Raw genomic sequence first — 57671 nt, 5'->3', positions numbered from 1 at the left:
GCGGAAGCGTCTTTTCCATGAGTTCAAAAGCGCGGCTAATGACACCGTCTACCGGAATCGTCATGCTGCGACTAGTGACCTTGTGACCGAACACGTCGATCCCCTTGAGGCCCATTTTCTCGATAACCATATTCAAGAAGTTGATACGGTTAGGACGCGGTTCGCACAAGGTAAGGCGAATGGAGGGGTTCACAATCTTGAGGGGAATACCCGGAAATCCGGCGCCGCTACCCACGTCAATCATGCGGGCTGGCCACTTGGGCACATACGCATTGATGAGCGTGCAGTCTGCGTAATGACGTTCCACCATGGTTTCAAAAGCATTCAGGCGGGTCAAATCCTGGTCATCGTTGTTCGCACGGAGCAACTGGTGGAATTCCCAAATCTGCTTGAGCGTTTCGGGCTGAAGTTCCACGCCATAGTAATGCAACAACTTGTCGAGGCCAGCCAAAGACGGGGTCACACGCCTGCCGTTGAACAGCGGAAAGTCGGTGCGGGGCGCCTTAAGGTGCGGCACAAAGTCGCGACCAGCAGCAGAAGCATTGCGAGAAGGTTGCCTTGAGGGGCCTTTCGAGAAGGGCTTTTTGGACCAGTTATTTGCCATAAATACAATAATAGAACTTTTCGGGATTCAAAATTGGACCGATTTGTGCAAAACGGCGTATATAGTATAGAGGCTCCACAGAAAAATGAAGATTTTCGCACCAACGCTCTTTTTAATCATCTTCGCTTCGGCGGCGAACGCCACAGCCCTTAACGAAGCTCAAGTTTTTGAATGGTGGGACGACGGAATCATCGACAGCGACGAAGCCCGTGAAATTCTGGACTTGCTGGAAGAAGACAACATCCAGGAAGCCTGCATTCTAGCCGAAGTATATGCCCTAGAAAGTTGCACAAGCGAAGACGCAGCGCCCGTGAAGACGAAGAAGCAGCGAAAGGCGAAAACCCAGCAACCGGCAACGAAAGCACCTGTAAAAAAACGCGCCCGAAAGAGCGAGCGATTGAATCTGATGCCACACGGCTATGTAGAATGGAAGGGCCGAACGGATTCGCTCGGGCATTTGGAAAGCGAACGTACAGAGTTGCGGCTTGATTTTTACAGGTATTCGCTTCGGCTTGGAACGCAATCCCTTTTGACTTACAGGAATGCAGGGAGCGAAGCGCACTTTGGTGAGATTTCGACAAAGGAATTGCACAGCGCAATTCCACTCGATACCTTATGGGGTACAACTTTCAGCTACCCGATTCGCATGGGGTTCGGGATTCTGCACTGGGGCGGCCTCATGGACACCACAATGACTGTCCGCCCCTTTTTCGGCTTTTCCCCTTTAAGCGGGTCTAGTAAAAAAGGATTCCCGGAAATGGAGTTCGCCTTTTGGAATCACAGGCATCCCGCTGACAGCGTAGAACATTACTCTGTTTCGGCGCAGGCCAAAGGCTCTTGGGGAAATTTCACTGTTTGGTGGGTTCCTGAAAATGCAGGCGATTTGCCCCTGATGAAATTGCAATTGCAGCACCGCGAAAAGATGGAATACGCGACGATTGCTTGGAAGACGGACGCCTATGTGCACGGAGAAACACTCCCGGAAGAGGCGCGTTTGAGCGCCACAATCGCAAAGAGCCAGCTTTGGGGAAGCCAGACAATTGGCGTTATGGCACGCGACACATGGAAAAGCAAGTTCACCGCAAATGCGCGAACCATGATTCCGCTTGAAGGTGACACGAGCAAGACCCGATTCAAGGCAACAGTTGAATCGGGGCCAGGCATTTTAAGGGCAACAACGAGCGCAACTTGTATACAGGCAGAAGAACATTGCAGGCGAAAAGATTTCGATTTTAATATCCAGTCTTCTTGGAACATGGATCGCGAGCAATTGATATTCTCAGGAAAGATCCGCACAAGACACTCGCAAGGCGAGGGATTTAGCGTTCCTCTTTACGAGGCGAAAGCGGTTTACGCATCTGACGCATTCAACAGCGCAAGCGTGGCTGCAATTATACCGAAGGGGGCACCGAATCAGGAAATTCAATTACGCAACAGCGTCGAAGTCGGCACGGACTTTTTGCAGTTATCGTTGGCAGTAACATTCAGGCGAACCGCCGAAGAGGCGTTTCACCCGCTACATGCGGCAATGAAAGCAAAAGTGATGTTTTAAGCGCGGCTCCACATGGCGCAATAAGTTTGCGTACGCGCAGAGAGGCGTTCATCCTTGAGGATTTCGCGGATTTGTTTCTTGTCGAACCACTCGGCCTGAATTTCTTCGACTTCGGAATCGCTCGGACGAATTTCTCCTCCGGCCACACCTAAAACGACCACATTTCGTTCGTTAGAAAATCCAACAGCGGAATAGCTCGGTTTCCACACTTCGTCAATACGCATAAGCGTAAGGCCGGTCTCTTCGCGAAGTTCACGGGCAGCCGCCTCTTCGTAAGATTCTCCGGGGTCAATGAGGCCTGCCGGGAAATTGTAGATGCTTTCGCCTACGGCCATACGGTATTCCTTGCAAAGCAATAGCTTTTGACCGGTGCAGTCGTGCATGATCATCACCACAGCGTGCGGTTTCTTTTCAAGCATATCCTTAAGGCCCGTGATATCGGGGTTGCGACTAATCATCTCGTAGGTTTTAGCCTTGCCACTGACCGTTCTGTAATGAATGTCGTATCGAGTAATGAACTTGCCCTGATGAATTTTTTCAATCGATTCAAATTCCATGATCACACCCCTTGTATAGTCTCGTAATAAATGCAGTCATGGGCACATTCGCCGTCGAAGGCCCCTTTGCAAATCGGCATTTTATAAAGCATCTGGGCTTCATCTTCGTTGCGCGAAATTCGCTTGCGCACATAGCCGATATCCTGGAAGTTCGCCTCCTTGCCCTTGATCAAGGCGGCACAAGAATTAATCCACACCACATTGCAGTCTTCGTGAGCGCACAAGTCAAAAGAACGACGGAAGTCGTAAGACCCCGTAGAGAACGACGGCACAATAATAAGAGTCAACTTGAAACAGCGCATGAGTTGCTGCATGTACTCGGTTTCCAAGAAATCGCGGCAGACCATGATCGCGATTCGGCCAATGCCCTCGAAATGCAGAATGTTCACAACGAGATTCGAGCTGATTTGTTCCAGATAACCGACACCACCGAACACCTTGCGGAAGGGGTTTTGCTTGTTCTGTTTGCAAATTACGTTGCCGAACTTGTCCATGACCGTCACCACGTTGCGGTTCTTCTCCCAGTAAGAGGGCAGAATTATCAGCGACGGAATCTTGTCGGCGTCGGCAGGCGAAAGCGCCTTGATCTTATTCGATACAAATTTCATCATCTCGGCATTTCCGAGGAGCTCCGGAAACACGACGATATCGCTTTCGTTTTCGGCTGCAGTCCAAATCTTTTTCCAGATGAGTTCGTTGTCTGCTTCGAACGAAGGGTTTTCGTATTCAATGTTGAAATACTGCACCTTGTCCTTGTCGGTGAGTTGGACTTTAAAATTGCGCTCGCGCCTTAAGGGGGTGGCGGCAATCTTTACGGCATTGCGTTCCCTGAACCGGGGGAACAGTTCCTTTTTCAAAAAGAAATGTTCGTCAATGAGTTCCCCAAGCACCGAATTTTCGATAAGCAATATATTGTAGAGAAAGCTTTCCAGATTGTTGTAGCGGTGCACCAGACGGTGTTTACGTTCCCAGACGCAGGAGCAGCGGGGCAAAATGCCCACCCCCACCGTTTCGCGGTTAGTGTTCAACACAATGGAAAAGGATTCCTGTTCAAACTCCGCTATGGCTTCGTTCAATAGCAAAGTCATGGACCGGTCCAAAATCTGCAATAATCCGAGTAGCGCATAATAATCGCGGTCAGCCTCCAAACGATTGACGAGCGATTTCAAGTTTTCAAGAAATTCGGTGGTCAAATTTTCGGAGGAAAGCTCGCGGACGCACACCCCTTCGCCGGATTCCAGAAACAATACGGGAATTCCTATCTGGACAATTTTTGTGATACGGGCTTTTTCGGCTGGGGAAACACAGCTGTATTCGACAAAGAATTTCTCCGAGCAGGAGTTTACGATATCAGAACACAGTTCCGCCACAATGTTATAGAGGTCCAGCATAATGAGGAATATAGTAAAAATGGTCCAAAATTCAAAAAATAAGCCAATTTTGCCCCTGTTTTAGGTGGATACAGGATGTTTACTCGGGTATACGCAATTTATACGATTTTTAGGCTTATTCCAAGTTGGAATATCTATTTTATAGGTACCCAAACACTCCCTGACGGCCCTAGGTTACCTCCTTTACCCAGGGCCGTCCTCTTTTTTATTGTCTTCCCCGCGAACGCGGGGATCTCCATCCTCACTTAAATTCTATTTTTTTAACAATGATTATCGCTACAATCATCGGGGCTATCGCTTTTTTGCCCTCTGTCGCTTTAAATATCGCGCTTGCCTTGGGCGCCCCGCTCGGCGCCTACGCCATGAATGCGCGCTACAAGGTGATTCCGCCCGAGGTCCGCAAGGCATTCATCGTGCCGACCACGATGCAATTCGTGGCCCTTTTCGTGCTGCTTTCGGCGGGGCATGTCCTGCCCGAGATTATCCCATTCATGGTGACGCGGATTCTCGCATTTTTCTTTGCGCTGTACTTGACGTTCTATACGGCAACAGTTCTCTTTAGTACCGCCCACAAGGAACGCACGGTCATGGGGACCTTCGCCGTGATCACGACGATTTGCTACTGGATTACGGCTTTCGGCACCTTAAGTTGGGAGTAGGCTATGGAACCGCTGCAGTCCAACGTTCCTAAGCATAATTACCAGCGCGACTTGGATTATATTATCCGCAGGCTGGAACGCACCGGCGAAGTGCCGACGCTTTTGCTGCATGCCTGCTGTGCGCCGTGCAGCAGCTACACCATCGAATACCTGTCGCAATACTTCAAGATTACGCTTTTCTACTACAATCCGAATATCGCGCCCGACGAAGAATACCGCCACCGCGTCGAAGAAATCAAGCGGTTCGTCGCCGAATTCAAGACGAAGCATCCGGTCACGCTGATCGAGGGCGAATACGACCCGAAAAAATTCTACGATGTCGCACGCGGGCTCGAAAACGAACCCGAAGGCGGTGCGCGCTGCCGCAAGTGTTTTGAACTGCGCCTCGCTGAATCGGCAAGGCTCGCCCGCGAACTGAACTGCGAATACTTCACCACCACGCTCACCATCAGCCCGATGAAAAATGCGCAGGTGCTGAACGAGGTGGTGCAGGAGCAGTGTGATATTTACGGAATCAAGCGCCTGCCCAGCGACTTCAAGAAGAAGGGCGGCTACAAGCGCTCCATTCAACTTTCGGCGGAGTACAACTTATACCGACAGAATTACTGCGGCTGCGTCTACTCGCGCCGCGACGCGGAAAAGCGGGAATCAGCCTGCAATTTATAGATTAGCATATAGGTTGGCATATATTTTTCATTTAAATGAAGTTTTATATGCCTTTTGCGTGAAATTTAGAACAAAATAACTGATTTTTTGTTAGTCAAACTGAATAGGCGGCATATAATTTCGGCAAAATGGAACTTTTATATGCCTTTCCCTTGTGAGTTCCTCTCCAAACATCACCAGGAGGCTGTATCAAGGCATATAAAAAGTCGCTGTATAGCATTTTTATATGCATCACCCCCGTTTTTCAGCTTCAAAAAAGCCCGCGATAATGATGAGTTTTTTCAGCAGAGGCATATAATTAACAAAAAAAATCAAAATCATATGCCGACATCATAAAACAACCCTACTTAAAGAGCAGTTCGGCATGCCGTAACCGTGATCGGCATTTTTTTTGCAAACAGTTGATTGCAAAATGATCCATTTTTGTTTGTATTTTTCCCTACCAAGGAGAATCATATGGACGCCGTAAAAAAATACAGCACAAAAAAATTGACATGGCAGAAATTGTAGCGGAACGGGACTATTTAAAATCGCTTCTCGGGACAATAAAATGTACTGCAAAACATACAAAGGAAAGCCTGCGGGTTCTTACCAGAAAAAACAGCTTTCAATATTACATCATAAATGAAAAGGGAGACCATAACGGAACATTTATTCCACGTAAAGATATTCGCAAGGCGCGAACAATCGCCCAGCGCGACTACAATAAGGCGGCATCGAAAACTATCAAGAAGCAACTAGCCATCATCGATGCATTTCTCGCGGCATACCGTCCAAATGTAGTTGACGAGACATTCACAAAGTTGCATCCCGGCCGGCGCGCCCTGGTGACGCCCGTGCGTGAGACCGACGATGATTTCGTTGCGAGCTGGCAGCATTTTCCCTATACAGGAAAACCTTTCGAAATCAATGCTCCCGAATTCTACACGAGCACGGGCGTGCGCGTCCGTTCAAAATCCGAAGTCATCATCGCGGACGCGCTCAGTCGCGCCGGAATTCCCTTCCGCTACGAGTACCCTACAGGCATCAGGGGATGGGGAACACTTTATCCAGACTTCACCTGCCTCGATAGGCGTTCACGCACAGAAATCATTTGGGAACATTTCGGCATGATGAGTGATCACGATTACGCAGATGTCGCCATTCAGAAAATTTTACGCTACAACGAAAACGGCTATGTTCTTGGTCGCAATTTCATTGCGACTTTTGAAACTGCCGACTCACCACTTAATCTTAAGCAGGTGCAAACCTGTATCAAGGCGAACTTTTCATAGCCATTTTTCGCATGAACTTTGGCAAGCCGCAACGACATAAAAGAAAGCTAGAATAACCGGAAACCGACTTATAGAAGTTTCTTACGAAGACTTTCCAGGCGACTCAATGCTTCGATTAGAGTTTCATCTTTCTTGGCGAAATGGAAGCGAATCAGGTGATTCACCGGTTCGCGGAAGAAACTGGAGCCAGGTACTGCGGCAACGCCCACCTTTTGCGCGAGGTCGATACAGAACTGGTCATCGGACTTGTAGCCGAATTCGCTGATATCCATCATCACGAAGTACGTGCCCTGCGGCTCGGTGAACTTGAAACCAAGATCGCGCAGGCCGCCAGTGAAAATTTCTTTCATGTGCGTGTAATGCGCCTGCAATTCCTGGTAGTAATCGTCGCCAAAGTTGAGCGCGGTGAGCGCGGTTTCTTGCAGCGGCGAAGCGGCTCCCACCACCGTAAAGTCGTGAATTTTCTTGATGCAGTTCATGATGGGTTCGGCAGCGAGCACGTAGCCCAGGCGCCAGCCCGTAATGGAATAGCTCTTGGAAAGGCTGGAACATTCAATGGTGCGTTCGCGCATGCCCGGAAGCGTCGCAATATAAGTATGACGGTGCGGTGCAAACACGATGTGTTCGTAGACTTCGTCGGTGATTACATACAAATCATATTTGATGGCGAGGTCGGCGATAATCTGCAGCTCTTTGCGGGTAAAGACTTTTCCGCTCGGGTTCGACGGATTGCAAAGTACGAGCGCCTTCACGCCCGGCAGCTTCATGGCATCTTCGAGGACATTTGCATCGAAGGTAAAATCGTGCGGATTGAGCGGAACATAAATCGGAGTCGCTCCACTCAGAATCGTATCGGCAGTGTAGTTTTCGTAGAACGGCGAGAAGATGACCACCTTGTCGCCTGGATTGCAGACCGACATCATCGTGATCATCATGGCTTCGGTACTGCCGCAAGTGATGACCATTTCGGTTTGCGGGTCGTAACGCAATCCGCTGAAATGTTCCTGCTTTTTAGAAAGCGCTTCGCGGAAATTCTGCGCACCAATCGTAATCGCGTACTGGTGCGGGCCCGTGTGGGCGACTTCGGCCAGGCGGTCTTGCAAGGCCTTGGGCGGGTCAAAATCCGGGAAACCCTGCGACAAGTTGATTGCACCGCAAGCGTTCGCGATGCGCGTCATGTGACGAATGACCGATTCCGTAAAATGTTCCGTACGATTACTTAAAGGCTTCATGGGAATAAATGTAGCAATGTTCCGAAAATATTAATGGAGATCCTTCGATTTCGAACCTTACGGTTCTCCACTCAGGATGACACATTCGTGTCACTTCCTACTGTCTACTGCCTACTATTTACTATCTTTCACATTATGTACGATCCGCGCTTTTTACCCATCTGCAAAGAAGACCTAGAGGAACTCGGCTGGGACTATGTCGATGTGATTATCATTAGCGCGGACGCCTACGTGGACCACCCCTGTTTTGGGCATGCCGTGGTCGGTCGCCTTTTCGAGCACGAAGGCTTGCGCGTGGCAATACTCCCGCAGCCGAACTGGCGCGATGACTTGCGCGACTTCAAGAAACTTGGCAAGCCGCGAATGTTCTTCGCAATTTCTAGCGGCATGGACAGCATGGTGAACCACTACACCGCGGCAAAACGCCTCCGCAGCGATGACGCCTTTACGCCCGGCAACAAGGCTGGGTTCCGCCCGGATTACGCGACTTACACGTACGCAAAGATTTTAAAGAAACTCTACCCCGACGTTCCGCTGCTGATTGGCGGACTTGAATCGAGCCTGCGCCGCGTAACGCATTACGACTACTGGAGCGACAGACTCAAGCCGAGCATTCTTTTCGACACGCAAGCCGACATTCTCGTGTACGGCATGGGCGAAAAGCCGCTCAAGGAAATCGTGCGACTCTTGAAGAAGGGCGTGCCGTTTTCAAGCCTGCATTCGATTCCGCAGACGGCCTACCTTGCGCCCAAGGGGCAAATCCCTACGACCAAGCAGTGGGAAGACTTGCGCCTCGCAAGCTACGAAGATTGCCTTGCCAATAAGCGCAATCAGATTGACAACTGCCGCAAGGTGGACATTGAATGCAACAAGTGGTTCCAGCGCCGCATTCTGCAGGATGTCGCGGAACAGACCGTGGTGATTAACCCCGCGTACCCGCCGCTGGAATACGGCGAACTCGACGAGAGCTTTGAATACCCCTACGCCCGCGAACCGCACCCGCGTTACAAGAAACGCGGCAACGTGCCTGCGTTCGACATGATCAAGTTCAGTATCAACACGCACCGCGGCTGTTTTGGCGGTTGCAGTTTTTGCGCCATCAACGCACACCAGGGCAAGTTTATTGCGAGCCGTAGCCGCGAAAGCATTCTGCGCGAAGTCGATTTGATTACGAAGATGGACGGATTCGCCGGCACCATCACCGATTTGGGCGGTCCGAGCGCCAATATGTACAACATGCGCGGCAAGGACCCGAGCCGTTGCCAAAAGTGCGCACGCCCCAGTTGCCTGACTCCAAAAGTCTGCGACAACATGGACACGCATCACCACGAGCTCCTGGAACTTTATCGCGAAGTGCGCAACCACCCGAAGGTAAAGCACCTGTTTATCGGGAGCGGCGTGCGTTACGACATGCTGCTGCAAGAAACCGACGACAAGGAACTGATTCGCGACCACGAGGAATACGCCCGCGAACTGATTGACTATCATGTGAGCGGGCGCCTGAAGGTGGCCCCGGAACATACCAGCGATGCCGTGCTCAAGTTGATGCGCAAGCCAAGCTTTACCTTGTTCCATAAGTTCAAAGAATTCTTTGACGACGAATGCAAGCGCATCGGAAAGCGCCAGCAGATTATTCCTTACTTTATCAGTAGCCACCCCGGATGTACCGAAGCCGACATGGCGGAACTTGCACTCGAGACAAAGCAGCTCGGTTTCCAGCTGGAACAGGTGCAGGACTTTACGCCGACACCGATGACGATTGCGACCGAGATGTTCTACAGCGAAATGACGCCGGATGGAAAGCCGCTTTACGTGGCGAAAACGCCGGAACAGAAGCGGAGCCAGCGCCAGTTCTTCTTCTGGTACATTCCCGAAAACCGCCCGCAGATTCGCGCCACACTCGAGCGCCTGAAACTCGGCAAGATTGGCCGCCTATTGCTGAGCCGCAGCGCGAAAGCCGAAGGCAAGGAATTCTACCCCAGCAAGGAACGCGAAGAAAACGCCGAATACCGCGAGCGCGAACAGCAGAAGCGCGAACAGCGTGCCGTCACTATTGTGCCGCAGAAATCCGGCGACAAGGGCCGCTGGGAAAACTCCGCTCGCAAGGAACGCCGCGCAGCCCAGTTTGGCAACAGCGGAAACAACGGCGGCAATTCTCGTGAAAACCGCGGCAACAACCGCGAAGGGCGCAAGAGTTTCCACAGCGACCGCAAATTTAACGACGACCGTCGCGATTTCGGTTCAAACAAGGGTCGCGATTTCCGCACCAACAAGCCGAACAACCGCGACAATCAGCGAGGAAATGAGAAGCGAAACAGCTCTCCAGTGCAGTTTAGTTCCATGCGTCGAGGAAAATAATACTAAGTTTTACAATACACTTTAATGGGGGCTCTATGAACATCAAGGGAAAGACTTTCTTATACACGTGCTTATGCGCAGCCTTGCTCGCCGGCTGTAGCGCCAAAAACGGAACCACAGGCCCTAATGACGACGATTCGCAAGATTCGTCTTCGAGCTATTCTAAATCAGGCGACAAGGACGATTCCTCGTCCAGTGGCAAATCGAACAATTCTTCAAGCTCTGCCACAAGCGGGTCTTCGGAGTCTTCCAACAGTTCCAGCAGCACCAATAACGGAAGCAACTCGTCTTCTAGCGGCACTGACCCCCAAAAGTCGACACAAGACGTCTTTTTGAATCCCGACATCGAATACGGTGAACTCAAGGACATGCGAGACGGAAGCGTCTACAAGACCGTAAAAATCGGCATTCAAACGTGGATGGCGCAAAACCTTGACCTGAAAACCGACAACAGCGAAGAATCCCGTTACAACTGCGGAAAACTGTACCCCTGGGGTGACGCCGTTGACTTATCACGCCCTCACAACAACTATTGTCACAGCACCGATAAATTTAACTATCAAGGTATTTGCCCCGACGGCTGGCATTTGCCGCAAGTGCACGACTGGAATATTCTTGTAAACTACGTCAAAAAGCAAGGGTACACCAACATAGGAGCCGCACTCAAATCAAAGCGGAATAATGCTTGGCCCGAAGATTCCACAGCGACCGATGCGTTCGGATTTTCTGCCGTATACGGCGGCTATATTTCTTACGCCGGGGTCTATGTCGGTTATGGTTCTGTCGGTCACACCGAAAGCGGTTACTGGCTTGCCGAAGAAGACGGTCCCAGATTTTCAGATACCTACGCCCAGCAAATCACCTTTTCGGCAGGAGGCGCAGGACTGGGTGGTTCCTTTAAAGACGAAAAGGACTATGTCCGTTGCGTCAAGAACTACGACATCGACGAAGGCGCAAAACCCGCCCCCAAGGCAGGTAGCGTCTACGATAGCGTAGCAAACACCCTTACCGACCTGCGCGACAATAAAGTCTACAAGACCACGCAAATTGTTGACCAAGTATGGATGGCCGAAAACCTGACCTACGTCACAGACGGCGGATATGCCGATAAAGGTGTCGGCAGCAAATGCAATACCGTCAAGGATTCTATCTACACCTGCTTCTATCGTTGGAACGCCGCTTTGGATGTTCCCAGCGGAAACATGATGGAAGCCGTAGAAGTGCCCGAGAAGCCCCAAGGACTCTGCCCCAGCGGATGGCATATTCCAAACAAGCAGGAATTTCAACACCTTTACGAAAATGTTGGCAAAAAGGTTGCAGATCTTTCATCCACAGAAGGATGGCGCGAAATCAACAATTTCAATCCCGCCACAGGTTTCAACCTGCAGCCCTTGGGTTACTACATCGCCTGCGGATATGAAACATATTCCTATGCCGGCTTATGGACCGCCGATAACGATTCGTCTACAGGTAGCGCCTACATGTTCTCTAACGGCACCAGCATGAGTCTATCTGAAATCGCCAAACGCAAATACCTCTCGGTACGTTGCATCAGGGACGAAGGCGCAACACCCATCGAATTCACGGATTTCGGCTCCTATACCGACACCCGCGACAACAAGGTCTACAGAACTACGAAAATCGGCGATGACACCTGGATGGCCGACAACATGAACTATGTCGACAACACGAGCCTTCTGAAAACCGGATCTCTCTGTTACGACAGCACCGATACCAACTGCACCACTTACGGCAGACTCTATACCTGGAATGCCGCCACCTTGAACGGAACCGAACAGGGCATATGCCCCGAAGGTTGGCATATTTCTACAAGAACCGATTGGGACAACCTTGAAAAGGCCGTGAACAACACATCGAAAATCGGCGCCCTGCTGAAAGCAACCCGCCTGTGGAAGGACATCGCCTATCCTAAAAATGAATATGGGTTCACTGCAATTCCGGCGGGTTACTACGACGGAAGCTTCAAAGGACTCGGAACAAGCGCGCAGTTCTGGACAAGCACTATCGTGAGCGACAGCTCGGCATTCTACTATTCGATTTCAAGCGGCAACACCGTCCTCGAGAAATTTGCGAAGTCGAAGTCGGTGGCACGCTCTGTGCGCTGCGTCAAAAATAAAGAATAGGAATATGGTTAGGAGTGTGCGAGCACACTCCACCATTCGCCACTTTCGCGTTCAACTTTCACCTTGAAGCCGGCTTCTTCGAACCACTTGAGGATATAATCCTTTTCGGTCAGGAGCTGTCCCGAAATAATGAGTTCGCCACCATCAGCGAGCAAGTCTTCGATATCGTCGCGGAGCGGCCAGAGTTCGCTGCGGATCATGTTACATAGAATGACGTCGAACTTGCAGCCATCTTTAAAAGCATCCAGGAAACCGAGAATACAGTCGCTTTCCTTGAAACCGTTACGTTCGAAGTTTTCGGCAATGCAAGGAATCGTGAGCGGATCGATTTCAGTACCCACGGCAAGTTTTGCGCCCATGCGGCGGGCATACATAGCCAAAATGCCCGTACCCGTTCCGATATCAAGCACAGTCTTGCCATTAAAATCAATCGATTCCATCAAAGTCGCGCAGCTGCTGGTGGTATCGTGTTCGCCAGTACCGAAAGCAGTCTTGGCTTCAAGTTCAAGCACCACTGCCTTCGGGTCTTCGGGAGTAAATTCAACCCAAGGCGGACGCACCCACAAATGCGGGGACACGGACACCGGCTGCGCACGGTCGCGCCACCACTTGTCCCAATCCTTCGCGGGTTCTTCGCTGATGGAAAAATGATACTGCGGGAATTCGTTTACGATGCGGTCGCGTTCGGCCTTGTCGCCAGTGTAAAAGCAAAAATCCGTGCGGCCTTCGGCCTTGGGATCTAATTCTTCGAGAGTTGCCACACCCGCTTCAAAAAGCAGGTAGCTTGCGAGTTCAAATTCTTCGGCAGGGCAATAGCCCTCGGCCTTGTACCAGGTATCAATTTTTTGCATAGCCCAATAATAGAAATTCAAAAAACATGAGCCGATCCCCGCATTCGCGGGGATTAAAAAAAGGAGAGGCTCGGTACGCCAACCCCGTCACCGAGCCTCTCACCAAGCGCAAACACCTAAAACCGCTTGGCCCCTTTCATCCATCTTGTAAACAAATATAAACAGTTTCTTTCCGAAAAGTAAACTTTTTTTATAATTTCGTATTCCAAGTTAGAATAAGGCCTTTGGGGCTTGCATTTTCTGCTTATCTACGTATATTTTGCGTTAAATGATCGTCTCGAAGCCTCTGTTCATACACCAGTACCCCGACTGGACCAAGTTCCGCTACAATGCGCAGAGCGTCATTGACGCCCTGGGGCAGACCCGCCTACTCGAAGGAGCTCTCGTGGGAGTGGCAGATTTGGTATGCAATTCCGATTTCGAAACCAAGATGTTGGCCCGCGACATTGCAGCCAACTACAATCTTGACGGATATCCGCTGGACCTGCAAAAGCTGGAAGACGAAATCCTGAAGAAGAATTCCGCCAAGAACGACATACGAAACTTTGTAGGCGCCATTCAAAACGCCAAACTCCCGCTGACCGAAGAGAGGCTTTTCGCATGGCACGCCGCTATCGGTCAGAACAAAGTAAAAACTTTCAGGACCAAGGAAAGCGGCGCCGGCACATTCACAGGCGTAAGTCCGGAACGCATTCCGCTCGAAATCGGGCGTTTTATAGACTGGTTTGAAAACTCGACGCAAGACGGCGCCATTAAAGCGGCGATTGCCCACTTTTGGTTTTTGACGATTCGCCCGTTCGAAGACGGCAACGGACGCATTGCCCGCGCGCTCGCCGCCATGCTACTCGCCCGCAGCGAAGACACGACTCGCTGCCAGTATGCGCTGAACGAACAAATTTTAAAAAACCGCGAAAAATACATTGAGACTTTATTCAAGGCGCAGGCCGGCAACGGCGACTTGACGGAATGGATTTTATGGTTCCTTGACGCCATGCAAAAATCCATCGAAGAATGCAAGCGCGAAATCACGGGTGCACTCAAGAAAATGCAGTTCCTGCAAAAGAACCATCAAGCAGACTTGAGTGGGCGCGAAAGGAAGATTGTCGAAGCTGTCTGGAACGGAGAATTGCCGGCCGTATTCTCGGTGAAAGAAGTCGCCGCCTTCACCGGCACCAGCCACGATTCCGCACTCCGCGACATCCAGGACTTGATTCAAAAAGAAATCGTCCGCCCTGAAAACAAGGGCGGACGAAGCCAGAAATACAGCTTGATTTAAATTAGCAGTGCACTAGCGTACCAAGGTCACCTTCGATGGCGGCGCGGGTCAGGTTGCCCTTTTCCATCTTGAAAACGAAGATGGGCATGTTGTTTTCCATACAAAGTGCAACGGCTGCGGTGTCCATGACCTTGAGACCGCGGGAGATCACTTCCTTGTAGCTGATATCATCGAAGCGAGTTGCCGTCGGGTCCTTGACCGGGTCTGCGGTGTAGATGCCATCGACCTTGGTGGCCTTCATAATCACGTCGCATTCGCTTTCGATAGCGCGGAGAGCGGCACAGCTGTCCGTGGTAAAGAAGGGGTTACCCGTACCGGCCGAGAAAATCACGACGGAGCCGGCAGACAAAAGCTTGAGAGCCTTGCGGCGGTCGAAGAATTCGCAAACCGGTTCCATGCGGATAGCGGACATCACCACAGAATCGATACCCTGTTTGTCCAAAGCATCTTGCATGGCGAGGCCATTCATGACCGTGCCGAGCATACCCATGGCGTCGCCTTGCGCACGGTTCATGCCACCTGCAGAAGCGGAAATACCGCGGACGAGGTTACCGCCACCAATCACGAGAGCCACTTGAACGCCCTGCTTAACGATGGATGCAATTTCCGAAGCCATGTCGGAGAGGATAGTATTATCGATGCCGTGGCCCTTTTCGCCTGCGAGGGCTTCGCCACTGAGCTTGAGAAGAATGCGTTTGAATTTCATAGTGAAAAATGTAATAAAATGCCCGCCAGGATTGGCGGGCCAAGGAGTGATTATGATGTAAAATTACTTGATACGGTGACCCGTCAGGTCAAAGCGCTTGCCGTTCTTTTCGATGAACATGGCATTGCCCTTCTTGAGGAGTCGCGGAGAATTGGTGTTGCGTACTGCCGCGGGAATTGACTTGTGCAAGCCCGTGGTATTGCAGGTTTCGCCTTCACAGAACTTGATCCAGTCGATATCCATCCAGTCGCCAGTAACCGTAAAGCGGAGAATGTGTTCGCCTTCGGTCAGGCTAACCTTGGCTTCGACCGTATTGTATTCGTCGTAGTTGTCTTCGCCCTCGGTGGCAGCAGGCACAGCGATTTCTTCGGTAATATCCTTGCCGTCCATCGAAAGCTTAAAGCTTGACGTACTGTTGGCAGAGGCAACGGAGGCGTTCATGGCGTAAGTCCCGGTCTTTGCCACCTTCACGGTGTATTCAAGCCATTCGCCCGCCTGGTTGTAACCGACAATGATGCCAGACGCCTTCTTGTAAAGATCCACGCCTGTACCCGGGCGGTAGTCAGAATCGCCATGGTTTTCGGTATCGCTTTCGTTATAGGTGGTATTGCCCTGGCCCACGCCGTTAATGTCGAAATCTTCCACTTCGATTTTACCCGGAATAGCGAGAGCTTCGCCCTTGAACGGGGCGCGCGGAACCGGCTTTAAAACCAAGCGGAGAAGAGCCGAGCCGTGAGCCGGAAGTTCGATAGAAACGTGCGAAAGCGGGCCCAGATCCTTCTTTTTCCAGGCATCGCGAACTTCCACTTCGCCTTCTACGCCAATGTCTGCAAAGTTGCATTCCACAGTCTGAGTAGAGTTGTTGTTGTTGAGGAGGGCCACGGCAAGGTCGCCATTCTTCAAGGGTTTGGTCCAGACCTGCTTGCCTTGCTTGTCAGAGATGCGGTGGCCCTGAACGCCCAAAGAATCCTGGTTGATGGCAATCATGTCCTTGTTCAGGTAGAGTTCCTTGGTTTCGTTGCTCATGTTGCGCACGTCGGAACTGATCATGATGGGAGCCGCCATAATAGACCACATCGTCATCTGGGAGCGCTGTTCTTCGTAAGAGAGGCCCCTGTTGCCCACTTCGAGCATGTCCGGGTCATTCCAGTGGCCGGGTTTTGCAATCTGCCAGTACTTGTTGTTGGCATCGATAATTTCGTAGACGCCGCGATACCAAGAAGTCGAAATCCATTCAGGACCGATATCGAAAGTGGTACGCCAGAGGTTCGCAATTTTTGGCATCCACTCCTTGTATTCCCACATGCAAATGCTGAACACGATGTCGCGTCCGGAATTGCGGAGGGCCTTGGACATGGCGGTGTAATCTTTTTCCTGGGTATTCGGGTCAGAATCGCAGTTGTCGTACTTCCAGTAGTCAACGCCCCATTCGGCGAGTTTCTTGGCATCCTGTTCTTCGTGACCGTTGGAACCGCTCTGGCTATCCCATTTGCTGTTGTAATGGTGGCAAGTACGTTTGCCGCGGTCGCCGTAAAGGCCGAACTTAAGGCCCTTCGCATGTACGTAATCGGCAATGGCCTTCATGCCGCTCGGGAAGGTTTTTGGATTATTCTGGAGGTTACCCTGGGCATCGCGCTTGGTATCCATCCAGTTGTCGTCGAGGTTCAGGTAAATATAGCCCGCGTCCTTCAAGCCAGAAGACACCATCGCGTCGGCGATTTCCTGAATCTGCTTTTCGTTGATGTTTTCGTGGAACACGTTCCAGCTGTTCCACCCCAGCGGGGGCGTAAGCACCAGGCTGTCAGGATGCGCAAAGGCCTGAGAAGCCAAACCACAGAAGGCAAGGGCGATAGCCCCGCCGAACGAGTATTTTTTTAAGCCAAACATCTTCATCACTCCATGATGATATTTACACCTTAAAAATATTCCCAAAAAAAGGGAAAACTCACCCAGAAAAGCAAAACGGCGTTGACTATTTGTCAATGCCGTTTGTCATATTATTTCTGAATTTAAGCGAATTTCAGCAATTTTTACCGATAAAAGCGACCGTTTTTATTTAACATGGAACAAGGTCTTTTTGCCGTTCTCGCTGCGGAGCATGTAGACGCCCTTCCCGAATTTGGCCTTCAACAGTGTCTCCGTTTCCGTCGCATGGCGAATTTTCACCGTTCCCAGGCGTTTGCCGGAGAGGCTATATACCGCATATTCGGCGGTAGCAGCGACAACCGAGCCCATTTTCGGTGCAATGCCAGTCAATTCCGGATCCGTCGGGGCATTGATCTTTTTAAGTACGACATTATCCAAGGTGAGCGTACCTGTCGCAGCGCCTGCGTTAAAACTCAAGCGGCTGTTGGTATCCGTTGCGGCTGTCATCTGGAAATTGAACTTGAAGTTCTTTACATCTGTTCCAATTTCAAAATTCTGCTTTTCCTTGAGGTAGCTCGCCCACGGGTCATTATGCTGCTCCACGTTGACTTCGAGCGTACGGGCAGCACTTGCACTGGCATCAAAACTGATTTCGTACCACTGGTCCTTTACAAGGCGCAAGTCGTGCTGGATCAGCTGCACCTGATAATTCTGTGTGCCGATTGCCGAAATATCGAGCTTGTACTTGCCATCTTTTGCATCGCCGGTGGCCTGAGCGTCGCCATGCGTCTGCAAGTCCCAAGCCACGGCGCTCGAATCAAAGCCTCCGTTAAAGACTTCTTCGCGGTTCGTGGGCACGACAATCGCAGGGGTCGGCGGCGTAATGTTCGAACCGTCCAGCGAATAGTTCTTCACAAAATTCCAGATTTCCACGCTCGTGTTCACGCTCACGGCTTCGTCCATGGAATACCAGTGGCCCTTGCCGTCAATGGTCAGCAGGCGCACTTCGACGCCATCGGTGCAACCGCTCCAAATTTCGAGCGATGCGGCAGAGCCCGGCTTGGTCGACGGATACGGCTTGATCTTCTGCGAATTGCTGGAGCATTTTTGCGCATTAACCCAGCCCTTCAGGGTATTCACGGTGCTGTTATAATTCACCACGTCGTCGGTGGTACCGTGCGTATGCATAATCGGCATGGCGCGCTTGGGCGAATTCACTCCACCCCCGCCCGAAACAGGAGCAATGGCCGCAATCTGGTCGCCCATCTTGTTTGCCACATGGTAGCTCATCATGCCGCCCATCGAGAAGCCTGAAACGTACACGCGGTTCTTGTCGATACCGTACTTGCTATACATCTCGTTGATGATGGCCTTGATAAAATTGATGTCTTTATTGCCACCGATGTCCCAGGCCTTATTTTCGCCGTTGGGGAACACCACCACAAAGCGCGCGGTATCGGCAATGGATTCCCACTTCGCCGCATTCTTCTGGTAGGGGGCATCTTGGTTCATGCCGTGCATCTGAATGATGAGCGGGCGATTCTTTTCGATTCCCGACGGAGCATACACGAGCATGCTGCGGGATTTTCCGTCAACTGTGATGTTGTCAGCAACAGCATGACCCGTAAGCAGCGCAACACTTGCAAAGGCAAGCACCACCTTGCCCAAATTTTTCATACCAAACATCCTTCGCTCCTTAAATTTGTGGCTACTTCGTTACCGTAAAGCGATGAACCATCCCATTCTTCGCTCTAATCAGGTACACGCCCTTTTCCGAAACCATGGCGCGCACCTTAGACTGAGCCTCGCTTGCACTTGTCGCAAACACGGAGCCCACAAAGTTTCCGTTCAGGCCATACACGCGGTAAACCTGTTCGGCCTGCACATCGTAGCGCACTGCATTTGCGATACCCGTCGGATCAATCGGTTCCGGGTCCGTAGCGTTTGCGCCCTTCACGAACGTGAAGTAGTCGATATCGAGCCAAGCGCCAGTAACCGTAAAGCGGAGCACATGTTCGCCAGCAGGGAGCGTTACATTGGCCTTCACCTTGTTGTAATCGTCGTAATTCTCTTCGCCGGAGCTTGCTGCCGGCACCGCGATTTCTTCGGTAATGTCCTTGCCATCCAAGGAGAGCTTGAAGCTCGAGGTAGAGCCAGCCGCAGCAACAGCCGCGAACATGGTGTAATCACCTGCATCCTTTACGTTCACGGTGTATTCGAGCCAGTCGCCTTCGCTGTTGTAGCCCACAATGACACCAGTTGCCTTCTTGTAAAGGTCAACGCCCGTGCCCTTGCGGTAATCGCTATCGCCGTGGTTCTCGGAATCGCCATCGTAGTAAGAGGTGCCATCTTTACCCTTGCCCGGAACGTCGAAGTTTTCTGCTTCGATCTTGCCCGGGAGCGCAATGGCAGGGCAATTTTCACCAGCAGCGCAGAACGGAGTCTGCGGAACAGGTTCAGAGCCAGCGCCATCGAGATAAATTTCATCGTTCACGTCGGTACCGACCTTGAACCAATCAAAGTCTGCGTAACCACCGGCCTGCTTGGTCGCAAAGTTGAAGAGGCCCCAACGGACGCCCACGAACATGTGGAGGTCGTAATTGAGCTTCACGTCGCTACCAATCTTTGTCCAGGTATTGCCATCGGTACTGTAATAGAAGTATGCGGTACCGCGGTCAATCGGCAAGTCAAAATCGATACGCAAGTAAACCTTGGAACCCGAAATCGCCTTGCCATCCTTCAGGCTTTCACCATTCTTGTTTCCGGTGTACATCACCACCTTGTAGCTACCGCCATCTTTAGCGAGCGCCACAAAGCCCTTGTCATCTTGCAGGGCAACGAGGCCAGCCATATCGCCATCCTTCATGCCGGTGCCATCCACAAGCGTACGGCCAGAGCACTTGGGGCCAAAAGAGCGCTGGGTCAAGGTGTTCTTCGCATTCACCACTCGACTATCAGTGCGGCTCGTAGTAATGCGGTAGAAGCCCGGATTTGCAGACAAGCTCCAGTTCTTGTTATCGGGGTTATGGTTGAACTGCCATTCAAGAGCAAGTTCGCTAGATTCAAAGTCATCAGAAGTCACCATGCCGTAGCCCGGCAGCGGAGATTCCGGCAAGTCAATTGTAGAGGGGGCCTTGGAGCCGCTCGTGGGCACGGGCCAGCCGTCTTTCCATTCCATCGGAACCAAGTGCGACATACGGCCAACCGGGCCGGAATCGCGGAACAAGAGGGCATACCACTTGCCATCGGGAGTATCAAAGATGCCACCCTGCGCAACGCCGTTGTCAGAAAGGAAGTACCTTCCGCTGTAACCAGAGAGCAAGTTCTTGGAACGGTAAACAATTTCACTACGGCTCTTGCCAGCCGGCCAAGAAATCGTGAACAAGTAATATTCGCCGTTCACCTTTTCCATGTGCGAACCTTCTTGCTGCACATAGTAATTGCTGGTGCCGGTCACCTGATTCACGCTAACGCCGCCAACCTTACCGCTCTTGCCGCCAGCCTTCACGCCGCTAGCGTCGTCGTTCAATTGCACGTAGCTAATCTGGTCGCCACTGCCGTAGAACACCCACACGGTACCGTCGTCATCGAAGAACAAAGAGGGGTCATGATAGAACGGGAGCTGCACTTCGCTCCACTGGCCGCTTTCCACATCGGCGGTTTTGTACAAATGAGTCTTCCCCGTCGTGTAAGACGGAGTCAGCACGTAGAAAAATCCCTTGTGGTACCGAATGCTCGACGCCCAAGAACCCTTACCGTAAGCGTCCTTGCCGCCATTCAAATTTTGCTGGTCATTGTTGGTGAGTGTCTGGTAAGCATATCCCACCGTGCGCCACTGGGCCAAATCCGTGCTCTTGAAAACGGGCACGCCCGGGGCAAAATGCATGGTCGTCGTCACCATGTAATAGGCGTCGTCAACACGGACAATGGAAGGGTCCGGGCTATCGACATACATAATCGGATTGTTAACTGTTACAGCGTAAACTGCACAAGAACTAGCGAGGGCAATGCCCAAACTTTTAAACCATCCCATGTTAGTACTCCTTTTGCGGGCGCACCACCGCCCATGCAAATTTCTTCATAGTAAAATTACCCTAAAAAAGGCCTTTTTTACCATTCCCGCACACATTATCCTTTGACAAATTGTCAATCCTTTTCGCCAATAAAAAGAAAAACACCCCTTATTCAGGGGTGCAAAACAAAGAGAGAGAGAATTTAAGTCCTAACCGTAAAGGAATCCGAGCACGACCGCGACTACCGAGAAAAACGCAATCTGCTTGATAATTGTAATTTCATTACTTTTCATAAGTCACCACCTTTTGTTTGATGCCCATCTTGCTTGCAGAGCGAACCAAATACACTCCCTGACGGATACCCTTGACACCGCCCTTGACCATGCGGACTGCAGCATCCATGCCAGAGGCATTGAAGCTAGCCACATGCTTGCCCTGCATATCGAACAGGTTAAAATTGCTTTCGGCTTCGGTCATGTTCAAGTGAATTGCACCAATCTTGCTCGGAGGTTCGTCATTCTTGGCGGCCTTGAATTCAACATAGTCAATGTCTATCCAGTCGTTCGTGATTTCGAGTTTCAGTTCGTGTTCGCCCGCCTTCAGGCTAGCCTTGCCGCCGCTTACAACTTCGAACGAATCAAAGCCGTTTCCGGCATTGGCCATCTCGGTACCGATAGGCTGGTCATCCATATAAAGCGTCAAGCTACCGGTTCCGTTCTCGCCCGCCACGTTGGCAGAAATTTCGTATTCGCCGTCGGCGGCCACGTTCACGGTGTACTTGAGCCATTCGCCCTTCTGGCAGTGGCCCACGACAATGCCCATGTTCGGCTGATAAATATCCACATCGTCCTTACGAAGCTTGCCGCCTTCGTTGCCCTTGCTCAAATCGTAATAAGCCTTGTCGGCACCGCCCTTGTTGTAGTTCTCAGCCTGCACCTTGCCCGGGATTTCAATCGGGTCGGTGTAGGGGCCATATTCCTCGGGCGGTTCGTCAGGAACCGTAGACTGGCTCGGGTCCACCAGGTTTACCGGCGGAGCATCCGGATCAATCGTCTTGTCAATAAGTTTGAGCATCTCTGAGCAGTAGCGCTTGCCGAGTTCAATCACGCCTGCGCGCCCAAAGTGGTACGGGTCCTTGCCGTTACCCTGCAAGCCCTTGGAAGAGGCAAGCCCGAACTTCTTAAAATTCTGCTTGAGTTGCGCAATGCCGCCGTTCTTGCTAGAGCAGCAGTTGTTGCCTTCCTGCAGCAGTTCGCCCGCCACAAACGGCACTTCATTTTCGTCCAAGCCAAGCGCATCAATCACGTCCTTGTAGGTCTTGTAAACGGTCTTGCGCCAGTTAGCATCAGTGCCGTCACTTTCGCCCTGGTGGAAGATGAAGCCCTTGATGACGCCCACTTCCTTAGCCTTCTTGGCGAGTTCCAGAATGCGTCCCGGAGGATTGTTGTCGTAATCCTTGGGCCAGCCCCAGCTCATGATGTCCTTGCCGTCGCCCTTGAAATAGCTTTCGTACTGGTCCTTGTCGAAGGCGCGGATGCTCACCGCACCGATAGCGACCGGGATAATGCCCACGGTTACGCCCGGCAGGGAATCCACCATAGCGCGGCCGAAGTAGTCCGCCGGAGAAAGGTTTTCGAAGGGGTGGAACATCGGGGGAATCGCGGTGTACCATTCGCCCGTCTTGATAGACTGATTCGTCTTGCCGCTGCGCTGGCTCGCGTTTGCGTTATGCGAGGCGAGCATCAGAAACTTTTCCTTGTACTTGTCCTGGTCTTCGGAAGGGACGATATCGCCGTTACCGGCCATATTCGACTGGCCGTAAGCGATATAAATATGGAAATTGGGGTTCGGCGCCGCACTGGCAAGCGACGCAAGCATCATGAGCCCGCCGACAAGCCACAGGGCCGGGGTCAAAAATTCAGAGACTTTTTTAAGGTCCATAACACACTCCTTATGCAATACTCTAAAATTACCCTCAAAAAACGCCAAAATCGCGCGAAAAAAGCCAAAACTTATGGATAAATAGTCAACAAAAGGTAATGAAAAATAAACAAGAAACCCGCCTAAAAAGGCGGGTTTCAACATTCAAATCTTAAAACCGTCAAAAAAGCCTATTTCGTCACCTGAATGAGTTTGGTGCGGCCATTCATGGACTTGGCCAGGTAGGCGCCACCGCGCTTCACGAGGCTAGCCGCATTGGCACGGAGTTCCGGCATGCCCGTTGCAGAAACCACACCGAGATAGCTTCCGTTCATATCGAAAATGCGGTAGCTTTCGGTTTCGGTCGGCATGTTCAGGCGAGCATCGGCAATACCCGTATTGCAATCGTCGCACGGCTTTTCGAACTTGAGGTAATCAATATCGAACCAGGAGGTCGTCACTTCGAGGCGGAGAATGTGTTCGCCTGCCGGGAGCGTCACCTTGGCCGTGACATCCTTAAATTCATCCCAGCTGGAACCGGAAACCGGAACCTCGGCAAGGGATTTGCCATCAATCGAAAGCGTAAAGCCCGGATCCGAATTGGCCGTCGCAACAGAAGCGGTCATGTTGTATTCGCCGGCTTCCTTCACATTCACGGTATATTCGAGCCATTCGCCAGCCTGGTTATGGCCCACCACGACAGCACCAGAGGACTTCTTGTAAATATCGACGCCCGTATCTTCACGAACCTTGGAGCATTCGGCCGTCTTGTCTTCGTCGGTACAGGCATGGTTTTCGGAATCGGAATCGTAATAGGTCTTGTTTTCCTTGCCGGTACCCGGAACGTCAAAGTTTTCTGCTTCGATCTTACCCGGGAGTTCCACAGCCTTGCCACCGAACGGTTCGCGCGGTACTGGTTCTGCCGGAGTCCCCACGCCCACGAGCGTCACGATGCAGTCCTTGTTACCAGAATTGCCCGCATCCATCGTAATGGTTACAGAGCCATTCTTGACTTCGACTTCGCCTTCGTACTTGGCATTCTTTGCTTCGCTCGTGGTGTACACATGGAATGTTTCCACATCGGCGCCCTTCACGTTCACCGTCACAGTCTTGCTGTTCTTGTAATCGCGGTTCACGAGCACCACGATCACGGAGTCGCCTTCGGAACTCTTGTAAGCACTGGCAAAAACTTCCTTCTCGGGATTTGCCGTAGCACCCACGCGCACAGCACCCGGGCGGATGAATCGGGCGAACTGGCTCATCACGTAACCGCGCTTAGAAATCTTGCCGATTTCGTTGCTCGGAATCTGAAGCTTGTTGCCAAAGTCCTTTTCCATGATCAGGCCATAGCAACGACGGATGTACCACCAGGTGTACTGATTGAAGTTGCCCACGACCATGGCGCGGTGGATTTCGTAAGCCACATCCATGGCGTTCACGGTATCGCGCTTGTTGGCGTTTGCCTGGTCGCCCGTATTCGTAATCGTGCGCCAGTAGTTACCGCTGCCCTGGCTTTCGGTGTAGTGTTCCGTCATCCAGCGTTCCACACCCTTCTGGTCAGCCAAAGAATACTGGAAGAAGTTGTCCCCGGTCCTTCTGTCGCTGGCGTAGAAGTGCGCACCGAGAATGTCCCAGTTCTTGAGGGCATTGGCATCGTTCAAGACCTTGTTGTAAAGATTCTTGTCGTAGCGGAACGATTCCGTCGAAATCACCTTCACACCATTCTTGCGCATTTTATCGGCGTAGCCCTTGGTGAAGTTGTAGATTTCGTCTGCGCTCCAGCAAGCCCATTCACCGCACCAGTCCGGTTCGTTACTGATGGAGATGGCGTACAGGGGAACGCCCTGGTTCTTCATGTAATCGTTAAAGCTGTTCAGGTGATCCACATACTTCTGGTAGTTCGAAGAAGACATGTGCTGGTTTGCGCCCGCATACGGAGATGTCCACGGAGTCGCATACAGAATAAAGTCGTCGCCGGCGTACTTTTTGGCATACTTTGCGGCCTGAACTTCCTTGTTAAAATCACTGGAATTTGCGTACACCGGAATACGCAGCGTATTTAGGCCAAGCGTTCCGTCGCCCGTACCAAAGGCAATCTTGGCATCAGCTTCGGAAAGGCCGCCACCGCCCTGCCACTGGTTATGCACCATACCGCCAAAACCGCGAATGACCTGATGTTCTTCCGTTACGTCGACATTGACCGTCGAGGCCATAGCCGAACTCCAAAGGCCAACCACTCCAAAGGCAAGGCCCACACTCTTTGCAATTTTTTGGATTGTCATCTTATACTCCTTTTTAACACAACTCCCGATATTAAAATACATTCTCGTAATTTCAAAATCAAGCGTTTTTTTCCGGAAGGAAGGGCACCCCCATTCGGGGGTGTCCTCCTGGTTGGATGTGTTTATGGGAAACTTATTTGGTTGTACGCACCTTAGCCATTGCGCCGTTTGTGCGGTTGCGAATCAGGCTAATTCCCTGAGCCTTTTCGCTACCCTGAATGGAACCACTCTGCCAGAGTTTGGATGCTTCGGCCATGTTGCGGGCAGTAAAGCTTGCCACCTTCTTGCCATTCAAATTGAACACGTCAAACGTCGATTCCTTGGCCACATTCAGCATCACGTTACCTGCAAGACCCGTCGGTGTTTCCGGAGCGTCCTTGCCTGCAACGAAGTTGATGTAGTCAATGTCGAACCAGTCGCCCGTTACCGTCATGCGCAGGATATGTTCGCCAGCCTTCAGAGACACATTGGCTTTTACATTGGCAAAGTCACCCCAGCTGGAACCAGAGACTGCAACATCGGCAATCTTGTTGTCATCGATAGACAGCGTGAATCCGGCGGTAGAATTATCCGTTGCGACAGAAGCGTACATGGTGTAATCGCCATCTTCCTTCACGTTCACAGTGTATTCGAGCCATTCGCCAGACTGGTTGTAGCCCACCACGTAACCGGTCGCCTTCTTGTAAATATCGACGCCGGTACCTTCGCGGTAGCTTTCGCCACCATTTTCAATGCCATGGTCTTCAGAATCGTTTTCACTGTAAGACTTGATTTCGCTGCCGCGGCCGACACCCGGTTCATCGAAGTTTTCGACTTCAATCTTGCCCGGAATTTCCCAAGCCTTGCCGCCAAACGGAGACTGCGGTGTGGGAGGAGTAGAGCCACTGCCTTCGAAGCCCCAGGCCTTAACAGCCATGGTAGAATCCTGAGCGCCCTTGAACACCAAGAACAGCTGCTTTACAATGCCCTTGAGTCCTTCCACTTCGCAAGTGGTTTCGGCATAAGTATTCTTACTGCCAGTATTCTTGAGGTTACAAGTGCCTGCGAGCGTACCCGTTGCAGAACCCGTGCGGATTTCAATCTTGTTGCCGTCGCCAGCGCTTGCGGCTTCAACCTTGAAGGCCGTCGCTGCAGTACCGAAGTCAACACCCGAAACGCGCAGCCAAGATTCCTTGGTCGAAAGCGGAAGCAGCACATGTTCGGCAGCCTTGCCTTGCACAAAGTTGGAGCGGCTGCGAATGCCCTTCTGCTTGGAACTCGTGAGAGCCGGATACCAATCGTACGGATCGAAGTTCTCAATCTGTTCCGGACCTTCGTTGGTGCAAACCACCTGCTTAATTGTACCGTCGGCGTTGTAGAACATTTCGTCTACGGAAACGCTACGGTGATAGCCTTCGTTCGGTTTCGGCTGACCGTCATCGGCCGGAATAATTTCCAGGCCGTTATGGCCCTTGGCAATACGGCGGTCATGATAGACAACATAAGAGTGGCCCTTGAATTCGGCGATACCATGGTGGTTGTTGTTGCCGTTGATGCTGCGGCCGTTCATGCTCGGGTCGCCGAGAATGGTGCCCTTCCAGGTGTAAGGGCCCATTACGTTGTTGGACATACCGTAGTCGATCGTCGGTGCACCCTGCTGCCAGCCGGTACTGTAAGAGAAGTAGTAATTGCCCTTGTGCTTGTGGATGTAAGAGGCTTCAAGCATCTTGCGGGTCGGCAAGTTGTTCACCTTCACGTGGCTGCCGTTACCCACCGGAGCATTTTTCGCATCGTTCAGCTTGACGATATCGAAGTTATCGGTGTTCGGACGGCTGTTGCTTTCGCCGCCGCCCCATGTAACGTAGGTGGTTCCGTCGTCATCGATAAAGATACCCGGGTCAAAGCACCACGAAACGCCATCGCAGCCGATAATGCCGCGACCGCCCACCAGCTTATCCTTGCCCTGGCCCACGGCGTTTGTCCAGGGGCCTTCAATTGCAGGAGCCTTGATGTAGCCAATACCGCCGCCACCGCCATCGGGGAACACGATGTAGAACGTACCGTTATGCACGGCAATGCCAGAAGCCCAAATGTCGTTAATGCCGCTCACCTTACGGGCATCGTAAATAATGCCGAAGTCGGTCCAGTTCTGCATATCCCTACTGCGGAATGCATAAAGGGCGTAAATCTTGTAACCGTTAGAATTGTACGGAGCCGGGTCATCGGAGTCCGTGATGATATAGAAGTACTCATCATCTGCGGCAGCACCCGGGTCTGCCAAGTAATGGTAAGTCGAAATCGGGTTGTCGGCAAGGCCGAAAGCCGCCAAGCCCACAATCAAACACGCGGCCTTCTTCAGGCCTTTAACATTCCAAACATCCATAAAGGGACTCCTCTGAAGGTAAAACACCACACCTTCTATCTTTAAAATTATCTTCAAAAGCACAAAAAAAAAGTGCCCCGGAGGACACTTTTCTTTGACTTTTTGTCAATGGTTTATTTATAAATCTTTACTTCGCGGTGCGAATTTTGGTCACCATGCCGCTGGAGCGGTTACGGAGCAGGTTCACGCCGCGGGCCTTTTCAGACCCCTTCACGGAACCATCGCGCCACATCTTAGTGGCTTCGATCATGTTGCGGGCCGTAAAGCTTGCAATCTTCTTGCCGCTCAGGTCAAACACATCGTAAGTCGAGACAGAGGCAACATTCAGCTTGGCTTCCTGCTGGATCCCCGTGGTCACTTCGCCAATCGAGAACCAGTCCACGTTCACGTTGTCGCCGGTAATCACCAGTCGGACAATGTGTTCGCCCTTGGTCAGGGTCGCCTTACCGGCATCGAATTCTTCGTAGACGCTCCAGTCTTCGCCAGTCTGCGGAACCTTCACGGTATCGCCCACGACCTTGCCATCGACAAGCAGGCAGAAGCTTGCGCCGTTTTCCATACCGGTAGAAGCCGATGCCTTCAAAGCGTATTCGCCATCTTCTGGAACCACGATCGAGTATTCCAGCCATTCACCAGCAGCGGTGTAACCAATAGCCTTGCCGGTACCACCGAGCACGATATCGACTCCCAAGTCGGTACGGAATTCGGCATCGCCCTGGTTTTCGGACTCGTTGTCGCTATAGGATTGCGCTTCATCACCGCGGCCCGTGCCCGGAACGTCATAGTTTTCGGCTTCGATCTTGGCCGGAATCGTCACGGCCTTGTCGCCATAAGGAGTCTGAGGAGTCGGCGGAGTAGAGCCGCTTCCTTCGAAGCCCCAAGCCTTGATTGCCATGGTCGAATCCTGCGAGCCCTTGAACACGAGGAACAAGGATTCCACGACACCCTTCAGGCCTTCCACTTCACACTTGGTTTCAGCAAAGGTAGACTTGTTGCCGGTATTCTTAAGCGTACATGTGCCCGCCAAGGTACCGCTTGCAGAACCGGTATGGATTTCAATCTTGTTGCCGTCGGCAGTGCTTGCTGCCTGCACGGTAAAGCCAGTGGCTGCCGTACCGAAGTCAACTCCCGACACGCGAATCCAGGATTCCTTCGTGGAAAGCGGGAGCAACAGGTGCTCAGCGACCTTGCCCGGGCTCCAGTTGGAACGGCTACGGATGCCCTTCTGCTTAGAGCTCGTGAGAGCCGGGTACCAGTCGTACGGATCAAAGTTTTCGATTTGCTTCGGGCCTTCCTTCGTGAAGGTCAACGAGTTCATGGAACCGTCGGCTGCGTAGGTGAATTCATCCACGCTCACGCTGCGGTGGTAAGCCGGATTCGGATTAGCCCTACCGTCTTCGGCCGGAATTTTTTCTAGGCCATCGTAACCGTTTGCAATGCGGCGGTCATGGTATGCCACATACCAATGGCCCTTGAATTCGGCAATGCCATGGTGGTTGTTGTTGTTCGCATTGATGTTCTGGCCGCCAATGTTTGGGTTCCCCATGAAGATACCCTTGTATTCATAAGGGCCCATGGGGTTCTTGGACATGCCGTAGGCAATGCGCAAATCGGCCGTACTATAAGAGAGATAGTAATTGCCTTTGTACTTGTGGATGTAAGAAGCTTCCATCGCCTTCGGGCCACCGATCTTCAGGTGGGTCTTGGAACTCACATCGAAGCCCTTCATATCCTTGTTCAACTTGTAAATGTTGAAGATGTCGTTGTTGTTGTTGTTCGCCGGGCGGCTATCGCTGCTACCGCCACCGAACGTGAAGTAGCCCGTACCGTCGTCATCGAAGAAGATTGCCGGGTCAAAGCACCAGCCGATGCCATCGCAGTCCGAAATACCGCCACCCCAGTTGTTGATGAGCTTCTTGTTGCCTGAAACGGGGTTTGTCCAGGGGCCGGCAATGCTGTCGGCGCCGATGAGGCCAATGCCGCCACCACCGCCATCGGGGAACACGATGTAAAGCCTGTGATCGTTGGGGTTCACCGCAATGCCAGATGCCCAAATATCGCCGATACCGTCCACCTTGCGGGCATCGTAAATGATACCGAAGTCGGTCCAGTTCTTCATGTCCTTGGTGCGGAAACCGTAGAGGGCCTTGATGTTGTAGCCGTTGGCATTAGCTGCCGCCGGGTCGTCAGAGTCGGTAATGACGTAGAAATAGGTGTCATCGGCGGCAGCGCCCGGGTCAGCCAGGTAGTGATAACTTGAAATCGGGTTGTCGGCCAAGCCAAACGCGGCAAGTCCGGCAACTAAGCACGCAGCCTTTTTCAGGCTTTTCAATTCCCATACTTTTCTGTAATCCATGAGGACTCCTTCGAAGGCAAAAACACAACCAAACCTTCTTAACTCAAAAATTACCCTAAAAAAGCACAAAAAAAACGCTCCCAAAGCCTATTTCCATTGACACATTGTCCATAAGCATAAAACAGAAATGGCGGGCCGAAGCCCGCCATAATGCTCGTCATTGCACCTAATGCAACATTTTTAGATGAAAACTATTCCAGGTCCTTGACACCGTAAATCATGATGTCGTCGACCCACATTTCGTAAGGAGTCCCCTGCGTAACTCCACCGCCGAAGAAGTTCAGGTTCGTCACGTGATCCTTGACGGCATCCCAACCGATGTTGCCACCGATATTGTGTTCATCGGGTTCAATCAAGTCCTTCGGAGTCACCACAAAACGCTGCCAGGCCGTATCAAGTTCCAAGTGCACCCAAGCCTTACCGTTTTCGTAGCCCGTGGTATCGAGAGCGATAGAATCGAGAAGCACATCGAACGAGACGCTGATCCACTGGGAAGAATCACTGAGGCCTGCACGAGCCCAGAACACCACGGAATCAAGTTCACTAAGGTCCTTCATGCCGTACAAGTCACGGCCCATCAAGGCCCAGTTGGCATTGGAATCATTCTGGTACACGAAGTGGGCTACCATGCCTTTACGGCCATTCACATCTTTTTCGGCATCGAGATTGGCATCGGCATAGCGGGAGAACGAGGTGTACCAGCCATAAGTACTGTCTTCGAAGTCGGCGAAGAGCACCTCGGGATACTTGCTTGTGGTATCTTCCTTAGGCGTTGTATCCTGAACAATCACGATCTTCTGGCCGATCAACACATTCTCGGAAGTCTTGTCAGATTCCACCTTCGTATTGCGGCTACCCACAGTCATGAAGTTACTGATGGTAGAAGATTCACCGTTCATATCGAGAGTCTTGTAAGTGCGGAACACAAAGCCCACCACATTCAAGACGCCCTTCGGAACGCTAGTGAATTCAAAGTTACCGGCAGAGTCAGTTTCAACAAAGTAATCGAGTCCCTTGATGCCCACCGTCACAGAAGTTTCGTTATCAGGCAAGTAAACCTGCCCCGTAATGGAGCCAGCGTTTTCCACCTTGATTGAAACAGAATCGCGGGAACTGTCAGTCACCATCACGCGGGCAAGAGCCTTGGCGGATTCGCGACGGGCTTCGATTGTATAAGAACCAGGTCTAAGTCTCGGGAGGTTCAACTGGCCCTGGTCGTCCGTTTCCATATTCAAGACGCCCACAGAGGAATCAGACGCGACAACCGGCGATTCCAGTCCGTCGAGATCTTCGCTATAAGCCATATTGTTTGCGCCAGCCAAGAATTCGGACGGACGCACAAAAACCTTGGTACGGGCCGCAGGAGTGCCATCACTCTTCTGCACCGCAAGCACGACAGCAACAGAGTTCTCCGTTTCAAGCGAAGTACCCGCGCCGTTCGTCTCGCCGCTAGTGCACGCCGCAACAAGCGCGCCCACAGCTGCTGCAAAACCTATATGCCACACCCATTTCTTCATTTGGACTCCCTTTTGTCGCCCTCCACAGAATCAACAGTACGGACTCCGCCCTTACGCGCAATCGGATAAAAAGCCATTGAAAGCTGCATTACCCGATCCGGGTTCTTGGCGCTGTCCACCCTCTTTTGGACCAAGCGCCTAAATTCCCTAAGCATATCACCCAAGTCATCAAAGCAGGACTGGTCCACGGACAATGTAAGAGTAGAAATATTTCTTTCGTCAACAGGAATATTGTCAAGCGCATCACTAGCCAAAGAGAGTACTTCTTTCTGGAAATGGCGCACGGCAAGCTTCTTTTCGGGGCCACCCGCCGTCAAATGGGCGTCTGTAACCGCCAATTTACCAGAAGCCATCTTCTTCACCAGGCCGACTTCCAGCAAGGTGTCGATTGCTTCCTGAGCTTGGGTCTCGGTAATCGGAGGGCACAGGTCCCTGGAAATCTGCTTTACGTTAACCACGCCACCGTTCAGTTCGAGGTAGGCGCGCACAGCAGGAATCCACCAGTTCTCAAGCAGCTTGAGCTCGGCAGCCTGCAGGCTGTGACGATCCACATCGCGGAGATCGAGAGCTTTCGCCATCAGTTCTTCGCGCTTGCTCTTGTCCTTGGTTACTGCGGCGGAGAAGAGCAGGTCAAAGTATTCGGCCTCACGGCCGGACAAATCCAGGATTTCTTTCGCGGCAGGGAGTGCATGAGCCGGAAGGTGCTGCTTTTTCTGCAACACGCGATAAAGGTAGCTGGAATCCAACCCCAGCTTGTCCCCCATCATACGGTACGAGTAGAACGGCATTTCGGCCTTTCTACGGTCGTAGTACTCCTTCAAGAAGTCGCGGTAATCCGATATGTCAGAAAACGTAACCATAATTTTTTACCCGTATATTTACAATAATAAAATAGACTTTGCAGGTAAAGAAACATATACCAAAGGCAAAAATGCCGTGGATGTTTTATCCAAATCGATTGTGACAATGGTCACAAAAAAGTCAAAATGGGGCAAAATCCCCCAAAAAAAGGAATTTGGGCTTTTGCCAACCCGTAAATTGCAAATCATTCGCAATTTTACTATATTTGCGAATCGTTCGCAATTTTGGCGTTGAAAATGGAATACAAAACTCAGACCCGACAGATGATCATGGATTACATGGCCGAAAATCCCGACCGGATTTTCAAGGCGTCCGAAATTGCCAAAAGTTTGCCCGAAGTTTCACTGAGTACTATATACAGGAACCTGTCCCGTATGGAAAAGGCGGGAATCGTGCAGATTGTCGGGGCCGACGACAATAACGAGTTGCGCTACCGCTACACGGGCCCAGGCCAATGCGAAGAAAAGATGCACCTCGTGTGCAAGGAATGTGGCAAGTTTTTTCACCTGGAAGGCCCCGCCCTCAAGGTGTTGCAGCTTTCGGTGCAACGCAGCGGATTCGAACTGGACCAGCAACAGTCCGTGTTGCTTGGGCGCTGCTCCGGTTGTTCGCGGAGGCGTCATGATTAACGCCCTGATGAACAAATTGCTCGTGGCACTCGCTTCGCTCTACGTCGCGAGGCACTTGGAGCACCACTGCCACGGCGAACACTGCCACGTGTGCCACCACATTCACCATTGCCTGGAACTGATTTCGGTTTGCATGGAACTGGTGGTGGCGCCGTTTGAACTCGCTTTACGGTTCTTCTATTTCAAATTAGTTTGCTTTAGATTCGCAGCTCCGCGGCCGACGACGCTTGTATCGCAGAAAGTCCTTTTACTGAATTGATTGGCGCACTGGGCACGGCAAGTGCCACGAACAATAAAGCTTCAATTCAAATTTTGGCCCGATTGGGCAAAGGACTTATTATGAAGAAATTTGCAGCATTTGCAATGTTTGTTTTGGCGGCAACCTTGACGTTTGTCGCCTGCAGTGCGGAATCGAACGAAAAAGCGCCTGCACAGAAGAAGGTTTCAATTGTCGCGACCATCTATCCGCAGTACGACTGGCTGAAAAACATCCTCGGAAGCCGCCTGGATTCCGTGAACCTGAATCTGCTTATCAAGAACGGCACCGACTTGCACAGCTACAAGCCCTCGGCACAGGACATCGCAGCGATCGCAAGCGCCGACATGGTGGTATACGTAGGCGGTGAATCGGATGAATGGATCGAGAAAGCGCTGAAAGCAACGCCGAAGGATGGCCGCGTACAAGTGAACCTGATGGAAGCTTTGGGCGACCGCGTCAAGGAAGAAGAAGTCGTGGAAGGCATGCAGGAAGAGACGAAAGAAATCGCAGAAGAGAACCACGAACACGGCGAAGAAGCCGAGAACGACGAACACATTTGGCTCTCGCTGAAGAACGCAGAACTGCTGGTGATGAACCTTGCCAAAGCCCTCTCGAAAGTAGACACGGCGCACGCTACGGAATACCACATGAATGCGGGCCTTTACATCGCAAAGATTAGCGCCCTGGACGCCCAGTACCGCGCAGCAACAGACAATGCCCATTTCAAGACCATTTTGTTTGGCGACCGTTTTCCGTTTCGCTATCTGGTGGATGATTACGGCATTAAGTATTTTGCCGCGTTTGTTGGCTGTTCCGCCGAAAGCGAAGCGAGCTTCGAGACGGTAGCCTTCTTGGCGAGCAAGATGGATTCGCTTGCGCTCCCCGCGATTTTCACGATTGACGGAAGCAACGGAAAAATTGCCCGTGCGATTCTTGACGCCAGCAAGAAGTCAAAGGAAACGCCTGTGCTGACGCTGAATTCGATGCAGTCGGTGACGGATGCGCAGATGCAATCTGGCGTGGACTATCTGAGCATGATGCAATCAAATTTGGAAGTTTTGAAGAAAGCAATTAAATAATGTGGAATGTGTGATGAGTAATGCGAAGACCCTTATTAAGTGTCGCCAGTTGACTCTCGGTTACGGGAGCAAGGACCTGGTACGCGATCTGGACTACGACATAAACGCAGGTGACTACCTGTGCATCGTGGGCCGCAACGGTTCCGGAAAGACGACTTTCTTGAGGGGAATCGCGGGGCTGTTGAAGCCGAAATCGGGAGTCATCGAACTCTGCGACGGTTTAAGCAGAAGTCAAATCGGCTACCTGCCGCAAATGACAATCGTGCAGAAAGATTTTCCGGCCTCCGTCGAAGAAATCGTGCTGTCGGCATTCCAAGGAAAGCACCGCTTGCTGCCATTCTACAGAAAGGCGCACCGGGATCGCGCCATGGAATGCATGGCGCTAACCCGTACCGAAAGCCTCGCAAAATCTTGCTTCCGCGAGCTTTCGGGGGGCCAAAAGCAGCGCGTGCTTTTAGCGAGGGCCCTGTGCGCCGCCGAACGTTTGCTGCTCCTAGACGAACCGGTGACCGGCCTCGATCCAGAATCTACCGAAACCATGTACCGCATCATCGAAGAGCTGCATCAGAAGGGAATGACCGTCGTCATGGTCACTCACGATGTAGACACTGCCCTCGACGATGCCACCCGCGTACTGGACTTCAATACCATTTCAACCAAGGAAAAATAAACCCTCTACCGTCTACTTCCTACTGTCTACTTCCTACCGTCTACTAAACTATGCCGGAACTTATCGAAAAACTTTCGTTCTACCTGGATTTCCCATTCGTCCGCTATGCGATTATCGTAGGCGTTCTCGTATCGCTCTGTTCGTCGCTCCTAGGCGTGACCTTGGTGCTCAAGCGTTACTCCTACATCGGCGACGGCCTTTCGCACGTTGCCTTCGGAGCGCTTTCCATTGCGGCCGTACTCAAGATTACAAACAACATGCTTTTGATCTTGCCGGTAACGGTCGCGGTGGCAGTACTCCTGCTGTGTACGGGAAAGAACGCCCGCATCAAGGGCGATGCGGCTATTGCCATGGTATCCGTCGGCGCTCTTGCCATCGGTTACTTGCTGATGAACGTCTTCTCAACTTCGGCGAATATTTCGGGTGACGTCTGCACGACCCTTTTCGGCTCTACCTCTATTTTGACGCTCCAGGTAGAAGAAGTCTACTTGTGCGTTGCGCTTTCGATTGCTGTCCTCGCTGTTTTTATTCTTTTCTACCACAAGATTTTTGCAATCACTTTCGACGAAAATTTTGCGCAGGCGACCGGCGTCAACACGACGATTTTCAACTTGCTGATAGCAGTCATCGTGGCCGTCATCATCGTCCTCGCGATGAACCTGGTGGGAGCGCTTTTGGTGTCGGCCCTGGTGGTGTTCCCGTCGCTTTCGGCCATGCGCGTTTTCAAGAGTTTCTTTGCGGTAACGGTCGCTTCGGCCATTATCTCGGTCGTATGCTCGCTCATCGGAATCGTCGTCGCAATCCTCGCAGGCACTCCCGTGGGCTCGACCATCGTGGCGGCAGATATTGTGGCATTCGGCCTCTTCTATTCCATCAGCCTGATTCAGGGCAGAGGAGTTTAGGTTGCCAAAAGTAGTCCTTGCCGTTTTGCTTGCCTTTGCGGCCTTGTTTGCAAAGGACCTTGGCGGCAATAAGAAATACGACATCGACATTTCTCGCATGAGCGGGACCATGGTCTACAGCCAAGTTTACCAAATGGTCATGTACCCGAGCAAGTATCTCGGAAAGCATATCAAGATGAAGGGTTTCTTTTCGAGCTATTACGACGAACAACTGGAACGACGTTTTTACGGTTGCGTGATTCAAGATGCTCTAGCCTGTTGTTCGCAGGGACTCGCCTTTGAACTTGCAAAACCGCGCGAGTTTCCGAAAGAATATCCCGCCGAAGGGGCCATAATCACAATTACAGGCGACTTCGATTCTGAAAGCGATGAGGGGGGCGGCGGTTTCCCCATCATCCGTAATGCTGAAATGCAGGTCGAAAAATAAATTCGTTATTTTAATTATTGGATTTTTTAGTGAAGTTCTTGAAGACCATAATCGTTGCGTTGGTGGTGGCAGGTCTACTCGCGATTGCCCAGCACCATCACGACGACTTTGACGAGCATGACGATTGCCCAGTCTGTGCGCTGATGCAGAATGGTCTTGACGTGGCAAGCGGTACCACGGACGTCGCCGTAATTCTGGTAGTTATCGGCGAACTGATAAGTGAAATTCGCATTTTCAGGACAAACCCGCGTTTTCACTTTTCAAGACCGCGCGCCACGCCCGCTCTCTCCGCATAATCCGTTAAAACCTTAACCGCAATATCCTGCTTTTTGCCTTGCGAAAAATCGCCCTTATCGTCAACGACATGGGAAGCATCAACGTCGATGCCGAAATTCTCAAGAAAAACGGTTCAAACGTCGCTGAATGCCCGATGTTTGAATTGCAAAACGGCTGCATCTGCTGCACGCTGCGCGACGAATTCATCGAACAAGTTGAAAAGATTTCTAACCTGAATTCTATCGAAGTCGTGTTCGTCGATGCCGACCGCATCTACCGCGAATTTCTCAGCGACCAGAAACACAAAAAAAAACAGCGGGACGCTCTCGCCGATAATCCCGAAGTACGCGAAAACTGGGATTCCCGCTACGGCGACCGCGAAAACCAAGTCGTCTTTATCGGCAAGGGCTACAACAAGGAATCCATCCGAACGGAACTCGAAAAATGCCTTGACTAGCGACAAATAGTAAATATTTTTTTATTTCCGTTTCATTCACAGGGGCTTAAAAAAAGATATATTGTGTCCCGTGAAAGGTTTATCGGCGAAATTGATAACGCTACTCATTCTTGCAGGAGTAGCGTTATCCTATGCAATTACGGCAGTTCCCATTAGCGGCATCAAGGCTTCCGCCACCTTGCCGGATTATGGTCAGAACTCCTTCAGGCCCGAAAACATGGTCATGAAAAAGTACGTACACCCCTTCTATCAGGTTTGGGGTGCCAAGTACAATGACAAATCGATTTTCTTGGAATTCCTGGTAGAAGCCCAGCGTCTGGATCAGATTACCCTATACAATGGGTTCATGCGAGATTCTGCCTCTTACGTGAACAACAGCCTTGCCAAAAGCGTCAAAATTTACTTGAACACCTCGGACAACCTTGTAAAGGTGGCCACCCTCGCCAAACCCAAATGGCACGGGTACAAAAATCCCCACGCCGACATCATCGTTTTTGACAGGCCTTTGAAGAATGTCTTCAAGATTATCATCGAAATCGAAGACATTTATCCGGGAAAGCTTTACCCTAACGTGTGTATCGCCCTGATCAAGTTCTGGGGATTCCCCAAGATGCCTCGCAAGTTCCAAACAGGACAGATGACAGACACACGCGATGGCCAAGTCTACAAGACAATCACCATAGGGGACCAGACTTGGATGGCCCAGGACATGCGATACAAGACTCCCGGAAGTCGCTCATTCGTAGGCGATTCTCCGAAAATCAAGCAGCCTTCTGACGCGGGCCTGGAATATCCGGAATCGGACATCGAAGGAATTTGCCCCGAAGGTTGGCGCTTGCCGAAGGCCGCCGAGCTGGAAGACCTGAAAACGAATCTTCCCGAGAACGCCTCTTACGACGACTTGTTCTCTGCCGCTTACCGCAGGCCTTTCTACTCCATCCGTCAGGTTGGAAACCTTAGCGGCTCCCAAGCATATTCTACCGATGCTGAGGTTTTCTTCTTTCCGACGAACGCCACTGGGCTGAATTTCTCCACCCTGACTCGCCACTATTATGACGGCGAATGCACCGAAGAATATGGCGAGACATATGCTTTTGGCGCTTACTGGACCAAGGACTCGAAAGAAGTTCCCCTTTGGCCCGACGAAAACGGCAACGTGGAAATCAAGCATTTAAGGCACTACCGCTTTGGCGGAACCGATTACTGCGAAGCCATGCTTTGCCACGAAGACTATCATTTTGTGCGTTGCCTGCAAGGCTACGATTATCCAGAAGAATCTAGCAGCGACAGCTTCGAAAGTTCCAGTAGTTTCGAAATCCAAGAATAGACCGCCAAAGTCCCAACCTTCAAAAAGAAACTCTTGAAAGAGCTTTCGCCTTTTTCTATCTTTATGCATAAAATTAAATAAGTGCATAAATAACGAAAAACGGTGGTTCGTGCCATGGAAAAGAAAATGACTTTACGCGAAGCTTTTGAAAGCAAGATGATGCTGCTCGATGGCGGCATGGGTTCTGTCATTCAGACTTACGGCATTAAGGGTGCGAACAACGACATGCTCTCCATCGAGAAGCCGGAAATTATTCTCGATATCCAGCGCCGCTACGTGGATGCGGGCGTGGACTGCCTGACCACCAACACGTTCTCGAGCCAGCGCGTCAGCCAGCACGAATACCATCAGGAACACCGCATTGCCGAAATGAACCGCGCCGCCGTGAAGATTGCGAAGCAGGCCGCAGCAGAGGCCATGGAAAAGTACGGCCGCCAGGTGTACATTTTGGGCGACGTGGGTCCCACGAGCAAAATGCTTTCGATGAGCGAAGACGTGAACGATCCCGCGAGCCGTAGCATTACTTTCGACGAACTCGAAGACGCCTACCTGGAACAGATCCAGGTGCTGGTGGAAGAAGGCGTCGACGCGATTCTGATTGAAACGATTTTTGATACGCTGAACGCGAAGGCTGCCGCAAGTGCATTTACCAAGGTGATGGAGAAACGCGCTGCCGACGCCGGTGACAAAGCCGCCGACCTCAAACCTGTGGAAATCATGTTCTCCATGACGGTGAGCGACGCCTCGGGCCGTACACTTTCGGGCCAGACGGTGGAAGCATTCGCCATAAGCGTGATGCACATGCACCCGCTTTCGATCGGCCTCAACTGCGGTCTCGGTGCCGACGGCATGGTGCCGTACCTGCGCCGCATGGGCAAGGTTGCGCCCTGCTACATTAGCTGTCATCCGAATGCGGGACTCCCAAACCAGTTCGGCGGTTACGACGACACGCCCGAAGACATGGTGCGGCTCATGGGCGTTTACCTGGATGACAAACTCGTGAACATGATTGGCGGTTGCTGCGGTACCACACCGGAACACATCGCCGCCATGCGCAAGATGCTCGACGCCCTGCCAGCCGATTACGAACGCCGCAAGCCCGCGCCAAAGTACGCCACGAGCCCGCTGCTCCGCCTCGCCGGTCTCGAGCCGCTGTTCAAGGAACAGGTGCGCCCGAGCAACGGCGCCGACAGCTGCAACGCCGAAGATTTTGTGAAGGTGGGCGAACGCTGCAACGTGGCGGGCTCCAAGAAGTTCCTGCGACTCATCAACGAAAAAAATTACGAAGAAGCGCTCGATATTGCAAGGAAGCAGGTTGAAGACGGCGCCGACGTGATCGACGTGAACATGGACGACGGCCTCTTGGACGCCACCGCCGAAATGCAGACCTTCTTGAATTTGCTCGCTTCGGACCCGGCTATCAGCCGCGTGCCGATTATGGTGGACTCTTCCCGATTCGAAGTGATTGAAGCGGGTCTCAAGTGCGCCCAGGGCAAGTGCATCGTGAATTCCATCTCCCTCAAGATGGGCGAGCAGGCATTTATCGATCACGCGCGCACCATCAAGCGACTCGGCGGTGCTGTCATCGTGATGCTCTTTGACGAAGAAGGCCAGGCCACCAACTACGAGCGCCGCGTACAAATTGCCGCCCGCGCTTACGACATCATGGTCAAAAAGCTCGGTTTCGACCCTTCGGACATTATTTACGACCCGAACGTTTTGACAGTCGCAACCGGCATGGCCGAACACAACGCCTACGCCATAGACTTTATCCGCGCAGTCCGCTGGATTATGGACAACCTGCCCGGGGTGCGCATTTCGGGCGGTCTTTCAAACCTTTCGTTCGCCTTCCGCGGCAACAACTACCTGCGCGAAGCGATGCATACCACCTTCTTGCATTACGCGATTCCGAACGGCATGGGCATGGCCATCATGAACCCGAGCGCGATTATCGAATACAAGACGATTCCGCTGGAACTCCGCATGGCCATTACCGAAGTCATCTACAACACGGAACCGGATGCAAGCGAAGCGCTCATCGAAATTGCAAGCCGCATGACCGCGGCAGCCGCAGCCGCCAAGGAAGCAGGCACCAAGTACGACCCGAAGGCGATTTTCGCCATGAGCACAGGCGCAAGCTCTTCTGACGACAACGCTAGCGCTGCCGCCGAAGCAAAGCCTACCACGCCCGAAGAACGCCTGCAAGAAGCCTTACTCAAGGGAACTTCCACATCGCTTCAGCCCGACTTGATGGAACTCATCAACCGCGGCGATAGCCCGGTGGGAATTATTTCTGGCCCGCTCATGGACGGCATGAACGAAGTCGGTCGCCGCTTTGGCGAAGGCAAGATGTTCTTGCCGCAGGTGGTGAAGACCGCACGCACCATGAAAAAGGCGGTAGAAATCCTGCAGCCCTACATCGAGGCGGGCAAAGACGCGAACGCTTCGAGCCGCGGCAAAATCGTGATTGCAACCGTGAAGGGCGACGTGCACGATATCGGCAAGAACATCGTCTCCGTGATTATGGCCTGTAACGGCTACGAGATGGTGGACCTCGGCGTGATGGTTCCCGAAGATGTCATCGTGAAGGCGGTCATCGAGAACAAGGCCGATATATTGAGCCTCTCCGGGCTGATTACGCCCTCCCTCGAAGAAATGTGCACTGTGGCGAAGGCCATGCAAGATGCTGGTCAGCGCATCCCGATTATCGTCGGCGGCGCCACCACCTCGCCCACGCACACGGCCGTAAAGATTGCCCCGTGCTACGAAGGCCCCGTATTCCATGTGCGCGACGCCGCGAGCAACCCAGGCCTCGCCCAGAAACTTTTGGATCCGGCTACTAGCGAACAGACCATCCGCGAAAACCGCGAAGAACAGCAGCGAATCCGCGACAAGCAAAACGGCATCCAGACCGAAGCCGCCAACGCTATGGCCGCAGCAGAGAAGACGCCCCTCGAACGCCGCTACCTTTGCGACTGGAGCAAGTACCAGCCCGTGGAACCGCCGTTCATGGGCGAAAGCAAGCTCCCGCCGATTCCGCTCGAAAAAGTCATCCCGCTTATCAGCTGGGAATACTTCTTCTTCACCTGGAAAATCAAGCCGGACCAGGAAGAAGCAAAGAAACTCAAGGCCGACGCAGAAGAACTTATCAAGAGTCTCGCAAAGCCCGAGTATGCGCTGCGTGCCGTGCAGGCGTTCTACCCTGCAGCCGGTACGGAAGGCTCCATCAGGTTCAACACGGGCCGTACCGGCACCGACTCCGACATCGTCGAAGTCGCCACGGCACGCCAGCAGAACCCGGAAGGCACTTGCCTCGCCCTCTGCGACTACGTTGCGCCCGCCAATGCGAACACCGCAAGCATCTTCGCTGCTCCCGCCGGTAAAGATGTTTTCCGCGATATCGTGGGTGCCTTCGCCGTCACCGTGAGCGACGCCTTTGTGAAGCGCCTCGAAAAACTCAAGGCCGAACAGGGCGGCAGCGACTACGACGTTCTTTTGATGCAGACTGTCGCCGACCGCCTCGCCGAAGCCGGCGCCGAATACCTGAGCCAGGAACTCGCCCGCGTAAGCGGCTGGAAGGGCATCCGCCCGGCCGTCGGCTACCCCGTGCTCCCGAACATCAAGGAAATCTTCAACGTCGCAAAACTCATCGATTTCGGCAGTGTAGGCATCAGCCTCACCGAGAACGGCGCCATGTACCCGCAGGCCTCCGTGAGCGGCCTCTACATCAGCCACCCCGAAATCGACTACTTCCACGTGAAAGTGTAAAAAAGCGGGCATCAAGCCCGCTATTCATTTCTTTACTGTTCACATACAGATTATTTCACCTGCACGCGGAGCGCCTTGGCGCCAGAGCCGCGTACCATGTAGATACCCTGGGCAAAGCCGGCTGCCTTGAGCGTTTCGGTGAGGGCAAGGCCTGCACGCGGTTCTACGCTACCCATAAAGCGGCCGTTTGTGCCATAAACTTTGAGCGAACGCTGCATATTGGGCATAAAGTCCATGCTGTAGGTCGGCACCTTGCGAATTCCGGTGGTGCCGAGTTCTTCCTTGGTAAGCGCGAACTGAATCCAGTCGATATTCACGTAGCTGCCGGTGAACTGCACGCGCAGCACATGGTCGCCCTTTTCGATTTCGCTAGTTTCGCCGTCCATGAGCGTATAGGTGTTCCAGTCTTCGGTTTGCGGCACCGCAACGGTATCGGTCACGGCCTTACCGTCGATAAACAGGCGAATGCTACCGCCTTCAAGGCCATCTGCCACGCTGGCGCGGAACACGAGCTTGCCTGTAGTCACTACGTTCACGGAGTATTCGAGCCATTCGCCTGCCTGGGTGTAACCGATAGCGTATCCCTTGCTCGCGTCAGCAGAATCTACCTGCACAATATCGACACCGTCTTCGCGGTAGGCTCCGCCTTCGTTCACAAAGTCCTTGTCGCTATACGAAACGCTCTGGCCGCCCATATCGTAGTCTTCGAGTTGCACAATTCCCGGGAGGGTGAGCTGAGCCTTGTACGGGGTCTGTTCCATGGCGCCGTTAAAGTCAGCGAGCGGAATTTCCTTGATGTCGCGGATGTAACGGAAGGCCTTTTCGATACCGGCATTGTTCACGACGTCATCGCTGTAATAGTTATTGGACTGTTGCAAGGTATTCTGCCCCGCCTGATTCTGGCCCACGCCTGCAGGGGAATTCTTGAACACATTTTCTTTCACGGTAAAGCCGCTGGAACCTTCGTCCAGGTAAATAGGCACGTTCCAGTAGTCGGCCCACTTGGAAGTTCCGTTATCGTGGATATAGTTGTGCTGGATTTCGCTACCGGTACCCTGGTTACTCAAGGTGTAAATCGGGCCGGAGTCGCAAAGCAAGCGGGCAATGTGGTGAATTTCGTTCCAGTTCACATGGTTATTGGTCATGGCTGTCTGCTGCTTTGTCCAGCCAAAGCCAATAGAAATGCCGGAGTAGTAAGTGTAAGAGACTTCGTTATGTTCGATTACCACATAGCGGGGGTAACCGGCGCCAATACCTACGGCACCCTGATGTTCGTTCGTCACGTTGGTGACCAGGTTGTTCTTGACCGTATCGCGGGTGCTGATTTCATCCTTGTCGCTCGGATTGTAGGCGATGTGGATTTCGGTCGTGGAGTCCTGATAGAACTTGCCGAGCATAATGCCCGCTGCACCGATTTCGAAGAAGGCGTTGCCCTGAATCATGTCGTCATTGGTGCCGGAGACAAAGTCGAGACCCGTAGCCGCAATCTGCGAGAACACGTTACCCTGCACCAAGAAGTGGTGCGCATTTTCGACGCGGAAGGCCGCATCGGGGCGCCACAGCAAGTACTTGTTGCTGTTCAGCTTTTCCCAGTTTCCGCGGCTCGGATCCGGAAGAACGTCTACATTGAAGTTTGCAGCCTGTAAATCCAAAAAACCTTCTTCGCTCGGGCGGGTAAAGTTGGAATGGGCAAAGGTCAGGCCTTCGAAAGACATATAGCCCACTTTGTTCTTGGTGTCTTTACCCAAAACGCTGAACAAAGTATTAAGGCGAGGTGCAACCACGTGGGCCGTAGACATGCTTTCGCCAGAACGGGGCTTGTAGTAAAGCACATGGTTCTTTTCGTCCAGGTACCATTCACCCGGAGCGTCAATCAGGTCGTAGGAATTTTCCAGATAGAAAACCTGCTGCTTGGGCGGATTACTCATGAAGGCGGTACCGAGCATGGGGTATGCGCGGTGGAACAGCTTGGTGCGTTCAGGATCCTTGGGAATGAGCTTTGCCGTACCGCCGTTCACCTGGGCCTTCTCCAGGCGCAAGATGTTTTCGGACCAGGCAATCATCAGGTGGATTTCGACGTCCTCGATGTTCTTGATATTCTTGACGTAGTCAGCAGAGACATCGAAGGCGCGGCCCGAAGAGTCTACCTTCGTGAGGCGCACAAAGTCATGGTCGAAGCCGCCGTTGCCTTTTTCGTTTGCGGCAATCACGTTGGGGAAACACGCGCGAACGGCCTTGCGGTTGTTCACGTAAAGCTGGCGGAATCGACCGTCTACGCCTTCAGCTTTCCAGATGTTGTTCGCCTCGTCGTGAATGGTCCAGCCGGTAATCTGCATGCCGCCAGTAATGAGCGGCTTTTCGCCATCGGCCGCCTTATAGCGCACGTAGTGGCCGTCTTTACCGCCGTCGACTTCGGTGAAGTTAACTGTAGACGGAAGTACATAAGTGCCTTCGCGAAGAATGACTTCGATGTCGCCGGTCATAGAACCGTTAATAGCGCGCACGGCTTTTTGTGCCTGCGTAATCGTCTTGAACGGAGCATCTTTTGTACCCGCGGCAGCATCATTGCCAGAGGGCGAAACATAGAATGTCGCTTGAGTGGCGGCAGCGGCGGCACCGGCAAAAGCGAGCGTGCTGCCAAACACCAAAGAAAGAATCTTTGCATTCATAAGAAACCTCACGAAAAATCCACACCAATAAAAAAAATACCTTTTGCCATCAAAAAAAGAACTCCCTTTTCGGGAGTTCTCGTTGACAAGTTGTCAATGCCGAAACACTTATTTGATACGGTGTCCAGTCAAGTCGAAGCGCATTCCGTTCTTTTCGACAAAGAGCTTGCCGCCTTGCTTGCGCAGGCGCGGGGCCGCCTTAGAAACAGCCGTCGGATCGATTGCACGGATTCCTGTTTTGTCTTCACAAGTTTCTTTTTCGCAGAACTGGAGCCAGTCTACATTCACATAGCTGCCTGCAATGACAAGCCTTAGAATGTGTTCGCCAGCAGTAAGGTTAGCGGCTCCGATATCGATTTCTTTGTATACATTCCAGGTCGTGTCAACCTTGTCAATCGTAACGGTATCGAGAAGCACCTTGCCATCGACGAGCAGCTGGATTTTTGAAGTCTCGGAAGCAGTCGCTACATTCGCGCGAACGCCGTACTTGCCATCGGCAGCGACTTTCACGCTGTATTCAAGCCACTCGCCCGCTTCGGTGTAACCAATCGCGTAACCCTTGCAAGCGTCACCATTGCAAGTCGCACCATCCAGGGTAACGACATCCACAGCGTCTTCGCGGTAGATTTCGCCCTTGTTCGCGGCATCCTTATCGTAGAAGCTGAAACGGTTCCCGCCCTTGTCGTAATTTTCGGCCTCGATTACGCCCGGAATCGCCGCAGGTTCGCCACTAAACGCCTCGCGCACGAGCGGAGTCGTCTCGACAGTGTCCGCCCAAGCCATTTTCATGCGGTCTACGCCCGACTGGTTCACGATTTCGAGCTTGATGTTTGCGCCTTCGCCGCTGCGCTTTGTCATACTGTACCAGTCGCCATCGCGGAGCCCCGGCCAGTAGAAGCTGCCCATCTCCCATTCGCGCAGCTGGTCCGACATGCCGCGGATGTAGGCCATAAAGTAATTCGTCGGAGTAGAATTATAGTCCATGTAGTCGTAATGCACGCCAGCCTTGTCGCCAGGGCTCATGGCACCGCCCCATTCTGTACACACGGTGCGGTCAATGTACTTGCCCACCTTACCCTTGAAGCTGTTTTTCCAGCCCTGTTCGGTGGTAATGCTCATGTTCCAGAACGTGTATTCGTGCACCGCGAAAAGGCAACCTTCAAAACGCGGGTCGTCGGCAATGTCGGGCACATTCCACGCAAGGCCCGAGCCGTCAAGCAGAATATGGTCGCGCGGCACATTCGGGAACTTGCTCAGCCACTGGGCGTACAGGTCGCGCAGTTCCGTTTTGCTGTACATGTGCGGCTCATTGAAAATTTCAAAATAGGCATTCGGGTGATCGCCGTATTTTTCGACGATTTTTGCCCACATGCTCCACCAGTCATTCATATTTTTCGGGCCCGAAGGCTGTGCGGGGCCCCAGTAACCCATCACGATACGGCCCTTGGAAAGGCCCATGTCGATAACGCCCGTGTAGGTATCCCAGAACTTGAGAATCGTAGGTTCGTTCACCGGGATACGCACGCTATTGGTGCCGAACAGTTCCTGGAACTGCCCAATCACACGGTCCGCTACAACCGATGCCGACTGGTAATTGTCCGAAAGGCTCATGCCCGAAAGCACAAGTATGTCAGAGACAAAATTGTCACGTTTATCGGCCCAGTTCACCCCACGGAACTGGCTCGTAACTGCAAAAGAACTCACCGCCGAGAGCGCGGTTGCAGCCAAAACGGAACAGGCAACACGCCTGATCTTAAAACCAAACATCATAAGAACACCTTCCTTTTAACCACCTCTCACACCAATTTTAAAATTACCTTTTAGGCAAAAAAAAAGAACCCCCTAAAAGGAGATTCTATTGACATAATGTCAATGGGGAATTAAAAACCCGATTTTCCGCGGCGTACGCCCCATAGGTAATCGTGCGTGCGGTGCACCGTATTCTTGCCGTCTACCACAATTTTGACTTCGAGGCGCGCAATATAGACGCCTGTACCCACCAATCGCCCGTTTTTGGAGCGCATGTTCCAGGCAAGGAACACTTTACCCTTGTTTTTGAGGCAGCCTTCGTCGCCGTACACTTCTTTGTCGGAACACTTGATGGAACCCGACGTTCCGCCCACATACTGGCCAAATTGGCTAAAATAATGCGTGCGGTAGTAAAGTTCGACTGCATTGTCGGCCACAACCGTCTTTTCGCCGCTGCGGTATTCTTCGAGGTTGTATTCGGTCACATCGCCCCGCTTGATTGCCTCGACCAGTTTTTCGCTCACCCCCGCCTCGGCAAGTTCGGCATCCAGTTTTCCGCTACGGATCAATTCGAACATGTCGCCCTGCGTTACCGTCGTAACCCCGCCTATGGTAATGGTCGTGTCGCGGCTCGCTTCGATATTGGCTTCGGTCATGGTCGCAATCACGCCAAGTTCCTGTTCGCCCACAAAGGCCTTGTAGTTTTCTTCGGTAATGGAACCGTCCAAAATACCATTGATGGTCTGTTCGCTAAAGCCGTACGACGTATCCAACAGATTCACGCGGATATCGTTGAACAACTGCGCAAGCGCTTCTTGTTCGCTAATGCTCGTAATAGTCGTGTCGTAATCGGTTTCGCTCCCTATGCGCAACTTGATAAAGGCGTCAAGAGCATCGACCGAATTTTTCGTCTGTTCCACCATAATTTTTGCGATATCGAAATCAAGAAGAGTCCCTTGCACACCCAGTGAATCTGCTATCTGCTGGGCAGTCTGTGTCGTACCCGTAATGAGCTTCGGCTGCGTTACGGAATTGTTCTTGATAATGTCGTACGGGTCTTCGCCAAGAGCGACAACGCCCGGATTTTCTATGCCGAGATCCTGGTTTCCGGTAATTACGACCCACGGGTTTTCGACATGCGGCGCATTGCCGACCAAATCACGTGCGGAGCCGCGAGGCGCAAAGCGGATCATGTCCCCGGCATTCGGGAGCACCGCATCCATTTCGCTTACGGCATAAACCAGCATCATTTGCGTACCCAAACCGCTCTGCAATACAGGCTTTTCGGGTACCTGATTCGAGCCCGAACGTACGCAGGTGAATTCAAACATCTCGGCAAAGGCGGCCCTGGATTCATCCGTAATCGCTTCGCTAAAGGTAATGTTCAAAAATCTATTCCCGTCTTTGTTTTCGGTTTTCGAAGCCGCAAGAATAATGGGGCCAACGCCATCGGCAACAGGTTCATTTTCGATATAGAAACTGCTTACTTCGCCTTCGTTTTTGTAGGTGAACCAATTGTTCAAAGTCCCTGTGTAAACACCGGACGCATCGCCCGTAAATTGCCTACTGCCAAAGCCGCAAACGCTCTTGCTGCATCCTTCGCCGGTCATATCTTCAGCCGTGATCACGATATCGGTTTCGTTTATCACCTTGAATTTCGATGTCGGTTGGAACGATTCGCCAAAAGTAAACTGGATTGAATCAAGTCGGCTATTGCCCTTGATAGAACGTTCGAAATGCACATACAAACTATCTGCACGGCCGTCGCCGTTTCTATCTACCACAATGGCGCGTTCTACACGGGGTGCAGGCGGTTCGGCAAATTTCAAGTTACTCCACACCGAAACACCCGCTGCCGCGCCCTTGGCCGTAAGGTTCACACCCGACACAGGGGAATTCGCATGTACGTAGAACGTGGCGCGACCGTTTTCGTCGAGAGTCACGGCATTGATTTTCTTGCCGCCCACCGTATCTAAAATATCAATATTCGGGTTCGAGAAAGAAAGGTTAATCTTGCGGTTGTAATTGTTGACCTTCGCCCATTCTTCAAAGAAGGTAATGTTCACCTGGTAAGTCGCATACGCCCAGGGGCCAATTTGGACGGTATCGCCCGAAACCTCTTTACCGAGAATCGTCCAGTCTTCTTTTGCAAACGCAACACTCGGCACAGAATAAGAGGGCACCGTAATTTCGACTTTTACCATTTGACTCGGGTCCGCCTTGAGCGTGATCTCTAAAAAGTAATGGCCGGGGGCAAGCGCAAAGCTAGAAACAATCGCCGCAGAGTCAATAGAGAACGTAGAATCGCTCGTAATCTTGATACCTTCGTAATGGGTGCCAATGCCCAGAATTTCTGGCCCTGCGAGGTTACCGCCCGTAAGCTTGAAGGTAGACACGCCACCGGTCGTATCGAGCTCGGTAGAATTTGCATCAAAGTTGCAAGAAAGCTTGTTCTTCTTGTTTATCTGCCAGACTTCGTAAGTGGTGCCGCCGTCGCGATTGTCCGACGACAAGAAGATTGACGCATCGACCTGCAAATCGATCGAGGTACGCATGCGGAAATTCGAAGAGCCCGTATGGCGTTCCACATAGAAAATATGGAAGTCGTAGATTTTGCCGGGAACAAGCTTGTCGCCCGTATTCTGCCCGATGGTATCGAGATCCACAGCGCCCGCCACCTGGCCATGCTGCCCGCCAATGTCTACAGCCAGGCGGTGGTCGATAAACACCCACACATCGTCGTCACCGTAAAAATCAAAATACTGCCCCGGAACGTATTCAAACGTCGCCTGGATTTTTGCGGCATAGCCGAAGTTATGCTTTCCGATTTTTGTTCCCTTCAGTTGGTCGTAATAAGGGTTCGGAACCGTCTTCGCTTCGTCGAGAAATTCAAAATCGTCCAGCAGGAACATGCCGTCCGAATTGGCCTCGTTGCCTTTAGAAATCTGGTCTTTGGAAACTTCAGCAAGCCAGAATCCTTCATCGTCCATAGACACGTAAAGGTCGCGGCAAGTCATGTTGGTATACTCGTTGCCTTCGTCGTCTTTGGCAATGACTTCGGGCAAAAACCAACTGTCGAGATGTTCCGTAATCTTGCATTTTTCGGGGAACGGATCTGCGCGCACGGGGACTCCGTTTTCACCGAGATTGTATTCGACCATGCCTGTCACAGCCTTGTCCTTGCCGGAACATCCGCCCGAACCAAAGTCGGCGCTGACTCCGTTTGCGGGGTCACCATTTTTGCCACTACCGTCGCCGTCGCCTTTGGTACCGTGCAGCCAGTCGTAAACGGTCACGGGAATTTTCTTGAGCGGGCAATCGCCAAGTACGCCAGGGTAGCTCGAAAACTGCGCAGGAACATCGGTCTTGTAGCCCTGCACCCAAATGGTGTCCGAAAGTGCCGCCACGGAATCGAGCGTTATTTCACCTGCGATCATAGGTTCTTCAGTCACCATGCCCTCGGCGCCCACATAATTCAGGCCAACGGTCTGCTTGAAGTAGACGTTGAAATTCTTTTCGGGAGCGTCGACGGTCGCCTTGAACCAGCCACAATAATTGTCAAGCGCAGTCATTGTCGCCACGGAATCGCCGTTCATGAACAAGACCGCATTGGTATTTGACCACGGCGTAAAAAACACCACCGTCTTTTCTGCCGAGGCAACGCCTGTGCCCAAAGCGGCGGCCAAGGCCGCCATTTTGAACTTATTCACCCAATTTACCATATATCCATCCCGGAGAACTTCCAAAATGTTCTCAAATTTTACATGGTAAATATAGCTCTATATTAGCAAAATATCCTAAATTAACTAAAATTTAACAAATTTAAGCGCAATACTCAGCATTTCGCAGAACTCACGTTCTCAAATTCCGCGAAATGTTCTCAATTTTATCGGTTTTTTCTGAAAATCGTCGTGCCGTAGCTAAAGCCGTCGCGTTGGATTTTCAAAATGTACATGCCGTTTTGCACGTCGCCAAGGCCGATGCTGAAGCTGGATTGCCCCGCCGCAAGCGCCTGCGACTTTACCAAGCGACCGTTCATGCTGAAAATTCTGGCGGTATAGCCCTGCGAAAGCGCCGTACCGGCATCAATCTGCAATTCTCCGCCGTAAACGCGGGCCTTCAAATCAGGGCGAGTAGCCAATTTTGCGGCAATCGCCGTCGGTTCGGGCTTGGGCTTATTGCGCAGCAGGCGCACACCGTAGAGGCCACCCACCATGTTGCCGGCACCCGCTTGGAACGTCACGCGGATTTCCTTTTTGCCCTTGACCATGGCATCGGGAATCGCATAGACTTCATTCACGAATTCCTTCTTGTTCCACTTGCCCTCGATGCTTTCAGTCGCAAGTTTTTCGCCATCAATCATGATATCAAAGGTACGGGAGCAGCCTTCGTTGCCCCAATAGCGAACCATCAGGCTCAAGGAATCTTCGCTATTGGTTTCGAGCACGTAGCTGATCATGCCGCCGTCGCCCGCATTGCACTTACCTGCATCGCGGTAGAATTCACCGTTTGCCGTACCAGAGGTCGTATTTTCAGTCTTCATCTGGTGATCCACTTCGGGCTGCTGCTCGCCAGGGGCCACCTTGTCAACCGTCTTTTCGTCAAGCGCCAAGGCTTCTTCTTGTTCCTTTTTCAGGCGTTCCAGAATCGAGGGGTCCGTAAGCACCATCCAATACATCATGTAGCGCGCGTCATGCACTTCATAGAAGGGTTCCAGAAGCAGGCTGCCGTCTTTCTTGTTCGCAAACAGGTATGGTGCCTTGAAGTGCAGCGGTTCACCCTTGACAGGTTCTAGCTTCGAAGGAATGTCTTCTTTCTTGCTCGCAAGCATGGGCGCCTGGTCAAGCGATTCGAGCGCGCCCGAGGCAATATGGCTCCAGCGACCGTCATCGGCCACGAGGCCGTTCAGGTTAGCGGTTCCCGTTTTTGCAGAAAGCACGATCGGGCCATGCAAAAGCGCCACGTAGTCAGACACGTTGGGCAATTCTTCGACATGCGTGTACATGGGGTAAAGTACTTCGATTACATCGCCGCTCTTCCAAGATTTTCCGGCCGACACGTAGCTCGAAGGGTCAGACTTTTTCACCACGGTGTCGCCGTTTACGATCACCTTGAATTCGCCTTCTTTGACCCAGTACGGGTGGCGAATCTGCATGTCAAAAGAGCCGGAGCCGGTAACGGTGAACTTGGAACTTTCACCCTTCGGGAATGCGGTCTCTTGTTTGATTTGCACGTTCTTCGCCTTCCAATTCAAGATGGATGCGGCAAAGAGGTTCACGTAAAGCTTGTCGCCGTCTTTGGTGTAAATAAACTGGTTGTACTTGGCCGGGTTTTCCATGCCCGAACCCACGCAGCACCACATGGCCGCATTCACCTTGGAATACACCCGGTAATGGCGGGGACGTGCAGGAGTGAAGTACACGTACCCGCCATGTTTTGGATGTATTGTGGATAAGATATGGTTAAAGAGCGCGCGTTCATAGAAATCCGCCTGCTTGGCGCTATGGTCCATATTGAACAGGCGTTCCGTGAGCTTGAGCATGTTGTAAGTGTTGCAAGATTCCGGTCCTTCGCGCTCTTCCACATACTTTTTGTGGTTATCGAAAGAGGGGAAATGTTCCGAAATGCTGTTGCCGCCGATTGCAATGCTTCTCTTGTTGACCACGCGGTCCCAGAAATATTCGGAGCCCTTTACATATGTTGCGTCATTCGTGAGTTCGGCAACGCGCGCAAAGCCCACGACTTTCGGCACCTGCGTATTCGCATGCACGTTGGTCAGGTTATCATTGCTTGCCGCCATGGCGTTCAAAAGCCACTTGTGCGACCAGCGTTTGGCCTCTTTCAAGTACTTGTCTTGTTTGGTGAGCGCGTAGGCGTCGGCATAGACCTCAGCCATGCCGCCGTGTTCTGTACCGAGCATAGATTCCATCTTGGAATCGTTGAGGCCGCCCGTAATTGTAAGGCCCCAATCACAAAGAGCCAAGAACATGGTCTTAGCCTGTTCATAGCCTGCATAAATGTAGGCATCGCGCAGGCCCGCGTAAAGCTTGTGAATGTTGTACCACGGCACCCAATAACCGCTCTGGGCGCCGGCATTTCCGCTCTTCATGCTGAGCCACATCTTTTTGCCGTTGGGCACGCCGCTAATGTAGCCCTTGAAGTTATTGTCCTTGGAATTCTGGTCCTGAATGGTTTTGAGTTCATTCAAGACATATTCCAACCGTTCTTTAACCTGAATGTCGTCATTGTCAGCGTAATGCATCGCAAGTGCACTCAGGTAATGCCCGAGTACATGCCCGTCCAAACCAGCCCAGTTCGGGAACTTGGATGCTTTCGGCCTCATGCCCGCTTCTTCGTAGAACGGCGCCAGAAGGCGGTCCACGTCGTAACTCAGCAGGGTTTCTACGTTCAAGTCTTGGCGTTCTTTTAACGGACCGTCAAGCAGTTGAACTTCGTTCAACGCGAACATATCAGGATAAAGAACGTCTTGAGAAAACCCTTGTGTGAAGAGACCACCAACCACAGCAAAGGCAACGCAAGCAATTTTTTTTGCTTCAATTCCAAACATCTTGTACCATCCTTTTTCCAACACTACACAACCTTTCTCAAAAATAAATCCGGCAAAAAGGGATTTACCCCACCTAAAAGCAAATAGTTTTGCAGAAATTTCAAAGCCCCCTTGCGTAAAATTTAAAGAAAAGCGGCCTTTTGGGGCGAAATTAATGTATTTTCAGAAAAAGGTGTACTAAACATGGGATGTGTTATATGAAAAATTGGGTTAACCCGCTTTGTCTTTTATTATTGTTGTTCCCAACGACGCTTTTTGCCGACATCGTGTATCAGGGGAAACGCGTCCAGGAATGGCCCGCCGAGGCGAGGCCCACGTTCGACAATTCCCGCGGGGCACCCCAAACCCGCGCCCTCATGAAAACGACCGCGGTCACAACCCAGAGCCACTACGCCGCCCCCAAGGGCAAAATCTACAGTTTGACTTTGCTCGTGGATTTCCCGGACAAGGCAGCCCCGGTCACGGTGAACGAGGTAGAAGACTGGCTGAATAAAGAAGGATTCAATCGGGACGGTTGCAACGGTTCTGTACGCGACTACTACCTTGACGTTTCTAACGGACAACTGGACCTCACGAACGAAGTCTACGGCTGGTACCGCGCAAAACATCCCAAGTCATGGTACGAAAGTTTGCAAGGATACTCGGGTTCCGATTCGCTCATGAAAGAGGTCTTTGAGTATTTCGACCCCCAGGTAGATTTTTCACGCTACGACAACGACAAGGACGGCACCACCGAAGCCATCAACATCGTATACGCCGGCGCCGGGCAAACTTGGGGACAGGGGCTCTGGCCGCATTCCGGATGGTCCAGCGAAAGGCGCGATGGCGTAAAGCTCACGCACCATCAGATGACGGACATGCCCGGCAAGTTCTCCATTTACGTATTCGTGCATGAATCGGGGCACATGATCTTCGGCTGGCCGGACCTCTACTGGTACGGCGACTACTGCACCATGGGCAACCGCGCAAACGATTTGAACCCGGTGGCAATAAACGACTTCTACCGTGCGGACCAGGGCTGGATTCCGTTCGTGGACATCACCAGCGATGATGTAAACAACGTAACAGGTCTCGAAGTCTCCAAGCCCGGAGAGTTCTGCTACCGCTACAAGAACCCCGCAAGGCCGAACCAGGAAGGTTTAGTTTGGTCTTACGTGCGCAACACAGGCCGCGACAAGGTACTCGCCGGGAGCGGGCTCTTGATGCAACACTACGATTTTTCAATTGAAGGCAATTCCGCTGCAGACAAGCTCGGACTCCGAATCGTGCATGCCAGCGCGGCGGGAAAATCAAGCGACAATCCCGGCGACCAGTGGCCAAGCCCGGGCAGCACCGCCAACACGTTCTTCAAGAGCGGAACCTACGCGGAATTTTCAGATGATGCCTACCCCGCTATCCGCTGGCATAACGGCACCAAGACAGGCCTCAAGATTACCAACATCGGGACGCCCGGAGATGCGCTCACGTTCTGCATCGGTGAGAACTGCTCCGAACCCTCGTCCAGCTCGTCGACAGAGGCAAGTTCCAGCAGCGTCGCAGAAATCACCATCCAGAAAATCGCACTTGAGACAACGCTCCCAATAAGCGACAACTATGCGCCCGTAACACTCGACCTGAACGGCAGCGAAGTCGCAAGCATCCTCGGCATCAAACGCACCGAAATTGAAGACAAAGTAGAATTCTACGGAGTGGAACCCGACGGAAGCCTCAACAGCAAAACGACCGGCGAAGGCACCGGCCATTGGTTCGACAAGGACGGCAAAATCACGACCTGGGATCCGAACGGTTCTAGCGTCGTGTTCTCCAACATGGACCTCACGACCATGACCACAAAAATCGGTCACATGCCAGGTAAAGTCAAAGCCGGAGACACCTTCACCGTGCGACAAGCGCTCGTTTACGGCAGTAAGCAAGTCTCCTTCGAAATCACGGTAACAATCGAAGGCGGCACCACCGTCATCACCAACCTGCGCAAGGCAAAATACGGCAAGCCCGGCAGCAAGATATTCAATGTGCTCGGAAAGCCCGTCGGAGTACGCAACGCTAACGGAGCACTCCCCGATTTGCCCAAGGGCAGGTATGTAGAAGTGGCGAAGTAAGACGCCTAGGCATTCAGGTTTTCTTTTAAATAAACACATCATACCATTATTTGGAATTTTTGCAGACAGCGCGCATTTTTTCCGCGGAAAAAATGTGTAGTAGGAACATAAATTCCGCATTCAACAAAAATGAGCACAAGGAAAAATTGCACGGTTTTACAGCCAAATATAACGTTACGAAATTAGGGTATTGCGAATATTTTCAAGATATAAAGGACGCCATTCAACGAGAAAAGCAAATAAAAGCCGGCAATAGGAAAAAGAAAATTGATCTGATAGAATCAATAAATCCGCAATGGATTGATTTATCCGAAAATTTTTAACAAACTCAGGTAGATATTGCTTCGCCTACGACTCGCAATGACAAGCAAGGCGAGTGCATCAGAACCACTACTGAATAAAACTTACAAAATAATTATCATTTTCTTACTCTATACTAACGGGAGCATAGCGGGGGGCACAGCACTCTCCGCTCCTTTATAATTGCTATCTTGTACCCCAACTAAACATTAACCGTAAATTCAATAGTTAGGAAATATGAGTCTTAAAATCGTTGTGCTTGCTAAGCAAGTACCTGATACACGAAACGTGGGCCCCGATGCCATGACGGAGCAGGGAACCATCAATCGTGCCGCATTGCCCGCGGTCTTCAACCCCGAAGACCTGAACGCCCTGGAGCAAGCCCTTCGTTTGAAGGACCAGTTCCCGGGTTCCACCATTTCTGTGCTGACGATGGGTCTCCCGAAGTCTGCCGAAGTCGTCCGCGAAGCTCTGTACCGCGGTGCCGACGAAGGTTTCGTGGTGACGGACCGTCCGCTCGGTGGTGCTGACACTCTCGCTACGAGCTACACGCTCGCCCAGGCCGTCAAGAAGATTGGCGACTACGACATTATTCTCGGTGGCCGCCAGGCTATCGACGGCGATACCGCACAGGTCGGTCCGCAGATTGCAGAAAAGCTCGGCCTCACCCAGGTGACCTACGCCGAAGAAATCCTCTCCCTCGACGAAAAGGCCCGTAAGGTCGTGATCCGCCGCCACATCGACGGTGGCGTGGAAACGGTGGAAGCACCGCTCCCGCTGGTCGTGACCGTGAACGGAAGTGCGGCCCCGTGCCGTCCGCGCAACGCAAAGCGTCTCATGAAGTTCAAGAACGCGACGGTGGTTGCCGAACGCAAGCCGGAAGACGCCGAAAAGTATGAAGCCCTCATCGCGAAGAAGCCCTACCTGAACATTCCGCAGTGGGGCGCCGCCGACATCAACGCAGACCCAGCCCAGATCGGTAAGGCCGGTTCGCCGACGAACGTGAAGGCTGTCAAGAACATCGTGTTCAAGGCGAAGGAAAGCCGCACGCTCACCGCAAGCGACGCCGACGTCGAAGGACTTATCAAGGAACTTTTAGACGGGAAGATTATTGGCTAGCCTATGAATAACGTATTTGTATATTGCGAAATTGAGGGCACGACCGTTGTCGATGTTTCCCTCGAACTTTTGTCCAAGGGCCGCAAGCTCGCCAACACGCTCGGCGTTCAGCTCGAATGCATTTGCGCAGGCAAGGGCCTCGATGGCATTGAAAAGCAGGTGTTCCCCTACGGTGTGGACAAGGTCCATGTGTTCGACGCCGAAGGGCTCTTCCCCTACACCACCAACCCGCACGCATCGCTCGTGGTGAACCTCTTCAAGGAAGAGCAGCCGCAGATTTGCCTGCTCGGTGCAACGGTGATTGGCCGTGACCTCGGCCCGCGCATCTCCAGCGCCATGCACAGCGGCCTTACCGCCGACTGTACCGAACTCGAAATCGACAGCTTCGAAATGAGCATCGGTGGCGTGAAGAAGTTCTACGAAAACCAGCTCTGCCAGATTCGCCCGGCGTTCGGCGGCAACATCGTTGCTACCATCGTGAACCCGGAACACCGCCCGCAGATGGCGACGGTGCGCGAAGGCGTGATGAAGAAGGAAATCGTGGACCCGAACTACAAGGGCGAAGTCATCAAGCACGACGTGGCCAAGTACGTGCCGGAAACGGAATACGTGGTCAAGGTGCTCGAACGCCATGTGGAAAAGGCCAAGCACAACCTCAAGGGTGCACCCATCGTGGTGGCCGGTGGTTACGGCATGGGCTCCAAGGAAAACTTCGACATGCTGTTCGAACTGGCGAAGGAACTCCACGCCGAAGTGGGCGCAAGCCGTGCCGCTATCGACGCGGGCTTTGCCGATCATGACCGCCAGATTGGCCAGACCGGCGTGACCGTACGCCCGAAGGTGTATATCGCCTGCGGTATCTCCGGCCAGATTCAGCACCTCGCCGGCATGCAGGATTCAGGAATCATCATCTCCGTGAACTCCGA

Annotated in this window: 40 protein-coding genes (1 of these 40 running past the window's edge); 21 read left to right on the top strand and 19 right to left on the bottom strand. The window is 52.2% G+C overall.

The window, feature by feature from the left end:
* Nucleotides 1-604, bottom strand: partial view of a 16S rRNA (guanine(527)-N(7))-methyltransferase RsmG gene (gene rsmG / locus B9Y58_RS10585; RefSeq protein ID WP_233247933.1) — the 5' portion only. The gene continues 182 nt to the left of window position 1, outside the view; the window shows 604 of its 786 coding nt (coding positions 1-604); its start codon is at nt 602-604; the stop codon falls past the left edge of the window.
* An 85-nt stretch (nt 605-689) separates the two neighbouring features.
* Between rsmG and B9Y58_RS10580 the strand changes: the two genes are divergently transcribed.
* Nucleotides 690-2156, top strand: coding sequence for a hypothetical protein (locus B9Y58_RS10580; protein WP_073056427.1), 1467 nt, complete (start codon nt 690-692; stop codon nt 2154-2156).
* Here the strand turns inward: B9Y58_RS10580 and B9Y58_RS10575 are convergent.
* Together B9Y58_RS10575 and B9Y58_RS10570 are read right to left on the bottom strand one after the other, a co-directional pair.
* Nucleotides 2153-2713 carry an NUDIX hydrolase gene (locus tag B9Y58_RS10575; protein ID WP_073056429.1) on the bottom strand — a complete coding sequence of 187 codons (561 nt, stop codon included), beginning with the start codon at nt 2711-2713 and terminating at the stop codon, nt 2153-2155. The genes B9Y58_RS10580 and B9Y58_RS10575 overlap by 4 nt on opposite strands.
* Nucleotides 2714-2715: 2 nt before the next feature.
* Complete coding sequence (locus B9Y58_RS10570) at nt 2716-4104, bottom strand: carbon-nitrogen hydrolase family protein (RefSeq protein WP_073056430.1); 1389 nt, start codon at nt 4102-4104, stop codon at nt 2716-2718.
* A 266-nt stretch (nt 4105-4370) separates the two neighbouring features.
* Here B9Y58_RS10570 and B9Y58_RS10565 point away from each other — a divergent pair, with 266 nt between their 5' ends.
* The 3 genes from B9Y58_RS10565 to B9Y58_RS10555 all read left to right on the top strand — a co-directional run bounded on the left by B9Y58_RS10565 (nt 4371) and on the right by B9Y58_RS10555 (nt 6703).
* The gene (locus B9Y58_RS10565; RefSeq protein WP_073056432.1) at nt 4371-4763 is read left to right on the top strand and encodes a hypothetical protein; all 393 of its coding nucleotides are present in this window, start codon (nt 4371-4373) and stop codon (nt 4761-4763) included.
* A gap of 3 nt (nt 4764-4766) precedes the next feature.
* Complete coding sequence (locus tag B9Y58_RS10560) at nt 4767-5429, top strand: epoxyqueuosine reductase QueH (RefSeq protein WP_233247932.1); 663 nt, start codon at nt 4767-4769, stop codon at nt 5427-5429.
* Nucleotides 5430-5923: 494 nt separating this feature from the next.
* Entirely contained in the window at nt 5924-6703 is a 780-nt protein-coding gene (locus B9Y58_RS10555; RefSeq protein ID WP_073056434.1) for a hypothetical protein, read from the top strand.
* 68 nt (nt 6704-6771) lie between these two features.
* On the opposite strand, the gene B9Y58_RS10550 is transcribed toward B9Y58_RS10555, so the two are convergent.
* Nucleotides 6772-7935, bottom strand: coding sequence for a pyridoxal phosphate-dependent aminotransferase (locus B9Y58_RS10550; protein ID WP_073056435.1), 1164 nt, complete (start codon nt 7933-7935; stop codon nt 6772-6774).
* Nucleotides 7936-8070: 135 nt separating this feature from the next.
* On the opposite strand from B9Y58_RS10550, the gene B9Y58_RS10545 reads away from it, so the two are divergent.
* Together B9Y58_RS10545 and B9Y58_RS10540 are read left to right on the top strand one after the other, a co-directional pair.
* Nucleotides 8071-10293, top strand: coding sequence for a YgiQ family radical SAM protein (locus B9Y58_RS10545; protein WP_083532312.1), 2223 nt, complete (start codon nt 8071-8073; stop codon nt 10291-10293).
* A 35-nt stretch (nt 10294-10328) separates the two neighbouring features.
* A complete protein-coding gene (locus B9Y58_RS10540; protein WP_073056436.1) occupies nt 10329-12437 on the top strand; it encodes an FISUMP domain-containing protein in 2109 nt (702 codons plus the stop codon).
* A gap of 8 nt (nt 12438-12445) precedes the next feature.
* On the opposite strand, the gene B9Y58_RS10535 is transcribed toward B9Y58_RS10540, so the two are convergent.
* Nucleotides 12446-13288, bottom strand: a complete 843-nt coding sequence (locus tag B9Y58_RS10535) for a 50S ribosomal protein L11 methyltransferase (RefSeq protein ID WP_073056437.1) — start codon at nt 13286-13288, stop codon at nt 12446-12448.
* Nucleotides 13289-13556: 268 nt separating this feature from the next.
* Here B9Y58_RS10535 and B9Y58_RS10530 point away from each other — a divergent pair, with 268 nt between their 5' ends.
* Nucleotides 13557-14564, top strand: coding sequence for a Fic family protein (locus B9Y58_RS10530; RefSeq protein WP_073056438.1), 1008 nt, complete (start codon nt 13557-13559; stop codon nt 14562-14564).
* A 1-nt stretch (nt 14565) separates the two neighbouring features.
* Here the strand turns inward: B9Y58_RS10530 and pyrH are convergent, their stop codons facing one another.
* From pyrH to B9Y58_RS10480, 10 genes are all read right to left on the bottom strand, one after another.
* Nucleotides 14566-15270, bottom strand: a complete 705-nt coding sequence (gene pyrH, locus B9Y58_RS10525) for a UMP kinase (RefSeq protein WP_072798184.1) — start codon at nt 15268-15270, stop codon at nt 14566-14568.
* A 63-nt stretch (nt 15271-15333) separates the two neighbouring features.
* Nucleotides 15334-17157, bottom strand: coding sequence for a carbohydrate-binding protein (locus B9Y58_RS10520; RefSeq protein WP_233247931.1), 1824 nt, complete (start codon nt 17155-17157; stop codon nt 15334-15336).
* 165 nt (nt 17158-17322) lie between these two features.
* Nucleotides 17323-18813 carry a carbohydrate binding domain-containing protein gene (locus tag B9Y58_RS10515; RefSeq protein ID WP_233247930.1) on the bottom strand — a complete coding sequence of 497 codons (1491 nt, stop codon included), beginning with the start codon at nt 18811-18813 and terminating at the stop codon, nt 17323-17325.
* A gap of 31 nt (nt 18814-18844) precedes the next feature.
* Nucleotides 18845-21169 (bottom strand): beta-xylosidase family glycoside hydrolase, encoded by a 2325-nt coding sequence (locus tag B9Y58_RS10510; protein ID WP_073056440.1) that lies wholly within the window; start codon nt 21167-21169, stop codon nt 18845-18847.
* A 262-nt stretch (nt 21170-21431) separates the two neighbouring features.
* Nucleotides 21432-23090 carry a sialate O-acetylesterase gene (locus B9Y58_RS10505; protein ID WP_073056441.1) on the bottom strand — a complete coding sequence of 553 codons (1659 nt, stop codon included), beginning with the start codon at nt 23088-23090 and terminating at the stop codon, nt 21432-21434.
* Between the two features lie 170 nt (nt 23091-23260).
* Nucleotides 23261-25351, bottom strand: a complete 2091-nt coding sequence (locus B9Y58_RS10500; RefSeq protein WP_073056442.1) for a carbohydrate-binding protein — start codon at nt 25349-25351, stop codon at nt 23261-23263.
* A 133-nt stretch (nt 25352-25484) separates the two neighbouring features.
* Nucleotides 25485-27713 (bottom strand): carbohydrate-binding protein, encoded by a 2229-nt coding sequence (locus tag B9Y58_RS10495; protein ID WP_073056443.1) that lies wholly within the window; start codon nt 27711-27713, stop codon nt 25485-25487.
* A gap of 127 nt (nt 27714-27840) precedes the next feature.
* A complete protein-coding gene (locus B9Y58_RS10490) occupies nt 27841-30069 on the bottom strand; it encodes a carbohydrate-binding protein (RefSeq protein WP_233247929.1) in 2229 nt (742 codons plus the stop codon).
* 191 nt (nt 30070-30260) lie between these two features.
* Nucleotides 30261-31586, bottom strand: a complete 1326-nt coding sequence (locus B9Y58_RS10485; protein ID WP_073056444.1) for a hypothetical protein — start codon at nt 31584-31586, stop codon at nt 30261-30263.
* Nucleotides 31583-32446, bottom strand: a complete 864-nt coding sequence (locus tag B9Y58_RS10480; RefSeq protein WP_073056445.1) for a DUF4423 domain-containing protein — start codon at nt 32444-32446, stop codon at nt 31583-31585. Before B9Y58_RS10480 ends, B9Y58_RS10485 begins: the two co-directional genes overlap by 4 nt.
* Here B9Y58_RS10480 and B9Y58_RS14415 point away from each other — a divergent pair.
* The 11 genes from B9Y58_RS14415 (at nt 32427) to metH (ending at nt 42241) form a co-directional block, all read left to right on the top strand.
* Nucleotides 32427-32681, top strand: coding sequence for a hypothetical protein (locus B9Y58_RS14415; RefSeq protein ID WP_143154686.1), 255 nt, complete (start codon nt 32427-32429; stop codon nt 32679-32681). The two genes, B9Y58_RS10480 and B9Y58_RS14415, sit on opposite strands and share 20 nt — an antisense overlap.
* A 2-nt stretch (nt 32682-32683) precedes the next feature.
* Nucleotides 32684-33076 carry a Fur family transcriptional regulator gene (locus B9Y58_RS10475; protein ID WP_073056447.1) on the top strand — a complete coding sequence of 131 codons (393 nt, stop codon included), beginning with the start codon at nt 32684-32686 and terminating at the stop codon, nt 33074-33076.
* Entirely contained in the window at nt 33069-33335 is a 267-nt protein-coding gene (locus B9Y58_RS14410; RefSeq protein WP_143154687.1) for a hypothetical protein, read from the top strand. The genes B9Y58_RS10475 and B9Y58_RS14410 overlap by 8 nt, the downstream gene beginning before the upstream one ends.
* A gap of 80 nt (nt 33336-33415) precedes the next feature.
* A complete protein-coding gene (locus tag B9Y58_RS10470; RefSeq protein ID WP_073056489.1) occupies nt 33416-34414 on the top strand; it encodes a metal ABC transporter substrate-binding protein in 999 nt (332 codons plus the stop codon).
* 13 nt (nt 34415-34427) lie between these two features.
* Nucleotides 34428-35084 (top strand): metal ABC transporter ATP-binding protein, encoded by a 657-nt coding sequence (locus B9Y58_RS10465; RefSeq protein WP_073056491.1) that lies wholly within the window; start codon nt 34428-34430, stop codon nt 35082-35084.
* Between the two features lie 50 nt (nt 35085-35134).
* A complete protein-coding gene (locus tag B9Y58_RS10460; protein ID WP_073056449.1) occupies nt 35135-35986 on the top strand; it encodes a metal ABC transporter permease in 852 nt (283 codons plus the stop codon).
* A gap of 1 nt (nt 35987) precedes the next feature.
* On the top strand, nt 35988-36413 hold the full coding sequence (locus B9Y58_RS10455; protein ID WP_073056451.1) for a hypothetical protein: 426 nt from the start codon (nt 35988-35990) through the stop codon (nt 36411-36413).
* A gap of 29 nt (nt 36414-36442) precedes the next feature.
* Nucleotides 36443-36709: a hypothetical protein gene (locus B9Y58_RS10450; protein ID WP_085534923.1), complete on the top strand. Its 267-nt coding sequence runs from the start codon at nt 36443-36445 to the stop codon at nt 36707-36709.
* A gap of 38 nt (nt 36710-36747) precedes the next feature.
* Nucleotides 36748-37146 (top strand): CobW C-terminal domain-containing protein, encoded by a 399-nt coding sequence (locus B9Y58_RS10445; protein WP_233247928.1) that lies wholly within the window; start codon nt 36748-36750, stop codon nt 37144-37146.
* Between the two features lie 70 nt (nt 37147-37216).
* Nucleotides 37217-38473 carry an FISUMP domain-containing protein gene (locus B9Y58_RS10440; RefSeq protein WP_143154688.1) on the top strand — a complete coding sequence of 419 codons (1257 nt, stop codon included), beginning with the start codon at nt 37217-37219 and terminating at the stop codon, nt 38471-38473.
* A 114-nt stretch (nt 38474-38587) separates the two neighbouring features.
* Nucleotides 38588-42241 (top strand): methionine synthase, encoded by a 3654-nt coding sequence (metH, locus tag B9Y58_RS10435; RefSeq protein ID WP_233247927.1) that lies wholly within the window; start codon nt 38588-38590, stop codon nt 42239-42241.
* Between the two features lie 50 nt (nt 42242-42291).
* On the opposite strand, the gene B9Y58_RS10430 is transcribed toward metH, so the two are convergent.
* From B9Y58_RS10430 to B9Y58_RS10415, 4 genes are all read right to left on the bottom strand, one after another.
* Nucleotides 42292-44910, bottom strand: a complete 2619-nt coding sequence (locus B9Y58_RS10430; protein ID WP_073056459.1) for a carbohydrate-binding protein — start codon at nt 44908-44910, stop codon at nt 42292-42294.
* A gap of 108 nt (nt 44911-45018) precedes the next feature.
* On the bottom strand, nt 45019-46680 hold the full coding sequence (locus tag B9Y58_RS10425) for a carbohydrate-binding protein (protein WP_233247926.1): 1662 nt from the start codon (nt 46678-46680) through the stop codon (nt 45019-45021).
* 110 nt (nt 46681-46790) lie between these two features.
* Nucleotides 46791-50369 (bottom strand): fibro-slime domain-containing protein, encoded by a 3579-nt coding sequence (locus B9Y58_RS10420; protein ID WP_233247925.1) that lies wholly within the window; start codon nt 50367-50369, stop codon nt 46791-46793.
* Between the two features lie 176 nt (nt 50370-50545).
* Nucleotides 50546-53227, bottom strand: coding sequence for a beta-L-arabinofuranosidase domain-containing protein (locus B9Y58_RS10415; RefSeq protein ID WP_109639771.1), 2682 nt, complete (start codon nt 53225-53227; stop codon nt 50546-50548).
* A 197-nt stretch (nt 53228-53424) separates the two neighbouring features.
* Here B9Y58_RS10415 and B9Y58_RS10410 point away from each other — a divergent pair, with 197 nt between their 5' ends.
* The 3 genes from B9Y58_RS10410 to B9Y58_RS10395 form a co-directional block, all read left to right on the top strand.
* Entirely contained in the window at nt 53425-55326 is a 1902-nt protein-coding gene (locus B9Y58_RS10410; protein WP_073056463.1) for a M6 family metalloprotease domain-containing protein, read from the top strand.
* Nucleotides 55327-55863: 537 nt separating this feature from the next.
* Nucleotides 55864-56745 carry an electron transfer flavoprotein subunit beta/FixA family protein gene (locus B9Y58_RS10400; protein WP_073056465.1) on the top strand — a complete coding sequence of 294 codons (882 nt, stop codon included), beginning with the start codon at nt 55864-55866 and terminating at the stop codon, nt 56743-56745.
* 3 nt (nt 56746-56748) lie between these two features.
* Nucleotides 56749-57671 (top strand): electron transfer flavoprotein subunit alpha/FixB family protein (locus tag B9Y58_RS10395; RefSeq protein ID WP_073056467.1); only part of this gene is annotated, 923 nt, incomplete at its 3' end.

Source organism: Fibrobacter sp. UWB15, assembly GCF_900177705.1.
Taxonomy (GTDB): Bacteria; Fibrobacterota; Fibrobacteria; order Fibrobacterales; family Fibrobacteraceae; genus Fibrobacter.
The sequence above is the reverse complement of the archived record's forward strand: the minus strand, read 5'-3'. Positions and strand labels throughout refer to the sequence as shown.

Excerpts from the sequence above, each read along its gene's own strand:
- B9Y58_RS10580 (WP_073056427.1), top strand. The coding sequence starts at position 690 with ATGAAGATTTTCGCACCAACGCTCTTTTTAATCATCTTCGCTTCGGCG.
- B9Y58_RS10575 (WP_073056429.1), bottom strand. The coding sequence starts at position 2,713 with ATGGAATTTGAATCGATTGAAAAAATTCATCAGGGCAAGTTCATTACT.
- B9Y58_RS10570 (WP_073056430.1), bottom strand. The coding sequence starts at position 4,104 with ATGCTGGACCTCTATAACATTGTGGCGGAACTGTGTTCTGATATCGTA.
- B9Y58_RS10565 (WP_073056432.1), top strand. The coding sequence starts at position 4,371 with ATGATTATCGCTACAATCATCGGGGCTATCGCTTTTTTGCCCTCTGTC.
- B9Y58_RS10560 (WP_233247932.1), top strand. The coding sequence starts at position 4,767 with ATGGAACCGCTGCAGTCCAACGTTCCTAAGCATAATTACCAGCGCGAC.
- B9Y58_RS10555 (WP_073056434.1), top strand. The coding sequence starts at position 5,924 with ATGGCAGAAATTGTAGCGGAACGGGACTATTTAAAATCGCTTCTCGGG.
- B9Y58_RS10550 (WP_073056435.1), bottom strand. The coding sequence starts at position 7,935 with ATGAAGCCTTTAAGTAATCGTACGGAACATTTTACGGAATCGGTCATT.
- B9Y58_RS10545 (WP_083532312.1), top strand. The coding sequence starts at position 8,071 with ATGTACGATCCGCGCTTTTTACCCATCTGCAAAGAAGACCTAGAGGAA.
- B9Y58_RS10540 (WP_073056436.1), top strand. The coding sequence starts at position 10,329 with ATGAACATCAAGGGAAAGACTTTCTTATACACGTGCTTATGCGCAGCC.
- B9Y58_RS10535 (WP_073056437.1), bottom strand. The coding sequence starts at position 13,288 with ATGCAAAAAATTGATACCTGGTACAAGGCCGAGGGCTATTGCCCTGCC.
- B9Y58_RS10530 (WP_073056438.1), top strand. The coding sequence starts at position 13,557 with ATGATCGTCTCGAAGCCTCTGTTCATACACCAGTACCCCGACTGGACC.
- pyrH (WP_072798184.1), bottom strand. The coding sequence starts at position 15,270 with ATGAAATTCAAACGCATTCTTCTCAAGCTCAGTGGCGAAGCCCTCGCA.
- B9Y58_RS10520 (WP_233247931.1), bottom strand. The coding sequence starts at position 17,157 with ATGTTTGGCTTAAAAAAATACTCGTTCGGCGGGGCTATCGCCCTTGCC.
- B9Y58_RS10515 (WP_233247930.1), bottom strand. The coding sequence starts at position 18,813 with ATGAAAAATTTGGGCAAGGTGGTGCTTGCCTTTGCAAGTGTTGCGCTG.
- B9Y58_RS10510 (WP_073056440.1), bottom strand. The coding sequence starts at position 21,169 with ATGGGATGGTTTAAAAGTTTGGGCATTGCCCTCGCTAGTTCTTGTGCA.
- B9Y58_RS10505 (WP_073056441.1), bottom strand. The coding sequence starts at position 23,090 with ATGGACCTTAAAAAAGTCTCTGAATTTTTGACCCCGGCCCTGTGGCTT.
- B9Y58_RS10500 (WP_073056442.1), bottom strand. The coding sequence starts at position 25,351 with ATGACAATCCAAAAAATTGCAAAGAGTGTGGGCCTTGCCTTTGGAGTG.
- B9Y58_RS10495 (WP_073056443.1), bottom strand. The coding sequence starts at position 27,713 with ATGGATGTTTGGAATGTTAAAGGCCTGAAGAAGGCCGCGTGTTTGATT.
- B9Y58_RS10490 (WP_233247929.1), bottom strand. The coding sequence starts at position 30,069 with ATGGATTACAGAAAAGTATGGGAATTGAAAAGCCTGAAAAAGGCTGCG.
- B9Y58_RS10485 (WP_073056444.1), bottom strand. The coding sequence starts at position 31,586 with ATGAAGAAATGGGTGTGGCATATAGGTTTTGCAGCAGCTGTGGGCGCG.
- B9Y58_RS14415 (WP_143154686.1), top strand. The coding sequence starts at position 32,427 with ATGTCAGAAAACGTAACCATAATTTTTTACCCGTATATTTACAATAAT.
- B9Y58_RS10480 (WP_073056445.1), bottom strand. The coding sequence starts at position 32,446 with ATGGTTACGTTTTCTGACATATCGGATTACCGCGACTTCTTGAAGGAG.
- B9Y58_RS10475 (WP_073056447.1), top strand. The coding sequence starts at position 32,684 with ATGGAATACAAAACTCAGACCCGACAGATGATCATGGATTACATGGCC.
- B9Y58_RS14410 (WP_143154687.1), top strand. The coding sequence starts at position 33,069 with ATGATTAACGCCCTGATGAACAAATTGCTCGTGGCACTCGCTTCGCTC.
- B9Y58_RS10470 (WP_073056489.1), top strand. The coding sequence starts at position 33,416 with ATGAAGAAATTTGCAGCATTTGCAATGTTTGTTTTGGCGGCAACCTTG.
- B9Y58_RS10465 (WP_073056491.1), top strand. The coding sequence starts at position 34,428 with ATGAGTAATGCGAAGACCCTTATTAAGTGTCGCCAGTTGACTCTCGGT.
- B9Y58_RS10460 (WP_073056449.1), top strand. The coding sequence starts at position 35,135 with ATGCCGGAACTTATCGAAAAACTTTCGTTCTACCTGGATTTCCCATTC.
- metH (WP_233247927.1), top strand. The coding sequence starts at position 38,588 with ATGGAAAAGAAAATGACTTTACGCGAAGCTTTTGAAAGCAAGATGATG.
- B9Y58_RS10430 (WP_073056459.1), bottom strand. The coding sequence starts at position 44,910 with ATGAATGCAAAGATTCTTTCTTTGGTGTTTGGCAGCACGCTCGCTTTT.
- B9Y58_RS10425 (WP_233247926.1), bottom strand. The coding sequence starts at position 46,680 with ATGATGTTTGGTTTTAAGATCAGGCGTGTTGCCTGTTCCGTTTTGGCT.
- B9Y58_RS10415 (WP_109639771.1), bottom strand. The coding sequence starts at position 53,227 with ATGTTTGGAATTGAAGCAAAAAAAATTGCTTGCGTTGCCTTTGCTGTG.
- B9Y58_RS10410 (WP_073056463.1), top strand. The coding sequence starts at position 53,425 with ATGAAAAATTGGGTTAACCCGCTTTGTCTTTTATTATTGTTGTTCCCA.
- B9Y58_RS10400 (WP_073056465.1), top strand. The coding sequence starts at position 55,864 with ATGAGTCTTAAAATCGTTGTGCTTGCTAAGCAAGTACCTGATACACGA.